Origin of the sequence: Paludisphaera sp. (assembly GCF_037189885.1) — a bacterium.
Taxonomy (GTDB): domain Bacteria; phylum Planctomycetota; class Planctomycetia; order Isosphaerales; family Isosphaeraceae; genus Paludisphaera.
The window spans coordinates 1-56602 of record NZ_JBBCIR010000039.1 but is presented as its reverse complement, the minus strand read 5'-3'; the positions used below and the strand labels follow the sequence as shown (position 1 = coordinate 56602).

At 70.2% G+C, this 56602-nt stretch carries 52 protein-coding genes, 2 tRNA genes and 1 pseudogene (1 of these 55 cut by a window edge); 23 read left to right on the top strand and 32 right to left on the bottom strand.

Translation table 11 applies throughout. The features are described from left to right. A protein-coding gene (locus WG209_RS13185; protein ID WP_337175515.1) for an acetyl-CoA carboxylase carboxyltransferase subunit alpha crosses the window boundary here: on the bottom strand, positions 1 to 888 show its 5' portion. 135 nt of this gene lie to the left of the window's left edge; the window shows 888 of its 1023 coding nt (coding positions 1-888); its start codon is at positions 886 to 888; its stop codon lies off the left edge, out of view. Between the two features lie 64 nt (positions 889 to 952). After that, positions 953 to 1825, bottom strand: coding sequence for a serine/threonine-protein kinase (locus WG209_RS13180; RefSeq protein ID WP_337175514.1), 873 nt, complete (start codon positions 1823 to 1825; stop codon positions 953 to 955). A gap of 669 nt (positions 1826 to 2494) precedes the next feature. Here WG209_RS13180 and WG209_RS13175 point away from each other — a divergent pair. Continuing rightward, positions 2495 to 3814 (top strand): AAA family ATPase, encoded by a 1320-nt coding sequence (locus WG209_RS13175; RefSeq protein WP_337175513.1) that lies wholly within the window; start codon positions 2495 to 2497, stop codon positions 3812 to 3814. A gap of 63 nt (positions 3815 to 3877) precedes the next feature. Here the strand turns inward: WG209_RS13175 and WG209_RS13170 are convergent, their stop codons facing one another. Continuing rightward, entirely contained in the window at positions 3878 to 4435 is a 558-nt protein-coding gene (locus WG209_RS13170; RefSeq protein WP_337175512.1) for a nucleoside deaminase, read from the bottom strand. A 216-nt stretch (positions 4436 to 4651) separates the two neighbouring features. Next, positions 4652 to 5551, bottom strand: coding sequence for a ThuA domain-containing protein (locus WG209_RS13165; RefSeq protein ID WP_337175511.1), 900 nt, complete (start codon positions 5549 to 5551; stop codon positions 4652 to 4654). 401 nt (positions 5552 to 5952) lie between these two features. Between WG209_RS13165 and WG209_RS13160 the strand changes: the two genes are divergently transcribed. The 4 genes from WG209_RS13160 to WG209_RS13145 all read left to right on the top strand — a co-directional run bounded on the left by WG209_RS13160 (position 5953) and on the right by WG209_RS13145 (position 8208). Then, positions 5953 to 6936, top strand: coding sequence for a DUF1559 domain-containing protein (locus tag WG209_RS13160; RefSeq protein ID WP_337175510.1), 984 nt, complete (start codon positions 5953 to 5955; stop codon positions 6934 to 6936). Positions 6937 to 6994: 58 nt separating this feature from the next. Then, a complete protein-coding gene (locus tag WG209_RS13155) occupies positions 6995 to 7375 on the top strand; it encodes a hypothetical protein (RefSeq protein WP_337175509.1) in 381 nt (126 codons plus the stop codon). Positions 7376 to 7549: 174 nt separating this feature from the next. Next, a complete protein-coding gene (locus tag WG209_RS13150; protein ID WP_337175508.1) occupies positions 7550 to 7861 on the top strand; it encodes a hypothetical protein in 312 nt (103 codons plus the stop codon). Further along, on the top strand, positions 7858 to 8208 hold the full coding sequence (locus WG209_RS13145; protein ID WP_337175507.1) for a hypothetical protein: 351 nt from the start codon (positions 7858 to 7860) through the stop codon (positions 8206 to 8208). Before WG209_RS13150 ends, WG209_RS13145 begins: the two co-directional genes overlap by 4 nt. Before the next feature lie 303 nt (positions 8209 to 8511). On the opposite strand, the gene WG209_RS13140 is transcribed toward WG209_RS13145, so the two are convergent. Together WG209_RS13140 and WG209_RS13135 are read right to left on the bottom strand one after the other, a co-directional pair. Further along, a complete protein-coding gene (locus WG209_RS13140; RefSeq protein WP_337175506.1) occupies positions 8512 to 9471 on the bottom strand; it encodes a ribokinase in 960 nt (319 codons plus the stop codon). Further along, positions 9471 to 10532 (bottom strand): sialidase family protein, encoded by a 1062-nt coding sequence (locus WG209_RS13135; protein ID WP_337175505.1) that lies wholly within the window; start codon positions 10530 to 10532, stop codon positions 9471 to 9473. Before WG209_RS13135 ends, WG209_RS13140 begins: the two co-directional genes overlap by 1 nt. Before the next feature lie 197 nt (positions 10533 to 10729). On the opposite strand from WG209_RS13135, the gene WG209_RS13130 reads away from it, so the two are divergent. The 3 genes from WG209_RS13130 (at position 10730) to WG209_RS13120 (ending at position 15217) form a co-directional block, all read left to right on the top strand. Continuing rightward, a complete protein-coding gene (locus WG209_RS13130; RefSeq protein ID WP_337175504.1) occupies positions 10730 to 12847 on the top strand; it encodes a glycosyl hydrolase family 65 protein in 2118 nt (705 codons plus the stop codon). 110 nt (positions 12848 to 12957) lie between these two features. Further along, positions 12958 to 14493: a YifB family Mg chelatase-like AAA ATPase gene (locus WG209_RS13125; protein WP_337175503.1), complete on the top strand. Its 1536-nt coding sequence runs from the start codon at positions 12958 to 12960 to the stop codon at positions 14491 to 14493. A gap of 259 nt (positions 14494 to 14752) precedes the next feature. After that, positions 14753 to 15217, top strand: coding sequence for a response regulator (locus WG209_RS13120; protein WP_337175502.1), 465 nt, complete (start codon positions 14753 to 14755; stop codon positions 15215 to 15217). Between the two features lie 34 nt (positions 15218 to 15251). Here WG209_RS13120 and WG209_RS13115 read toward each other — a convergent pair whose 3' ends face one another. The 4 genes from WG209_RS13115 to WG209_RS13100 form a co-directional block, all read right to left on the bottom strand. After that, complete coding sequence (locus WG209_RS13115) at positions 15252 to 16199, bottom strand: hypothetical protein (RefSeq protein ID WP_337175501.1); 948 nt, start codon at positions 16197 to 16199, stop codon at positions 15252 to 15254. 5 nt (positions 16200 to 16204) lie between these two features. Then, entirely contained in the window at positions 16205 to 19693 is a 3489-nt protein-coding gene (locus WG209_RS13110) for an ATP-binding protein (protein WP_337175500.1), read from the bottom strand. 41 nt (positions 19694 to 19734) lie between these two features. Next, entirely contained in the window at positions 19735 to 21738 is a 2004-nt protein-coding gene (locus WG209_RS13105) for a beta-L-arabinofuranosidase domain-containing protein (RefSeq protein WP_337175499.1), read from the bottom strand. 106 nt (positions 21739 to 21844) lie between these two features. Beyond that, complete coding sequence (locus WG209_RS13100; protein ID WP_337175498.1) at positions 21845 to 22426, bottom strand: nucleoside triphosphate pyrophosphatase; 582 nt, start codon at positions 22424 to 22426, stop codon at positions 21845 to 21847. A gap of 149 nt (positions 22427 to 22575) precedes the next feature. Between WG209_RS13100 and WG209_RS13095 the strand changes: the two genes are divergently transcribed. Together WG209_RS13095 and WG209_RS13090 are read left to right on the top strand one after the other, a co-directional pair. Further along, positions 22576 to 22980 carry a BlaI/MecI/CopY family transcriptional regulator gene (locus WG209_RS13095; protein ID WP_337175497.1) on the top strand — a complete coding sequence of 135 codons (405 nt, stop codon included), beginning with the start codon at positions 22576 to 22578 and terminating at the stop codon, positions 22978 to 22980. Positions 22981 to 23001: 21 nt separating this feature from the next. Beyond that, entirely contained in the window at positions 23002 to 24981 is a 1980-nt protein-coding gene (locus WG209_RS13090) for a M56 family metallopeptidase (RefSeq protein ID WP_337175496.1), read from the top strand. 88 nt (positions 24982 to 25069) lie between these two features. Here the strand turns inward: WG209_RS13090 and WG209_RS13085 are convergent. From WG209_RS13085 to WG209_RS13055, 7 genes are all read right to left on the bottom strand, one after another. Next, a tRNA-Arg gene (locus WG209_RS13085) sits at positions 25070 to 25142 on the bottom strand. A gap of 61 nt (positions 25143 to 25203) precedes the next feature. Then, on the bottom strand, positions 25204 to 25785 hold the full coding sequence (locus tag WG209_RS13080; RefSeq protein WP_337175495.1) for a sigma-70 family RNA polymerase sigma factor: 582 nt from the start codon (positions 25783 to 25785) through the stop codon (positions 25204 to 25206). Between the two features lie 153 nt (positions 25786 to 25938). Continuing rightward, positions 25939 to 26475, bottom strand: coding sequence for a cysteine hydrolase family protein (locus WG209_RS13075; RefSeq protein ID WP_337175494.1), 537 nt, complete (start codon positions 26473 to 26475; stop codon positions 25939 to 25941). 182 nt (positions 26476 to 26657) lie between these two features. Next, entirely contained in the window at positions 26658 to 26891 is a 234-nt protein-coding gene (locus WG209_RS13070) for a hypothetical protein (RefSeq protein WP_337175493.1), read from the bottom strand. Positions 26892 to 27030: 139 nt separating this feature from the next. Beyond that, positions 27031 to 27417 (bottom strand): HU family DNA-binding protein, encoded by a 387-nt coding sequence (locus WG209_RS13065; RefSeq protein WP_337175492.1) that lies wholly within the window; start codon positions 27415 to 27417, stop codon positions 27031 to 27033. Positions 27418 to 27522: 105 nt separating this feature from the next. Next, entirely contained in the window at positions 27523 to 27984 is a 462-nt protein-coding gene (locus tag WG209_RS13060; RefSeq protein ID WP_337175491.1) for a hypothetical protein, read from the bottom strand. Beyond that, on the bottom strand, positions 27981 to 28415 hold the full coding sequence (locus WG209_RS13055; RefSeq protein WP_337175490.1) for a YkgJ family cysteine cluster protein: 435 nt from the start codon (positions 28413 to 28415) through the stop codon (positions 27981 to 27983). The genes WG209_RS13060 and WG209_RS13055 overlap by 4 nt, the downstream gene beginning before the upstream one ends. A gap of 613 nt (positions 28416 to 29028) precedes the next feature. Between WG209_RS13055 and WG209_RS13050 the strand changes: the two genes are divergently transcribed. Continuing rightward, a complete protein-coding gene (locus WG209_RS13050; RefSeq protein ID WP_337175489.1) occupies positions 29029 to 30168 on the top strand; it encodes an enolase C-terminal domain-like protein in 1140 nt (379 codons plus the stop codon). Between the two features lie 21 nt (positions 30169 to 30189). Continuing rightward, a complete protein-coding gene (locus WG209_RS13045) occupies positions 30190 to 31113 on the top strand; it encodes an amidohydrolase family protein (RefSeq protein ID WP_337175488.1) in 924 nt (307 codons plus the stop codon). 3 nt (positions 31114 to 31116) lie between these two features. On the opposite strand, the gene moaA is transcribed toward WG209_RS13045, so the two are convergent. The 5 genes from moaA to WG209_RS13020 are packed head-to-tail and all read right to left on the bottom strand — an operon-like array spanning position 31117 to position 35249. After that, the gene (moaA, locus tag WG209_RS13040) at positions 31117 to 32148 is read right to left on the bottom strand and encodes a GTP 3',8-cyclase MoaA (protein WP_337175487.1); all 1032 of its coding nucleotides are present in this window, start codon (positions 32146 to 32148) and stop codon (positions 31117 to 31119) included. 9 nt (positions 32149 to 32157) lie between these two features. Beyond that, complete coding sequence (locus WG209_RS13035; protein ID WP_337175486.1) at positions 32158 to 32580, bottom strand: molybdenum cofactor biosynthesis protein MoaE; 423 nt, start codon at positions 32578 to 32580, stop codon at positions 32158 to 32160. 17 nt (positions 32581 to 32597) lie between these two features. Next, entirely contained in the window at positions 32598 to 33443 is an 846-nt protein-coding gene (locus WG209_RS13030; protein ID WP_337175485.1) for an NTP transferase domain-containing protein, read from the bottom strand. Beyond that, positions 33440 to 34465 carry an XdhC family protein gene (locus WG209_RS13025; protein ID WP_337175484.1) on the bottom strand — a complete coding sequence of 342 codons (1026 nt, stop codon included), beginning with the start codon at positions 34463 to 34465 and terminating at the stop codon, positions 33440 to 33442. Before WG209_RS13025 ends, WG209_RS13030 begins: the two co-directional genes overlap by 4 nt. 16 nt (positions 34466 to 34481) lie before the next feature. After that, positions 34482 to 35249 carry a hypothetical protein gene (locus WG209_RS13020; RefSeq protein WP_337175483.1) on the bottom strand — a complete coding sequence of 256 codons (768 nt, stop codon included), beginning with the start codon at positions 35247 to 35249 and terminating at the stop codon, positions 34482 to 34484. 221 nt (positions 35250 to 35470) lie between these two features. Here WG209_RS13020 and WG209_RS13015 point away from each other — a divergent pair, with 221 nt between their 5' ends. Together WG209_RS13015 and lpxA are read left to right on the top strand one after the other, a co-directional pair. Beyond that, entirely contained in the window at positions 35471 to 36562 is a 1092-nt protein-coding gene (locus tag WG209_RS13015) for a glycoside hydrolase family 18 protein (protein ID WP_337175482.1), read from the top strand. A gap of 214 nt (positions 36563 to 36776) precedes the next feature. Further along, positions 36777 to 37601 carry an acyl-ACP--UDP-N-acetylglucosamine O-acyltransferase gene (gene lpxA, locus WG209_RS13010; protein WP_337175481.1) on the top strand — a complete coding sequence of 275 codons (825 nt, stop codon included), beginning with the start codon at positions 36777 to 36779 and terminating at the stop codon, positions 37599 to 37601. Positions 37602 to 37614: 13 nt separating this feature from the next. Here lpxA and WG209_RS13005 read toward each other — a convergent pair whose 3' ends face one another. Then, positions 37615 to 37890, bottom strand: a complete 276-nt coding sequence (locus tag WG209_RS13005; RefSeq protein WP_337175480.1) for a hypothetical protein — start codon at positions 37888 to 37890, stop codon at positions 37615 to 37617. 217 nt (positions 37891 to 38107) lie between these two features. Between WG209_RS13005 and WG209_RS13000 the strand changes: the two genes are divergently transcribed. From WG209_RS13000 to WG209_RS12975, 6 genes are all read left to right on the top strand, one after another. Continuing rightward, positions 38108 to 38680 (top strand): hypothetical protein, encoded by a 573-nt coding sequence (locus WG209_RS13000; protein ID WP_337175479.1) that lies wholly within the window; start codon positions 38108 to 38110, stop codon positions 38678 to 38680. Between the two features lie 79 nt (positions 38681 to 38759). Then, a complete protein-coding gene (locus WG209_RS12995) occupies positions 38760 to 39263 on the top strand; it encodes a hypothetical protein (protein WP_337175478.1) in 504 nt (167 codons plus the stop codon). 11 nt (positions 39264 to 39274) lie between these two features. Then, positions 39275 to 40336, top strand: coding sequence for a hypothetical protein (locus WG209_RS12990; protein WP_337175477.1), 1062 nt, complete (start codon positions 39275 to 39277; stop codon positions 40334 to 40336). A 17-nt stretch (positions 40337 to 40353) separates the two neighbouring features. After that, a complete protein-coding gene (gene ribD, locus WG209_RS12985) occupies positions 40354 to 41499 on the top strand; it encodes a bifunctional diaminohydroxyphosphoribosylaminopyrimidine deaminase/5-amino-6-(5-phosphoribosylamino)uracil reductase RibD (protein ID WP_337175476.1) in 1146 nt (381 codons plus the stop codon). Between the two features lie 85 nt (positions 41500 to 41584). Continuing rightward, positions 41585 to 42265: a redox-sensing transcriptional repressor Rex gene (locus WG209_RS12980; protein WP_337175475.1), complete on the top strand. Its 681-nt coding sequence runs from the start codon at positions 41585 to 41587 to the stop codon at positions 42263 to 42265. Positions 42266 to 42311: 46 nt separating this feature from the next. Beyond that, positions 42312 to 42382: transfer RNA gene (locus tag WG209_RS12975), tRNA-Gln, on the top strand. 42 nt (positions 42383 to 42424) lie between these two features. Here WG209_RS12975 and WG209_RS12970 read toward each other — a convergent pair. From WG209_RS12970 to WG209_RS12935, 8 genes and pseudogenes are all read right to left on the bottom strand, one after another. Continuing rightward, positions 42425 to 43942 (bottom strand): annotated as a pseudogene (locus tag WG209_RS12970) (response regulator); the annotation flags it as partial. A 32-nt stretch (positions 43943 to 43974) separates the two neighbouring features. Then, positions 43975 to 44553 carry a chemotaxis protein CheB gene (locus tag WG209_RS12965; RefSeq protein ID WP_337175474.1) on the bottom strand — a complete coding sequence of 193 codons (579 nt, stop codon included), beginning with the start codon at positions 44551 to 44553 and terminating at the stop codon, positions 43975 to 43977. Continuing rightward, a complete protein-coding gene (locus tag WG209_RS12960) occupies positions 44550 to 45377 on the bottom strand; it encodes a CheR family methyltransferase (RefSeq protein ID WP_337175473.1) in 828 nt (275 codons plus the stop codon). Before WG209_RS12960 ends, WG209_RS12965 begins: the two co-directional genes overlap by 4 nt. A 48-nt stretch (positions 45378 to 45425) precedes the next feature. Next, the gene (locus WG209_RS12955; protein ID WP_337175472.1) at positions 45426 to 46610 is read right to left on the bottom strand and encodes a M24 family metallopeptidase; all 1185 of its coding nucleotides are present in this window, start codon (positions 46608 to 46610) and stop codon (positions 45426 to 45428) included. A 120-nt stretch (positions 46611 to 46730) separates the two neighbouring features. Next, positions 46731 to 47591, bottom strand: coding sequence for a hypothetical protein (locus WG209_RS12950; RefSeq protein WP_337175471.1), 861 nt, complete (start codon positions 47589 to 47591; stop codon positions 46731 to 46733). A 369-nt stretch (positions 47592 to 47960) separates the two neighbouring features. Then, positions 47961 to 48548: a PEP-CTERM sorting domain-containing protein gene (locus WG209_RS12945; RefSeq protein ID WP_337175470.1), complete on the bottom strand. Its 588-nt coding sequence runs from the start codon at positions 48546 to 48548 to the stop codon at positions 47961 to 47963. A 608-nt stretch (positions 48549 to 49156) separates the two neighbouring features. Beyond that, positions 49157 to 50587 carry an adenylosuccinate lyase gene (gene purB, locus WG209_RS12940; RefSeq protein WP_337175469.1) on the bottom strand — a complete coding sequence of 477 codons (1431 nt, stop codon included), beginning with the start codon at positions 50585 to 50587 and terminating at the stop codon, positions 49157 to 49159. 45 nt (positions 50588 to 50632) lie between these two features. Then, positions 50633 to 51862 carry a Glu/Leu/Phe/Val dehydrogenase dimerization domain-containing protein gene (locus tag WG209_RS12935; protein WP_337175468.1) on the bottom strand — a complete coding sequence of 410 codons (1230 nt, stop codon included), beginning with the start codon at positions 51860 to 51862 and terminating at the stop codon, positions 50633 to 50635. Between the two features lie 146 nt (positions 51863 to 52008). Here WG209_RS12935 and WG209_RS12930 point away from each other — a divergent pair, with 146 nt between their 5' ends. The 3 genes from WG209_RS12930 to WG209_RS12920 all read left to right on the top strand — a co-directional run bounded on the left by WG209_RS12930 (position 52009) and on the right by WG209_RS12920 (position 54428). Next, positions 52009 to 52788, top strand: a complete 780-nt coding sequence (locus WG209_RS12930) for a creatininase family protein (RefSeq protein ID WP_337175467.1) — start codon at positions 52009 to 52011, stop codon at positions 52786 to 52788. Positions 52789 to 52823: 35 nt separating this feature from the next. Beyond that, positions 52824 to 53789, top strand: coding sequence for an SCO family protein (locus tag WG209_RS12925; protein WP_337175466.1), 966 nt, complete (start codon positions 52824 to 52826; stop codon positions 53787 to 53789). A 234-nt stretch (positions 53790 to 54023) separates the two neighbouring features. Further along, positions 54024 to 54428: a metalloregulator ArsR/SmtB family transcription factor gene (locus WG209_RS12920; protein ID WP_337175465.1), complete on the top strand. Its 405-nt coding sequence runs from the start codon at positions 54024 to 54026 to the stop codon at positions 54426 to 54428. Between the two features lie 76 nt (positions 54429 to 54504). Here the strand turns inward: WG209_RS12920 and WG209_RS12915 are convergent, their stop codons facing one another. Next, the gene (locus WG209_RS12915; RefSeq protein WP_337175464.1) at positions 54505 to 56127 is read right to left on the bottom strand and encodes a TolC family protein; all 1623 of its coding nucleotides are present in this window, start codon (positions 56125 to 56127) and stop codon (positions 54505 to 54507) included. Positions 56128 to 56602 lie beyond the last annotated feature (475 nt).

Genomic DNA, 56602 nt, shown 5'->3' with positions numbered 1-56602 from the left:
CAGCAGGAATTGCTTGAGCGCGGCGGCCATCTCGGCGTGGTCGCGGTGGGCGGCGCCGAGGGGTTCGGGGACCACTTCGTCGATGATGCCGAAGCGGAGCAGGTCGCGGCTCGTGAACTTCAGCGCCGCGGCGGCCTTGGGGGCGTGCTCGGCGCCCTTCCAGAGGATCGTGGCGCACCCCTCGGGGCTGATGACGGAGTAGTACGTGTGCTCCAGCATCCCCAGGTGGTCGCCGATCCCGATCCCGAGCGCCCCGCCGGAGCCCCCCTCGCCGATGACGACGCAGACGATGGGGGTCCTGATGCCGGACATCTCCATCAGGTTCTCGGCGATGATGGCGGCCTGCCCGCGCTCCTCGGCCGTGATCCCGGGATAGGCGCCGGGGGTGTCGATGAACGTGACGATGGGGAGGCCGAACTTCTCGGCGAACCGCATCTTCAGCAGGGCCTTGCGGTAGCCCTCCGGGTGGGCGCAGCCGAAGTGGCAGGCGGTGCGCTCGGCCAGGTTCTTCCCCTTCTGGTGGCCGACGAACATCACCTTCACGTCGTCCAGGTAGCCCAGGCCGGTGACGATCGCCTGGTCGTCGCCGATCGCCCGGTCGCCGTGAAGCTCCAGGAACTGGTCGAAGATCAGGTCGATGTAGTCCCGCGTCTGCGGGCGCTGGGGGTGCCGCGAGACCTGCACCGTCTGCCAGGGGTCGAGCTGCGAGTAGATCTCGCGCTTGAGGTTGGCCAGCTCGCGGCGGAGGCGTCGGATCTGGTCGCCGATCTTGGAGTTGTCGCCCTCGGCGCGGTTCTTGGCGTACTGCGCCTCCATCTCGCCGAGCCGCTGCTCCATCTCGTAGATGGGGGCCTCAAACGGGAGTCGCTGTTCGTGCGGGCTGCGCATGGCGGGCATGGATCCTAATCGAGGGCGGGCGGACGGGTCCCATCGGCGCCCGAAGGCGGGGCCTTCAAGCTTTATCGGCGTTCGGGTCGGGGTCGTCCCGGTAAATCCGGATCGGGCGGAGGGCGGTGAGGAACTCGTGCAGCGAGGCGAAGCGTTCGGCGGGATCCTTGCGGAGCATTCGCGCCACCAGGTCGCTGAACTCGGGCGTGACGCGCTCGTCCCGCGATTTCAGGGGGATCGGCTTCTCGCGGACGTGCTTGCTCAGCAATTCCTGCTGGGAGTCGCCCCGGAACGGCGGGCGTCCGCAGGCCAGCTCATAACAGGTGACGCCCAGGCTGTAGATGTCGGCCGTCGGGGCGGGGGCCTCGCAGCGGATCTGTTCCGGGGCCATGTACGTCCCGGTCCCCTGCCGGGGGACCTTGCCGCCGAACAGCCGGGACAGCCCCGACCGCACGCGCATCGCGATCGTGTAGTCGATCACCCGGACCTCCCCGGATCGGTTGGCCAGGATGTTCTCCGGCTTCACGTCCCGATGCACCCACCCCTTGTCGTGCATGCACGCCAGCCCCGAGGCCGCCTGCCGGATGATCCCGCGCAGGTGAGGGGGCATCGGGTACACGTTGGGGCGGACCAGGGGGAGCTTGAGATTATGGGCGGCGAAGTACTCCATCACGAAGTAGGGCTGGTCTCGATCGGCGACGTATTCGTGCACGCGTATCAGGTTCGGATGTCGCAGTTCCAGGCCCAACTTGGCCTCGGCGGCGAACTTCCGGCGCTCCGAGGAGTCGTCGCAGCGATCCGCGGCCAGCTGCTTGATCGCCAACCGGCGGTGGGTCGTCTCGTCGACGACCTCCATCACGGACGAGGTGACCCCGGCGTGGATCACCCGGACCACGCGGTACGCGCCGATTCGGTCTTCGGTCCCCGTCTTCGACACCCTCGCAGCCCTCCGCGACCCCGGCGTCTCGGCCGTCACGATCCGCACCATCCTACGACAATCCGACTCCACGGACAACGCGCCCACGCCGCCCGTCCTCGGCCACCGGGGGCGGATCCGGAGGAATTTTCGAGAAACCTGAAATCCCCGCCGCGCCGTCGCGGAGCATACCGGCGATTGATGGCCCGCTCCTTGGCATCGCAGAATCGGTTAAAGCGGCCCACGGGAAGGAGAGGCCCCCATAAGGGCCCGTGGCCCTGGGCTTATAGGGTGCCGCGACAGGACGCCGTGCCTGATGATCTCTCTGGCCCTAGCCCGCCCCACGGGCCACCCCTCGGCGGGACGGCGGACGCGCGTTTCATGCTGGCCGGGCATGAAAATCACAATCGAAAACGACGAACGAAGCCACGCCATTTCGGACGGAATCCATTGACGGGTAAGAACTAACGGCAATCTTGGGTAGGAGCGTTCTTGACGAACGAAGCCACGCTCGCGGGATGCGGCGGGGGCGGGTTTCGGGGCCGAGGGCGGATCGTTCCGGGCGGGGCGGGGGCGGGCCGCTCAAGAGGGGAGGGGGCGCGGGACGATCATGGAGCTACGGGAGTTCAGCCTGACGTCCCGCGGCGCTCGGCGGCGCGAGGGGCGGGACCAGGAAGGAGTCGGTCGACCATGCATCGGATTCGGCGCAACGCCCCGCAAGGAAGCCCCGGCGAGGCCGTCGCCAGCCGCCTCGTGGCCCTGAAGGCCCTGGCCGCGATCGTGGAATCGGGGCGCGCGGGCCCGGCGCTGCTGACCGGAGAGGCGGGCGCGGGGAAGACCTGGCTCCGCCGCCGACTGGCCGAGGCGCTCCCGCTCGGCTGGGACGTGGCGGCCGTCGACGCCGCCCCGGCGATCGACGCGGCCGACTTCCTCACCCTACTCGCCGCCAGGCTCGGCGTCGTCCCGCTCTCCGACCGCCCCGCCATGCTGCGGCTGGCGATCGAGAAGGCCCTGGAGGACGACGACATCGACGGCCGGCGTCGCCTGCTGATCGTCGAGGACGCCCACCACGCCGCGCCCGAGGTCTGGGCCGAGGTCGAGGCGCTTTGCGACCGCCTGGGCGAGCCGGGCGGATTCACCGCCGCGCTGATCGTCGGCCGCACCGAGCTGGCGCGCCGGATGGCCTCGCCGTCGCTGAGGTCGCTGGCGACTCGGCTCTCCAAGCACCTCCACCTTCCTCCGCTCGACATGGAGGAGGCCGCCCGGCTGATCCCCGGGGTCCCGGCCGGCGAGCTGGAGATCCTGCACCGCGACGCCGCCGGCAACCCGCGTCGGCTGCTCGCCCTGGCCGTGGATCGGCTGCCGCCGCCGAGGGCCGCCGTCGCCGCGACCGTGACCGTGACCGCGACCGCGCCGGCCATCGTCGCCGAGGCGTCGCCGCCGATCCCCATGTTCCCCTCGCGGGTCGCCGAGCCCGCCCCGTCCGCCCCTCCGATCGTCGTCCCGCATCCCGGCGCGCCGAAGGTCGAGATCCCGGGCGGCCCGCGGCAATCGCCCCCGCCGCTCCTGCCGAGCCGCCCCCCGCTCCGCGTCGAGGACAACCTCATCGAGGTCGGCTGGGACGGCGCCCTGGAGGCCGACGACGCCGACGACCTGGGCGACGACTCGATGGACGAGTTCGACGGCCCCTACTCGGCCGACGGCGAACTCGTCGACGACCATTACGCGGCCCTCCAGGCCTGGGCCGAATGGGCCCGCAACCGCGATCGCCTGAGCCGCCCCATCGAGAGACGCGCGACGGCCGAGATCACGGCCGAGGCGGGCGAGGACGAAGCGGACCACGACGGGCCCGAGGGCGAGGACGAAGTCGAGGTCGAGGTTGAAGCGGACATCGACGCCGGCGGCGACCTCGACGACGAGTCCGCCCTCAACGGCGACCTTCGCGCCGAGCCGCCGCACGAACACGCCCCCTACGGCCCGCTTTTCGGCAAGATGCGGCTCTCTCACTGAGGGAGCCGTCCGGGCCACGACGCGTCCCAAGGGGTCGTGGCCCAGCCTGGGATCGACGCCGGCTCAGTAATCCACCTTGTCGGCCCGTCGCTGGTATTCCTTCCAGACCTCGACAGCCTCCTCGCGCAGCAGGCTCTGCTCGGGGATGGCGCGTTCCGCGGGGGCGGCGGCGAACTGCTCGTAGATGAAGGCGTCGTCGAAGTTGCCGTACTCCTTGGAGTCCTCGACCGTCGCGCCGTAGACGATGCCGTCGAGGCCCGCCCAGTAGGCGGTCGCCAGGCACATGGGGCAGGGCTGGGACGAGCTGTAGAGGATGCAGCCTTCCAGCTTCGGCTTCTTCAGCAGCGCGCAGGCCTGGCGGATCGCGTGCATCTCGCCGTGCCATGTCGGGTCGTTCTGGGCGACGACGTGATTCACTCCGTCGGCGATCACCACGCCGTCCGCGTCGACGATCACGGCGCCGAAGGCCCCGCCGGTCTTGTATTCCACGCCGGCCTTGCGCGAGTTGGCGATCGCCCGCCGCATGAACTCCTCGTGCTTCTCCCTCGGGAAGCGCGCGAGGACTTCCGACGGCGTGATCCGCGGCCGATCGCTGGGGACCCCCAGTGCGTTCAGTGCCATGCCGCCGGTCGCTCCCCGCCCCACCCAAACGAGGCCGACGATCAGGACTGCGCCCGCCGTCAGGCCGAACCAGGACGATCGCGATACTCTCATGGAGCCTCCCCGCGGTTGGGACGCCGGGGGTGGATCGCCGCCGGCCGTCATGGCGCAACCATAGGTCGTCGCGCCGGCCGATGGGGCGCGGCCGGCGCGATTTCCGGGGGAGGCGGACCGGGTTCAGGCCGGGAGCCTTTGGTAGTCCGGCGTGACTTCCTTGATGTTGGGGGTCAAGTCGGCCTCGACCTGGCCGGTCGACCAGGCCAACGCGCCCAGCAGGAGCGCCTGATAGTCGGGATTGGTCCAGACGTCCTCGCGGTGCCCCATGCTGGTGTAGAAGACGCGGCCCTCGCCGTGCTTGCGGGCCCAGGTGGCCGGGTAGTCCGGGCGCTGGTAGTCGCGCCCTTCCATCCCCTCGGTCTTCTGGACCAGGATGACGTGGAGATCGTCCCGGTAGTTCTTCATCGCGTACCACTCGTCGTTGATCCGGAACGACGGCGATTTGCCGAAGCCGCCGGCCACGCCCGGGAATGCCGGGTCGACGACCTTGAGCGTGGCGACCTGCTGCGGGCCGTGCGAGATGAACTCGCCCCCGATCATCTGGATATAAGGATCCTCGGCCCCCTTGTTCCGCGCCCCGAAGTGGCCGAACGTATCGGTGGCGCAGTGCATGCCGACGAAGCCCTTGCCCCCGCGGATGGCGTCGTACAGCGCCTTCTCGCCGTCGGCCGAGAGCGGCGGCTGGCCGTCGGTGCCGGGGGTGGTCAGGTCGCCGGTCGTGTAGAAGACGAAGCCGTCCCACTCGCCGATCCGGTCGGGCTCGAACAGGCGGCCGTCCTTGGATGCGACGACCTCGAAGCCGTGCTCCTTGCCGATCTCCGTCAGGATCTTCTCGGAGTGCGAGATGGCGTCGCCCTGGCGGGCGACCACCGAGTGCTGGAAGCCGGCGCTCTTGGTGAAGTACAGGATCTTCCGGGGAGCCCTCGCCGTCGCGCCGAGCGACGACAGGACGCCCGAGCCCAGCCAGGCGGCGCCCGCCCCGGCCAGGAGCAGCTCACGACGGTTGAAATGGCGCGACATCGGCATCGTCTCCTTCGCGAATTGGGGCGGGGGAGGGGGGACGGCCCGCCTCGTCGATGATCCCGTTTTACGGCGCGCCGACCGCCGGGGGAACCGCCCACCGACGCCACGCCCGCGAGATTTCGCGGCTTGCTGAAATTTTCATCGAAACTGTCAAAAAGAGCGGACGCCCCTTGACGATGCCGGATGGGCGGGGCTAACTTCCTGGTACATGGCGCGAGAAGCCCCAGGCGTCGACGCCGGGAGGCTCGCTCGTCGGGGAGTCGCCCACCTTTGCCCCTCGCCCGTTTCCGAGGCGAGACCAAGACGTGCTTGAAGGTGGTTGGCGCTGATCGCCGGCCGACGCCCCCCTCTCCTCTCCCATCAAAATTTCGTCCGACCCAAGGTCGAGGATTCTTGCCGTGAGATCCTTGAAGCAACGCCGCGCCTTCACGCTCATCGAGCTTTTGGTCGTCATCGCCATCATCGCGGTCCTGATCGCCCTGTTGCTGCCGGCGGTCCAGGCGGCCCGCGAGGCGGCCCGTCGCAGCCAGTGCGTCAACAACCTGAAGCAACTGGGCCTGGCCGTCCACAACTACCACGACGTGGTGGGGGCGTTCCCGCCGACGAGTCGCGACTGGTGGGGCCCGTTCCCCATGCTCCTCCCCTACTTCGAACAGGGGGCGCTTTACAACGCGATGAACTTCAGCTTCGCGGAGCAATACGTCACGCGGAGCATCGCCGGCGGCAACGTCAACGGCACGGCCCATCAGGCCCAGATCGCCGTGCTGCTCTGCCCGTCGGACACCAATCGGCTGACGAACATCCAGGGCAAGCACAACTACGCCGGGAACGTCGGCGCGGCGGCCAACTCGTTCTACGAGATCACCCCGTTCAACGGCCCGCTGGCCCGCGACCCGGGCGCCAAGGGGTTCAACGACGTCTCCGACGGCCTCAGCAACACCGTCATCTGGAGCGAGCGCGTCAAGGGGATCGGCGGCAACAACCAGGGCCTCCGCGACAGCATCAAGCCCTCCGGGACGTTCGTGCAGGCGTCGCTCGAATCCGGCCAGCCGAGCGTGGACAGCCAGACCTGCCGGAACACGCCCCTCAACGCCTCGGCGACGCTCGCCAATGGCGACGCCAGCGGCATGTTCTGGACCAACGGCGCCACCTGCACCACGCTGTACAACCACCTGATGACGCCCAACACCTGGAGCTGCGCCAGGTACAACACCTGGGACGGCTGGGCCGCCTCCACCGCGACCAGCCGCCACGCCGGCGTCGTCAACGTCGCCATGACGGACGGCTCGGTCAAGGCCGTCAAGGACAGCGTCAGCCCGACCATCTGGTGGGCCATCGGCACCATGGCCGGCGGCGAGGTCGTCTCGTCGAGCGACTATTGACCATGGCCGTCGACTCGACGAATTCGAGGATTCGCCTCGCATGTGGAGCCATCGAACCATGAGACGGGAAACGACCTGGTTGATGCTGGCCGCCTCGGCCTTCGCGATCGGCGCCTGGGGTTGCGGCGACGCGCCCCCCTCGGTCTCCTCGTCCGCCGAGGAGGTCCAGGTGAAGGGGAAGGTGACCTACAAGGGGAAGGAGCTGCTGAAGGCCAAGGTGCAGTTCGAGACCGCCAACATCGCCCGCCCGGACGCCCCGACGTTCACCTTCGACGTCCAGGACGACGGGTCCTTCGCCGGCACGACGCTGATCGGCGAGAACAATGTCTCCGTCGTCCCGCCGCCGAATACGAAGGGTGCGTTCCCGCCCTACCGCGAGACGGTGACGCTCACCGCCGGCGAGAACACGGTGAACGTGGACATCCCCGCCGCGCACTGATCCATCCCCGCCGCCCGCCCCCGGACCTTTCGGCTTGCAACGGGGGGCGGGCCGGATTAACCTCCTGGAGAACTCGGGTTCCCATCATCGGGGAATGCCGGGGACTCACGACACCCCGCACGGACGCTGACGCCTCGCTCCGGCGTCCCTCCACCGCCCGGAGACGCACCACGGATGACCCAACTCACCGCGCCGCCGGCAGCCTCAAGAGGGGCGACCCTCCCGGGGCTCTCGACCTCGATCCGCGGCAAGCTCCAGTTCCTGGACTACCTCGTCCGGGCCGCCGTCGCCGACGTCGAGCGGTTCCAGGACGAGACCGACCCCGGCACCCGGATCTTCATCAAGCAGCTCGTCGAGATGCACACCGCCAACCTCCGCCAGGAGAGCGGGCGGATGGATTCGATCTCCGAGCTTTGCGACATGCTGGACGCCATGGTCCAGTCGCCCGACGCCGCCCCCGAGTTCCCGGCCGGAGACCCCTCATGAGCGCCTCGACCGACAACGGCGCCCCCGGCCTTCGCGCCTACGACGACCGCGACGAGGGGGCCGAACACGCCGCCGTCCCGACGCGCCTCGTCGTCTCGACCGACCTCAGGCGCTACCTCGCCGAGATCAAGGGGCAGGCGCAGTTCCTCCTGTACCTGGCCGACCAGATCGAGGAATCGCTGGACCAGCTCGCGCAGGAAGGGGACGCCTGCCAGGGCTCGTTCCTCTGCCGGATGCTGGGGATGTACTCGGCCCAGCTGGAGACGAAGCACCAGGGGCTGGGCGAGAAGATCGCGGAGACCTGCCAGGAGGTCTACGTCACCGTCCGCGAGCACGAGCACGCCTGATCGGGGCGGCGCGGCGTGGACGGGGATGACGGGGAAGGGCAGGCGCCGCCTCCGCCGGCGCCGAGTCCGCGACGCTCTCGCGCCTCGCCTCGGGTCGCCGTGCGTCTCGCCTCCCCCGGGAAGAGGGGCGAGTGGGAGCACCTGCTAGGGGACGTCGACGACGCCTGCCCTTCCGTCATGCCAGCCACGACGCGACGCATCGGCTCGCGCCGCGCCCGTGTCGTTACCAATGCGATCGGCCCGCGCGGCCCCGCGACATGAATGGTTTCTTAGGGAAATCGGGGTCCTGACGGAGCGCCCGATTCACGCCCCATCCCGGACGAGCCGGTCGATCGCCTCGCGCGTCGGCAGCGCCGCCTGCGCGCCGGGCCGCGTGACCGCCAGCCCGGCGGCGGCGACGGCCCAGGTCAGGATCTCGTCCCAGGGCCGCCCCTCCGCCAGCGCCGCGGCCAGCGCCCCGTTGAAGGCGTCGCCGGCGCCGACGGCGTCCACGGCCCGGACGCGGCGCGCGGGGATCTCGTGGACCTGATCCCCGACCATCGCCAGGCATCCCCGGGCGCCCAGGGTCACGACCACCACCTTGGGCCCCTTCGCCCGGATCCGAGCGGCGACGGCCCGCGGGTCGTCCGTTCCCTCCCCTCCGGCCATGGCAAGTGCCTCGCCGAGGTTCGGCGTGACGACGTCGGCCGCCGCCAGCAGCTCCGCGACGATCGGGTCGCCGGCCCTCGGGGCGGGGGCCGGGTTCAGGATCACGGTCATGCCGGCCGATCGGCCCCGCCTCATCGCCGCCAGCGCGGAGGCCGCCGGGATCTCCAGGCCGGTCAGCAGCACGTCCCCGGCGCGGAACAGGTCGTCGGGGAGCGCGGCCACGTCGGCCGGGGAAAGCTCCAGATTCGCGCCCGAGGCGACGGCGATCATGTTCTCGCCGTCCTCCGCGACGAAGATCAGGGCCACGCCCGACGCCACGCCCGCCACGACCTTCGCGTGGGAGACGTCGATACCCTCTTCGCGGTATAGCTCAAGGGCCCGCCGTCCCAGGTCGTCGTCGCCCACCGCCGTGACGAACACCACCTCCGCGCCGGCCCGGCGCGCCGCGACCGCCTGGTTGGCCCCCTTGCCGCCGGGGAGGGACGCGAACGGCCCTCCCAGCACCGTCTCCCCCGGGGCGGGGAGCCTGGGCGCGTGGACGATCATGTCGGTGTTGGACGAGCCGAGCAGGACGACGCGGGGCATGGGGCGGACCTCGGACCTTTCGCGAGCCATCAGCGTCCCTCGATCCACGCCTCGTCGAAGACGGCGCGGTTGACGACGGAGCGACTTTCGGACGTGTAGACCAGGTGGATGCGGCCGTCCTTCGCCTGGATGGCCATCGGGTAGCCGTAGTCGCCGTCGCCGCCCACGACGTCGCGCTTGATCGGCCAAGAACGGTCGAGGTCGGGCGAAAGGGCGACGGTCAGCGGCGTGCGCCGGTTCATGCTGTCGTTGTAGAACAGCAGCAGGTTCCCCGCGTGGGTCTTCAGCAGGTCGACGGCCGCGTTGGGGTTCGGGAAGGCGGAATCCGTCCCCTCGGACCACGTCCGCCCGCCGTCGGTCGACTCCGACCGGACGACGTGGCCCATCGTCTCCGGCCGGTAGTCCCCGGCGCGACGGCAGTAGGCGACGAGCTTGCCGGGCGACAGCTCAGCCGGCGCCGGTTGCAGGTTCCCCTTCGGCGAGACGATCCGACCGGTCGGCGTCCAGGCCTTCGTCTTGGGGTCGTGCCGGAGGAAGAACGAGTAGGCGTCGGCCCCGACGGCCTCGGTGTCGTGGCCCGTCTCATGGTAGAGGGGGAGCAGGTACGAGCCGTCGGCCAGGACGATCGGCCGGTTGCGGACGAGCGTCCCCTCCTCCAGGACCAGCAGCGAGGAGTCCGACCACGTCTCGGCACCGTCGTCCGACACCTTGGCCGCCACGCGCGAGGTCGACCACGTCTCGCCGTAGCGCACGACGTAGAACAGCCAGACCCGACCGTCGGGCGCCTCCCAGACCACCGCGTTGCCGACCGAGTGGAACGGATCATGCGCGATGCGGACCGGGGCCGACCACTTCTCCGTCCCCGCCTTCAGTCGCGAGCCGAAGACGCCGGTGTCGGACGCGTATTCCCCCTCGCCGCCGTAATAGACGAGGTAGAAGTCGCCGTTGGACAGCTCGGTGATCCCGGCCGGGTGCTTGTACGGCCCGGTCTTCACCTCCGGCCCGAAGATCCGCTCGACTCGGAATTCCCCGGCGAAGGCCGCGCCCGATAGCGTCGCGGCGGCCAGGACCAGGGCGATCGATCGTCGCATGGATACGTCCTTCGGGTTGGATGGACCGGCCCGGCCGCCGCCCCGTCGCCGCGGCCGGGCTTCATCGTGGCAGCGCCGCCGCCGCGACGCAAGCGCGAGCCCGCCTCCCCCTGGAAGGGCCCCCCTCGGCGCGGTAGAACGGCCGTGCGGGCCTCTCCCGCCATTCCAGCCGACCCGCCCCCGACAGGACCCTCCCCATGAGTCGCCATCTCGGCGTCATCGCCGTGCTCCTGATACTCGTCTCGCCCGCCATGGCCCGAGCCGAGGCCCCGCCCGAGGCCTTCCCGCGCTTCGAGGCGCCGGGAGAGGAGGAGGCGATGGGGAGGCTGCGCGAGCTGTTCTGGCTGCATCGCAACGGCTTCACCGACTGCACCCTCTGGGACCCCTGGCTGCCCCACGGCACGCTCTGGGCTTCCAGGACGCCCGAAGGCGCCGAGCGCGCCCGCCGGTTCTACCGCGACGTTTTCCTGAAGCGGCGGATCGACCACGAGGGGTACGTCGCCGTGCAGCAGCATCGCGGCCTGGCCCACAGCGACGGCTGGCCCTTCCCGACGTTCCAGCAGGCCGGCGGGCTCGGATGGTACTTCTCGACGGCCGGCGAGAACTACCTAATGGACAACTTCCCGACCAGGGCCCTGACGAGCCTCGACGGCTGGGAACTCCACGGGGCGACCGTCGAGGGGTTCGACCCCGAGGTCGGGCTGAAACTGCGGATCGACGCCGACGAGGCTTCGCTCTCTCCGCCCGGCTTCGAGCGCAAGACGTTCATCGCCCCGTACATCCGCCTGGAGTGGGGCGCGAGCGGCCTCAAGCCCGAGGCGCGGCCCGCGCTCGACTGGCGTCTCAAGGGCGAGGCCGACTGGAAGCCCGGCCGGGCCGTCGCGATGGCCCATCCACCGGCGACCGGCGAGCTGGCGTTCGCCGACGTCCCCGTCCATCGGGACGCCGAGTACGACGGGATGCTCGCGCGGCTCCGATTCAAGATCGACGGCGCGAAGGGCGCCTCGGTCACGCTGAAGTCGATCATCACGGCGACCGACACCCGCCACCCGATCACCAACATCAACTTCGTCCGGGGCTCGGCCGAGTACTTCAACTGGACCGGCGACGTCCCCTTCCTCCGCGAGAACGTCGCCCGCGTGCGCGGGGCGATGCGCTACGCGCTAAAGGAGTTCGACGTCCGCGGGCAGCACCTCGTCCGCGTCCCCTGGGTGGGCCACAGCGGCAGGACCGGCCTGAGCTTCGGCCCGAACGGCGAGAAGACGCTGATCCACGGCGAGGGGGTCGGCAACAACTACTGGGACCTCCTGCCGTTCGGCGGGGACGACGGCCTCGCCACCATCTACCTCTACGACGCCCTCCGGATCCTGGCCGACCTGGAAGCCGTCATCGCCGCGCATCCCGAATGGGAGATCTCGGCCGACGGGGCGTCCGACGCCGAAGAACTCCGAGGACTGGCCGCGTCCATCAAGACGAAGTTCGGCGAGACGTTTTGGCTCCCCAAGGTCGGGCGGTTCGCCGGCTGGCGCGACCGCGACGGCAAGCTGTACGACTATGGCTTCGTCTTCGTGAACACGGAGGCGATCGCCTACGGGATCGCGACCGACGAGCAGGCCCGGACGGTCTACGACTGGCTCGACGGCCGCCGCATCGTGGAAGGGGACACCTCCCAGGGCGCCGACATCTATCACTGGCGCTTCGGCCCGCGTTCGACCACCCGGCGCAACGTCGAGGTCTACTGCTGGGTCTGGTCGGGCCCCGAGAACATCCCCTGGGGCGGTCAGGTCCAGGATGGCGGCGCGGTGCTGGGGTTCTCGTACTTCGACGTCCTGTCCCGCCTGAAGGTGTATGGACCGGACGACGCCTGGGCCCGCCTCAAAACCATCACCGAGTGGTTCGGCGAGGTCCAGGCCGAGGGAGGCTATCGGGCGTACTACGCCAAGCCCGGGCGCGGCACGCTCCAGGGGGGCGGCCCGGCTGGCGGCCTGGGGCTGGACCACGAGTTCATGGAGAGCATCCTCGTCCCGCAGTCGATGCTCTACGGCTTCCTCGGCGTGAAGCCCCGCGGCGACGGCCTGAAGCTCGACCCCCGGCTCCCCTCGGGCTGGCCCTCGCTGGCCGTCACGGGGGTCCACGCGCAAGGGCACGTCCTTGACCTGAAGGCGACGCCCGAGGCGATCGAGGTCCACGTCCGCGCGACCGACGGATCGCCGCTCCTCCTGGAACTGCCCGCCGTGTTCGCCCCCGAAGGCTCCCCCGCGAAGGTGACGCCCGAGGCCGGCAAGACGTACCGGTTTCCGCGAGGGAAATCGTGAACGTCGCCATGGATGGTCGTTCGAAACGCCGAGTCACGGGCGTATAGTGGGATCGGAGCCCGCGCGCCGAGGCGCGGGCGCTCGACGCCCTCCGGACGACCGTCGCACTCATGCTCGCGAAGCTCTTCTCCTATACGCTGGTCGGGATCGACGCCGCCTCCGTCGAGGTGGAGGTCGACGCCGCGTTCACGTCCATGCCCAAGACGATCCTCGTCGGGCTGGCCGAGGCGGCCGTCAAGGAGAGCACCCACCGCGTCGAACGGGCGCTGGTGAATTCGGGCTACAGGCGGCCCGGCGACCGCGTCATCATCAACCTGGCGCCGGCGGACCTCAAGAAGGACGCCGGCGGCTTCGACCTGCCGATCGCCCTGGGGATCCTGGCCGCGAGCGCGCAGGTGGCGCTCGACCGGCCGGGGAACTTCGCGGTCGTCGGCGAGCTGGCCCTGACGGGGGAGACCCGGCCGATCAAGGGGGCCCTCTCCATGGCCCTCAAGGCCGCCGCCGAGGGCCGCGAGGGCATCCTCGTCCCCCGGGCCAACGCGGCCGAGGCGGCGGTGGTCGAGGGGATTGACGTCTACCCCGTCGGCAGCCTCGCCGAGGCCGTCGGCTTCCTCTCCGGCCAGCTCGACATGGATCCGGAGGCCGTCGACCTACACGAGATCTTCGCCAGGTCTTCTCACATGGAGGAGGATTTCACGGACGTCAAGGGGCAGGACTACGCCAAGCGCGCCCTGCTCATCGCGGCCTCGGGAAATCATAACTGCCTGATGATCGGCCCCCCGGGCACCGGCAAGACGCTGCTCGCTCGCCGGCTGCCGACCATCCTGCCGTCGCTGACCCCGTCGGAGAGCCTGGAGACGACCCGCATTTATAGCGCCATGGGGAAGCTCCAGCCGGGGCAGGCGCTGATGGCGGTGCGGCCGTTCTGCACGCCCCACCACTCGGTCAGCGACGCCGGCCTGGTCGGCGGCGGCAACCCGCCGCAGCCGGGGCAAATATCGATGTCCCACAAGGGGGTTTTGTTCCTGGACGAACTCCCCGAGTTCAACCGCAAGACGCTGGAGGTCCTGCGCCAGCCGCTGGAGGAGGGCCGCGTCACCATCAGCCGGGCGATGAACTCGGCCACCTTCCCGGCCGACTTCATCCTGGTCGCGGCCATGAATCCATGCCCGTGCGGCTATCGCTCGGACCCCCGGCGGTCGTGCAACTGCTCGCCGCCGCAGGTGGAGAAGTACCTCGGGAAGATCTCCGGCCCGCTGCTCGACCGGATCGACCTGCACGTCGAGGTGCCGGCGGTCCCGTTCACGCAGCTCGCCGAGATGCCCCCGGGGGAGACGTCCGAGGCGATCCGCGGGCGCGTCCTGGAGGCCCGCGAGCGCCAGGCGCATCGGTTCCGCGACGAGGGGACGCTGGTCAACGGCCGGATGACCCCGCGGCAGCTCCGCAAGCACTGCAAGCTCAAGCCCGAGGCGATGGGCATCCTCAAGGCGGCGATGGAGGAACTCGGCCTCTCCGCCCGCGCCCACGACAAGGTCCTGCGCGTCTCGCGCACGATCGCCGACCTGGAGGCCTCGGCCGACATCCAGCCCCAGCACATCGCCGAGGCCGTCGGCTACCGCTCGCTCGACCGCAGCGTCTGGATGTGAGCCGCACGTCGCGCGGTCCTCGGGACGGTCGGTCGGGATCCGCCTTCAGCATTCCGACGGATCTGGTAAAATCCGACGATGGACGGGGTTCGACGGCGCGGCGGTCGGGCGGCGCGGCCGGGGGGGTCGCCTTCGGGGCGGTTGCCGGCCGATAGAGGGTTCCGAGGCGTCCGGCCATCTCCCGTCTCGTCCATCCCGTCTCGTCCCGTTCGTTCGATCCCATCCGTCGGTCTGGGGATTGATTCTCCGCGAGGTCGCCTTGGAAGATCAGAAAAGCCGCCCCAAAATCTTGATCGCCGACGACAACCCCCAGAACGTCGAGCTGATGGAAGCGTACCTCGCCGACGTCGACTGCGACCTCCGCACGGCCCGCGACGGCGAGGAGACCCTGAAGGTCGTCGAGGAGTTCCGCCCCGACCTCATCCTCCTCGACGTCATGATGCCGCGTCTCTCCGGCTTCGAGGTCTCCCGCAAGCTCCGGTCCAACCCGGAGACCAAGGACATCCTCATCCTCATGGTCACGGCGCTGAACGAGGCGTCCGACTTCGAACGCGGCGTCCAGGCCGGCACCGACGACTTCCTCACGAAGCCCGTCAACAAGGTCGAGCTGCTCTGCCGGATCCGCAGCCTCCTGCGCGTGCGGCACCTGGAAGACCAGCTCGAACGGACGCTCGCCTACCTCGCCGAGTTCGAGTCGGCCAGCCGGTCGCCCCAGGGCCAGTAACGCGGGCCAGGGGCACCGGGCGGCATAACAGCGATCACCGGCGCGCGTTCGCGCGGACGACGGGGAGATCGGGCGGGAAGCAGCCCTCGAAGAACGCCCTCATCGGGCCGTCGAACATGGCCATGCGCGCGGCGCTCCATGTTGACTGGTTGCCGGTGGCGTAGACCAGGTACGTCCGCCCCTCCCACTCGAACAGGTCGACGTCCGAGTTGTTGATCCCCTCGCCGTCCGACGCCTCCAGGATCGGGTTGAGCGGGCTCAGCTCCCAATCGGCCAGATCCCTCGACCGCGCCAGGTACGACACCCAGCCCTTGTGGCCGGGGACCGCCGCGTGCAGGTAGATGACGTAGTAGTACGGGGCGACGTACCGGATCACCGGGCAGGCGCTGTATTCGCCCCCCTCGGCGACCCCCGCGAAGGTCAGTCCCGGAAGCTTCGTCCACGTCCGGAGGTCGGGCGAGCGGGCGAACTTGAAGCAGAAGCTCACCGGCTTGTTCGACTCGTAGGCCATCAGCCAGCCCTCGTCGTCGCGGCAGACGGAGACGTTCAGCAGAGCCTCGCCCGGGTCGGGCTCCAGCGCGATTTCCGACGTCCAGTCCTTGAGATCCGTCGAGGTGAAGCGGCGTATCTCGTGGAACCAATCCTGGTCGCCCCGGCTCCCGAAGACGTGCAGCGCCTTCCCGTCGACGACGGCGCTGGCGAACGAGTGGCCCTCGCCGAAACGCGCGATCTCCTGGCCCGTGACCAGGTCCTGGATGAAGAAATACATCGACCCCGCGTAGTCGGGCGTGTGGACCTTCGCGTCGTCGCGACGGTTGAGCACGAGCAAGGGGCGGCCGTCGAGCACGACCGGCGTGTTCTCCATGCCCCCGGCGATCGCGAACGGAAGCTTCACGAGGCGAGGGGACGCGGGGGCCTCGTCGGACGGGGGCGAGGCGGCGAGGAGGGCGGACAGCAGCATCGCCAGGGGGGCGGGCATCATTCGGTTCACTCCGTGGCGTCGCGGGCGACGGGGAGGACGACGCGGAAGCACGAGCCCTCGCCGGGGGTGCTCTCCACCTCGATGCGTCCCCCCTGGTCCAGCACGATCCCGTGGCTGATCGAGAGGCCCAGGCCCGTGCCGTCGCCGGCGGACTTGGTGGTGAAGAAGGGGTCGAAGATCTGGGCCAGGACGTCCGGCTCCATCCCGCAGCCGTCGTCGCGGATCTCCACGACGACCGCGTCGTCGCGGCGCGAGGTCTCCACGACGACCCGGCCGTCGCCTCGGCCGGCGGCGTCGATCGCCTGCATGGCGTTGACCAGCAGGTTCAGGATCACCTGGTTGAGCTGCGTCGGCGAGGCGGCCACGGGCGGGACGTCCTCCCCCTGGCGCTCGACGACGATGCCCCGGCGTTCGAGCCGGCCGCGGATCATCTCCAGCGCGGCGGCGATCGAATCCTGGACGTCGACCGCGACGGGCCCGCTCGGCCCCCGGTCGCCGCGGGCGAACCCCCTTAGATTGTGGACGATGTCCGCGACCCGGCGCACGCCCTGGCGGGTGCTGTCCAGGAGCTTGCCCAGGTTCTCCTTGACGTAGGCGAGGTCGCACTCCTCGTCGATCCGACGAATCTCCTCAACAAGTTCGGGGGGGAGGGAGGCCAGGCCGGGCTCGTGGCAGGCGAGGACTTCCAGCAGGGCGCGGACGTCGCGGTCCAGGACGGCGAGATTGTTGGAGACGTAGGCCAGCGGGTTGTTGATCTCGTGCGCGACGCTGGCCGACAGCATGCCGAGCGAGGCCAACTTCTCCGACTGCACGACCCGCGCGTGCATCTGGCAGCGGTCCTGGAACTGGCCGATCTGGGCGCCGAGGATCGCCGTCATGCCGAGCAGGTCGGCGTCCTCGGCGCGCTCATCTCGGCTGAAGAAGCCCAGCACGCCGACGCAGTCGCCGCGGAGCGTCACCGGCACGCCGAAGGCCGACCGCAGGCCCTCGGCGACCAGCACGCGACACGGGTCGCGGCCGTCGTCGGGGTGGTCCGCGGCCAGGTCGGCCACCCAGAGCCCGTCGCGCGCCTCCCACACCCTGCCGGCGAGCGACTCGCCCGGCGCGAGCGCGTGGCCGCGCAGCGCCTCGTCGATCGTCGCGCCGTCGGAGCCGACGCCGGGGGCGCGCCAGAGGGTCAGGAAGCGGGCGCGGCCGGCGGAGGCGTCGATCCGCCACAGGACGGCCAGGTCCCATTCCAGCCGCTCGGCCATGGCCTGGAGGATGCGGGGCGCCGCCTCCACCAGCGTCTCGGACTCGGCCAGGATGCGGGCCGTGGCGTACTCGACCGACAGCCTTAGCTCGGCGCGCTTGCGGGCCGTGATCTCCTGGAACACGGCCACGCCCCCACGGACGGCCCCCGCGTCGTCGAGCAACGGCCGCGCGTCGACCACCAGGCATCGCCCGCGCTGGAGGCTCGGGCTCCCTAGAAGCATCTCCATCGCCTCGATCGTCTCCCCGCGGCGGGCGCGGCTGAGGGGGAGCTCATCCGCGGGGAACGGCTCGCGGCCCCCGACCGGGTACATCGGCGTGCGCGGCTCCCAGAATTCCTCCCGCGCCGCGTCCCCCGGCGGCAGGCCGAGGATCCGGCGCGCGGCCGGGTTCACCACCGGCAGGCCCCCCTCGACATCGGTGACGACGACCCCCTCGCTCATGGACGCCAGGACCGATCGCAGGACCTCCGTCTGCACGCGGAGAGCGGCCTCGGATCGCGCCAGCTCGCCCGCGCGGCGGTCGAGATCCTCGTTGAGCCGCCGGACCTCCAGGATCTGGTGGAACCGCGCCAGCGCCCGGCCGGCGTGCCCGGCGAGGGTCTCCAGCGGCCGGAGATCCACGCGCGTCGGGTCGAGCGCGTCCAGGACGGCCACCTGGAGCGTCCCGAGCACCTCGCCCTCGTCGGCCATCGGCAGGACGATCAGCCCGCGGACCCCGGCGCGGGCGCTGGCCTCGTGGTCGCACGCCGGGTCGACGGTCGAGTCGGGCACGATCGCGACCTTCCCCTCGCGGACGACCCGCGCCAGGACGTCTCCGCCGTCGAGCGGGCGGACGGTCTCGGCGACGATCGCGGCCATCGCCCCGCCGCCCCGAGCGCCCCGGATCACGCCGGCCTCGCGGTCGACTAGCGAGATCATCGCCAGGTCGTAGCCCAGCCGCGAGCAGAAGGCCAGCACCGAGTCGAACGTCCGGTCGAGGGTCCGCTCGCCGGCCGGGGCGGTGGAGATGCGGAAGAAGGCGTCGAGCAGGTCGCGGACGGCCTCCAGGTCGGCGGTGCGCTCGCGGATCCTCGACTCCATGTCGGCGCGCGAGCGAGCCAGCTCCTCGGTCATCCGCGCGAAACTGGACTCCAGGACGCCGACCTCGTCGGCCGAGGCCACGGCGATCGGCGTGTCGAGCCGGCCCTCGGCCACGGCCTCGGCCGCCCCGGCCAGCCGGAGTATCGGCCGCGTCAGCCTGCGAGCCAGCACGTAGGAGGCGCCCAGGCCGATCACCAGGATCGTCGCGCCGATGGTCGTCATCAGCCGACGCAGCCGACGCACCGGCGCGTACGCCTCATCCTCGTCGATCTTGACCATCACGCCCCAGCCGGCGTATCCCAGCGGCCGATAGGCCGCCAGCACCTCCCTCCCGAACCGGTCCCTCGTCCGCGTCAGGCCCGACCGACCGGCGAAAGCCTCCCGCATCGGGAGCGAGCGGGACAGCGGGAACCGGATCAGCTCGGGGTGCTCGCGCGGGGGGAACAGGAACCGGACCGAGCCCCCCTCGGGGACGCCGATGAGGACCTCGCCGGTCTCGCCGAGCCCGCGCGGGTCGGCCAGCTCGGCGCTCACGCGGGCGAGGTCGATCAGCGCCCGGAGCCGGGCGAGTAGGGGGCCGGACCGCGAGGGGACCTCGGCCTCGAAGACCGCGGCCGGGCCCGCCGCCGCCGGCACGGGCGTGGCGAGATGTCCCCGGTCGCCACGCCCCGCTACTTCGGCGATCATCGCGAGGTCCGCCGGCTCGCCGCTCGTCGCCACGACCGCCCCGTCGGTCGTCTCCAGCCTCATCGCCCGGACGTCGCGCGCCGACTCGCGGACCTCCTCCAGGGCCGCCCGGAGGTCGGCGGCCTTCTCCTCCCGCTTCTCCGGCTCCGACCGCGAGAGCCGATCCATCAGCGCCCTCAGCCGGGACCGTCCGGCCATCAGCGTCACCCGCTCCCCCTCGCGATGGAGCGCCGTGAGCAGGAAGAACTGGCGATCGTCGGCGATCGCGGAGAGTCGAGAGTCGATCTGCTCCCTCACCAGGCCGCCGACGTAGAGGTGGCCGGCCGTCGTGAGCGACGCGGCCGTCAGCGCCACCAGGAAGCCGACGAACAGGGTCTGTCGCGCCACCAGCGACCGCCTGGGCCCCGCGCCGAGGGCCGGCGAGGACGCGGGATCGCCGGGGCTTGATGCCGGCTCGGTCGCCTTGGTGGTCATCCGCGTGCCTCCAGCGCCGTCGACGGGCCGGCCAGGTCGGGTCAGTCGCGCAGGGTCGGGAATTCGGTCACGCGCAGGTCGGTGCAGCCGTAAGGCGCGAGTCTTAGCGTCTCCGCAGGGAACTCGCTGTCGACGGGGCTCCGAGGCGGCGGCGCGGCGGCCGAGCCCTCCAGCCCCCAGCCCTCCAGCCGACGGCCCCGGACCTCGGCGACGACCCGCGTCCCCTCGGCCGAGAACGCCGGCGATCCCGCGGCCGGCTGGACGCGGCGGAAGGTCACGAAATCCCCGATGCTTCCCGGCGAGAGGTCGAGAGCGTAGTTCCAGGGAGCCTTCGGGAAGACCTCCCAGTCCGCGAATCGGGGACCGTCCTTCAGCTTGCGCCACTCGGCCTCGATCGGCATGGAGAAGACCAGCGGGCCGCGGAGGATCGCCGTGGAGCCGTTGAAGCCGCGATACGCCTCGGCCTCGGCGGGAAGCTCCAGGCGAATCGACTTCGTCCCGCTCCACTCGGCGTCCAGCGCGCGATAGCAGGCCTGGCGGTCGTCGCGCGCCACCCCTTCCGCGTCGCCGGTCCTCAACCTGGGGGGGCCGAGCGTGAACGGCGCGTCCGAGGCCGCCACCAGCGGCGTCCGCGTCCAGGACGGCACCCGCAGCTCCAGAGGGAATCGCGTCGGCTCCTGGACCGTCACCTGGATCTCGATGGCGTCGTCGAACGGATAGTCGGTCTTCACCTCCAGGCGGACCGGCTTCCCCTGGATCTCGGTGGTCACGACGCAGGGGGCGTAGGCCGCGACGGCCAGGCCGCCGGATGGCGTCTTCATCCACAGGTGGGTCGCCAGCTTGGGCCAGCCTTGGTGGAAGTTGGCCGCGCAGCAGCCGAAATTCGGCTCCAGGCCGAACAGGTTCGATTCCGGCCCGTTGGTCGCGAAGGGGTGCTCCCCCTCGCGCGCGCAGATCACCTGGTTCGCCTGCTGGTCGTATTGATGCGCCGTCATGTCCTTCTTGAAGGTCGCCGGGAGCGCGTTGTAGGCGATTCGCTCCAGGCGGTCGCCCAGCCGGGCGTCACCCAGGATCGCGATCGCCGCCTCCAGCGAATACATCGCCTCCACGACGGTACACAGTTCGGTCCCCTGCGACGGGCTCCGGCCGGCGACGTGCTCGTCGCAGGTGAAGATCCCGGTCGCCTGGCCGTGGAAGCGGTCCAGCACGTCGAGCATGTTGAAGATGGCGTCGCGATCCCCGGCATCCCCCGAGAGTCGCGACCGGACCGGGCCGAACTTCCATCCCATCGCCGTGTTGACGCCGTGGCTGAGCATGCCGAACCCGCTCGTCTGGCGGTCGGTCAGCCGGTAGTCCTCGAACTGCGCCCGCCAGTCATGGGCCTGCCCCATCGCCTTCCTCGCGGAGGCGACGAGCGTGGGCTCCTTGGTCCGGTCGTGGAGCGTCAAGAGGGCGAGGGCGTAATCGGCGGCGCGGACCTTGGCCCACTCGTACAGCGGCTTCTCGTCGAGCACGCGGTCGATCCGACCGGCGCACTTGACGAGCGCCGGGATCACGCGGGGGTCGCCGGTCGCCTGCTCGTACTGGATCAGCGCCTTGTAAAGCGGAAACAGTGGCCAGACGTCATACGGGGCGTGGCCCTGGCCGTCGCCGACGGGCCCGAGCCAGCCGTCGGGCTGCTGGTGGTCCAGGATGTAGTCGACATATCGCTTCGCCTTGGCCTTCAGCGAGTCGTCGTCCAGGAGGTAGGCCAGGGGCACGATCCCGTCGAGCCAGTACGGAACCCGCTCCCAGCCCTCGGCCTGGCCGCCGATCCAGGCGCTATCCTTGATGTCCGGCCAGTATTCGTCCAGGCTCCCCCCCAGGCCCTTCGCCTGCGTCTCGAGCTGGACCTTCAGCCATCCCGTCGGCCGGATCGCCCCGACGGGCAGCGGCTCAAGGGCGAGCGGGCGCGTGGCCGGGTCGCCCGCCGAGGCGACCGCACCCGACGACAGCCCGAGCGCCAGAACGGCCAGCCAGGCGAGACGGCGTGGGGTGCGTTTCATGGCGCTGGGGTCCCTTGGGGAGGGGAGGGCGGGGGAGGGGGCTCGCGGCCCGGCTTAATTGTAGCCCGACCCCGGCGGCCCCCGCCAGGATGGCGCGACCCGCCGCTCAGTCGAGCAGCGAAGGGTGCGCCGACAGCAGGGCGGCCAGGCGCTCCATCGGCAGGCCGACGACGTTCGAAAAGCTCCCCCGCGCCACCGAGACGAACGGGTCTCCGTCCTGCACCCCATAGGCCCCCGACTTGCCCTCCCATCGCCCGGAGTCCAGGTACGCGACGCGTTCCGCGTCCGACAGCGCCCGGAACCGCACGACGCTGACCTCCACCGCGCCCGCCCATTCGTCGCGGTCGCCGCGACGCAGGCAGAGCCCGGTGATCACGTCGGCGTCGCCCCCTTCCTGGAGCCGGATCATCCGCTCCGCGTCGGCCCGGTCGACCGGCTTGTTGAGGATCTCGCCCCCCACGACGCAGACCGTGTCGGCCGCCAGGATCAGCCCCGACCCGCGCCGACGGGCCACCGCGCGAGCCTTCCGCCACGCCAGCCCCGCCGCGTACTCCCCCGGCTCGACCCCCGCGTCCGGCCCCGGCTCGTCCACGTCCGAAGGGTCGACCTCGAACGCATAGCCCGCCTCCTCCAGCAGTTGCCGCCGCCTCGGCGACGCGCTCGCCAGGATCAACCTTCGTGCGATCATCGGACCCCCTCTATCCGCCCGACCGAGCAACCGCCTCGCCGCCTCCCCAGGATATTCCGCGACGCCCGCCGAACAACACCTTGACGCCCAAGACGCGCCGTCTTAGGATGCGGTCAAGACAACTCGTCTGAGGCAGGAGGGCCGGTGAGATGGGCCGTGACGACGTGGACGTGACCGACGCCGAGCTGGCGTTGTTGACGGCGCTCTGGGACGACGGGCCGGTGCCGATCCGGCGGCTCGCGGAGGGGGTGTACGGCGACGGCGGGCCCTCGGCCTACGCGACCGTGCAAAAGTTGCTGGAGCGGTTGGAGCGGAAAGGCTGCGTGGCGCGCGACCGCACCGGGAGCGTCCACGTCTTCGCGGCGGCCGTCGACCGCGGCGAGCTGATCGGCCGTCGGCTGCGCGCCGTGGCCGATTCGCTCTGCGGCGGCTCGTTCACGCCGCTGTTGACGCATCTCGTCGAGGGCCGGGGGCTCTCGGCGAAGGACCGCGACGAGCTGCGGTCGCTCATCGACCGCCTCGACCGCGGCAAGCAACGACGACCGGGGGCCTGACGCATCAAGGGGAGTCCCGCCATGGAAGACTTGATGCGCGTCGCCCTGTCCAACGCCGTCACCGCCGCGGCGATGGGGGCCGTCGTCGCGACGCTGGCCCCGCTGCTGTCGCGACGCCCCGCCGTCATGCACGCCCTCTGGGCGCTTGTCCTACTGAAACTGGTGACTCCGCCGCTATTCGAGATCCCGGTCGGCCGGTTCGAGGCCGAGAAAGCGACGGCCGAAGTCTCCCCGCTCGTGCCGCTGGAGGCCTTGGATCTGGACGTCATGACGTGGGCATGGGTCGATCCGCCCGAGTTGGTGGCGTTCGACCCCGCGGTCGAGACGCCGGCGATGGCCGAGCCTCCGTCATGGTCGTTCGACGCCGCGACGGCCTGGCGGGTCGGCGGCGGTGTGTGGCTGGCGGGGGCGCTGGCGACGGCCGTGCTAGCCGGCTGCCGGATCGTCCGGTTCCAGCGAGGGCTGAGAGACGCCACGCCGGCGGGATGGGCGGTCGAGGACGAGGTCGCCGAGCTGTCGGCCCGGATGGGGCTGCGACGATCCCCCCTCGTCGCCGTGGTCGACGCCCGAGTCGCGCCGATGCTCTGGGGCCTGGGGGGGCGACCTCGGCTGATCCTCCCCCGGTCGCTGTGGAAGGGGCTGGACGCGCGCCGCCGGACCCTCCTTCTCGCCCACGAGCTGGCCCACCTGAGGCGCGGGGACCACCTCTGGCGGTTCCTCGAACTGGCGGCGACGGTCCTGTACTGGTGGCACCCGGCCGTCTGGTGGGTCCGCAAGGCCTTCCGCGACGCCGAGGAGCGATGCTGCGACGCCTGGGTCGTCTGGATGTTCCCCGACGACGCCCGCGCCTATGCCGAGACCCTGCTCGACACGGTCGATTTCCTGAACCCGGGCGCCGAGCCGGCCCCGCTCCTGGCGAGCGGATTCGGCGAGGTCCGACACTTGCGAAGGAGGCTGACGATGGTCATGAGAGGCACGACCCCCCGGACGCTGGGATGGAAGGGATCGCTCGCCGCGCTTGGGCTGGCCGGCGTCCTGCTGCCGATGGGCCCCACCTGGGCCCAGAAGGCGAACGAGGCCGAATCGCTCGTCTCGGTCACGGTCACCGACGACCCTTTCGACGGAACGGTCATCGTCGCCGATCGGGTCGAACGGGAAGGCGACGTCCTGACATTCTACGCCGAGGCCGTCGACGGCGAGACGAAGACCATCCACGCGCTCGCCGACGGTAAGCTGAAGACGATCCACGTCGACGGCCCCGTCGCGATCAATCGCGGGGCCGACACCATAGCCGTCGCCACGGTCGTCGATGACGAGAAGGACGACCCCAGGGAAGAAGACGACAGGAAGGACAAGGCCGAAGGCCGCAAGATGCGCTTCGAGTTCCGCGGCGCGCCCGATCAGGCCAGGGAGGGGATCAAGAAGGCCGTCGATGAGCTGAAGGGCAGGATCCGGGAGTTGGAGTCGAAGGAGCCCAGGGGCGAAGACGCCGACGGCCAGATCAAGGCCCTGAAGTCGGCCCTGGAGGCCCTCGAGAAGCTTCAGGCCGGAGGCCCGGGGACCATCAACTTCACGGGCCCGATGCCCGGCGACGTCATCATCGCCCGGCCCGATCCGTTCGCCGCCGGCCGCGGCGATCGCGACGAGAAGAAGCTCGCCGCGGCGGCCCGGCGTGTCCATGAACTTCAACAAGAACTCGCCCGCAAGCAGCGGGAGACGGCCGAGACCATGAGGAGGCTGGGCGAGGCCCAGAGGGAGATGGCCGAGGCCGGCGGTGGTTGGGCCGGCTTCCGGCCCCCCGCCGGGTTCCCGTTCCAGGCCGCCCCCCGCGTCGCCGAGGGCCGCGCCATCCTCCGCGCCCCCGACCGCGCCGAGGACAAGGAGCGTATCGACGCCCTGGAACAAAAGCTCGACCGGGTGCTCAAGCAGCTTGAGGGCCTGAACAAGCCCGAGCCGGAGGGCAAGGACAGGGAGCAGGCCGAGGACAAGGCTAAGGGCTGAGACGACCAGGAGGCCGTTTCATCCATCGCGACGCGGCCGGGGAGTTCCCGCCGCGTCGCGTCGATTTCGAAGTAACCGGAGAAGGGAGTGCCCTCGGCAGGATTCGAACCTGCAACCTTCTGATTCGAAGTCAGTGACTCTATCCGTTGAGCTACGAGGGCCTGGGGAGAAAGTATAGCGATCGGGCGGGGAGAGGCAACAGGCGAGGGAAGGATTCCGGGGTCAGCCGGTCTTCTGGGACGACTGGGCGGCGCGTCGCATGCGCTTGCGGGCCCTGGCGAGGATCGGGCCGACGGAGTTCTCGGAGATGCCGAGCTGCTTGGCGATGTCGCGGTAGTTCATGTACTTGAGGTGGTAGAGCCGGACGACCTGGGCCTCCTTCTCCGGGAGCTCGTCCAGGATGCGTTCGACCTCCTCGGCCGAGGCGATGGCCTCGGCCTCGCCGGAGAGGTCGCTGACGACCTCGCGGTGGGCGCTGGCGTGGCCAAGCTCGGCGGCGCGCTGGCGTCGGATCATCTCGCGGACGCAGACGCGGCGGGCGATGACCGTGAGGTAGGTCGGCAGCGAGCTGAGTCCCTTGTATCGTCGCAAGACCTCGTAGTCGTCGTCCACGATCGCCAGGAGGATCTCCGCGGCGATGTCCTCGGTGTCGGCCTCGCTGAGCAGCCGGCTCCGCGAGTGCGCGACGTGGTGGATCACGTGGTGGATCAGGCCGGCGTAGCGATCGACGAAGTCATTCCACGCGCCCGGTTCCTTCCCCAGGCACCGGTCGATCAGTCCGCGATCAAGGTCGCTCAGGGGCACGGGACGCCTCCTCGGGGAGAAGCAGGCCCTCGACAGGGACGGACGCGCAAACTCATGGGCGCACTGGCTATCGGAGTTAATTGTAGCACGCGCCCCCGCATCGGCAACCGGCGGCGCCCCGGGTTTATCCGGCGATCGTGACGGTCGAGACGGTTACAGGCGGCGGAGCCAGGCCGACGAGGGGACGACCTCGCTGAGGAACTGTTGCTGCGCGCAGAGGATGGAGCGCTGCAACTCCTCGGCCGTGACCCGCCCCGCCGCGTTCTCCAGGTCGAGCGTGCCGGTGGCGTCGCTGAGGAATTCGGATTTGAGGCCCAGGTGGGCGGCCTGCCGGGCGGTGGTGTCGCAGCACATGTGGGTCATGTAGCCGGCGATCGTCACCGTGTCGATTCCCCGCTCGCGGAGCCAGGCCTCCAGGTCGGTCCCGGTGAAGCTCCCCGGCATCTCCTTCTGGACGAGGAGGTCGCGCGGGCGCGCGGCGATCTCGGGGTGCAGCTCCCAGGCGGGCGTCCCCTTGCGGAAGATCGGCCCCTGATCGGCGCCGTGCTGGATCACGACGACGGGGATCTTCCCCTCGGCCGCGTCCATCACCTCCAGGATCCGTCCCAGGTGCCCGACCGGGTGGGTGATCGGCAGGGCACCGGTGAAATATTCGTTCTGCACGTCGATCACGAGGAGGGCGCGTGACATCGGGGCGGCTCCGGGGGACTGGATCGTCCCGGGTCGTACCGGGGTAATCAAGGTTGGCTCGCCGGGGCGGGCGGGTTTCGTGATTGTCGGATGGGAGCGGCCGCTGGCCAAGTAAAAAAGGCCGGCCCCCGGGGTGCGGGGGTCGGCCTGGGGTGTCGACGAGCGATTCGCGACGGGCTGGATCAGGGCCCGAGGCCGCCGTGGGTCCGGAACGGCGTCATGTGCGACGGTTGATCGAGGAGCCAGAAGCGCTCCCAATCATCGCCGGCCTGACGGAGGTTCTCGGACTCGTTCAGGAGTTGTTCCACGCGCCTGGGTTTGTATGCCGCGTATCTCGGCAGCGGCACCGGCGCACAGCCCTCGAACAGGGCGAGGGAGGCGACCATGATGGCCAGGGCCGCCAGAAATTTTCGCATGTCGGGCTCCTCCCGCCTACGTCATCGCTCGGGCCGGTCGCGCCACGCAGTCCTTGCGTGGATCCGTCCCGGGCTCCGTTGGGGCGTCCGCCGAGTCGCGGCCGAAGTCGACGCGTCGGGAGGAGTTAGGGCCCCTCGATCAACGCGCCGGTGGTTCGGTCGCCGGCTCGACGCTTCCGTTGCCCTCTAGATCGGCATCGGGGGCTTCTTCCAATAGAGGAAGATTGTCGGGATCCATCTTTCGCACCAGTTCTTCCATTTCCTTGCCCGGCTTGAAGGTCACCACGTTCTTGGACGGGACGTAGACCTTGTCGCCGGTGCGGGGGTTCCGAGCCTTGCGCGGCGCCCGCTGCTTGACCTCGAAGACGCCGAAGTTGCGCAGCTCGATCCGGCCTTCGGTGACGAGAGTATGGATGATCGCGTCCAGGGTGCGCTGGACGATATCCTTGGTCTTGAGCTGGGTGAGCCCGATGTCATCGGAGATTTTCTTCACGATCTCTTTTTTGGTCACGATGGCGATCTCCACGAAGGCGCGGGCGGCTCGCTGGGAGGCCGAGATGCCTCAAATGTATTGGCCACATGGATTAGTGTCAAGCAAAAACCCCGCCGCGGGGGCCTACGCGGGGCCGGTTTACGACTCGGCGGCGGGCGACGGGGGGGGGCGGAATCCGCCGTTTTCGGCGGCTTCGCGGAGGTGATCGCGCAGGGGGCCGTAGCCCCACGGCCAGCCTCGGTCGGCGACCAGGGCCTTCATCCGGGAGATGAACCGCTCGGTGATCTCGGGGGCCCGTCCCTCATAGGCCGGGTCGCAGAAATAGACGCGACATCCCAGCGGCCGGGCTTCCCGCGCCGTGCAGCGGCCGGCGTGGTCCTGCCAGGGGCAAGTCTGGCCGTCGTCGAGCGGCCGCGACGGGGGCGGCGCGTCGGCCAGCAGCAGGGCGGCCTCGGGGGCCGAAAGGAACAGCGTGTGGCCGTACTCCTCGAATCGGCAGCAACGCCCGCTCAGCGCGCAGACGGGCGCCGCCTCGGCCACGGCCGCGTCCAGTTCCCTATAGAGGATGCGCAGCGGGTCGCGGACGTCGTCGGCCGTCATGAGCGCGTCTTCCCGATCGACGCGACGATCTCCTCGGCCGAGTAGAGACGACCCTGGCCCGACCCGGGGCAGATCTGGGTGACGTTCTCCCAGTCCTCGGGGGTGTCAACGTTCTCGGGCCAGAACGGCCATGTCCGGCACTGGACCGGGCGGGCCTCGTACACCGTGCAGCCGACGCCCCGCTCCCAGAAGACGCAATCGCCGCCGGGACGCTCGATCAAGCTGTAGCGGCGGCCGACCTTGCGCACGAACTTCATCGAGAACTCGTCCGGCGTGTCGCCGCGATGCGCGGCCAGCGCCGCGATCTCGTCCGCGTCGACCCAGACGTATCCCGGCGCGCCGGTGCAACAATCGCCGCACCGAGTGCAGGTGAACGACAGTCCTTCCTTGTACCAGGGCTCGCGCGCGGGGCCGCCGCTCATGATGTCCATCAGCGTCTCGGGGGCTTCGTCGTGGGTGGGGTGCGTACGATCACTCTAGCAACTCGGGCCCGCCGCGACAATTGCGACGGCGCGACGCCCGTCGGGCCGGCTCGTCCGCGTGGCCTCGCTGGCCGACGGATCCGAAAAGAATCCCGGAAACATGAAATTGCCGGAACCCGATCGCGGATCATTCGGGGGATGGCTGATCGTGCTCCTTGGCAATTTGGATTCGGACGGAGGGAAGCGGGAGCGATTCCCGAGCCCCCGGCTTCGCCGTGACTGACGGGCACATGCGTGGCCTTGCTCGGCCCGCCGAGCCGACTGGCGGCTGCCGCGGGAAACCACTTCGAAATGACGAACGAAGCCAACTCCAATTCGATGCAAGTCACCGACAATCGAGGGTTAAAGTGATGAGCAACGGTGACTCGGTCGGACGAACGAAGCCAACTTTCCTGGCCTCCGAGTCGGGCCGCCGACGAGGGTGGTCGGGGGGAGTTCGGCGCTGACCCGCCTTCGAAAGTGGAAAGGCATGGAACGCGCTGGAGTTGTGATAAGCTGGACGGCGACGTTCGGGGGCCCCGGGGGCCGTCGACGCCATCCGGCAGGTGAGGAGGGAAGCGGCGTGTTCACAGCCACCAGCCCCGTCGAGCGGGTCGTCGCCACGCGGATCCAGTTGCCGATGAAAGCCCCTCGGCCCGACGTTGAGGGGGAAGCGTCGGTGAAGGACGCCGTCCTCCTGACGCTGGAGACTTCCTCGAGCCTCGCCCACGGCGAGGCTTCGCCGCCGCCGGGCTCAACCGCCCTGGTCGACGAATGCTGGGCCGAGCTGACCGACCTGATCGCCCCCCGGCTCCTTGGCCTGTCGGTCGAGCGCACCGAGCGCATCGCGGAGGCCGCCGCGAGCTGGGGCGCGGGCCCGATCGCGACCGCCGGCGCCGAGACCGCCCTCTGGGATCTCCTGGGCCAGGAACATCACGCCACGGTCGCCCAACTCCTGGGCGCCGACGACGCCCAGATCGGGCTCGGCGCCGAGGCGGGCCTGGTGATCGGCTCGTATCCGTCGGTCGTGGAGCTGCTCCAGGCCGTCGAGGCCCACCTCGTCGAGGGCTATCGGCGGGTCAAGCTGCGCATCGCGCCGGGGTACGACCTGGAACTCGCCCGCGCCCTGCGATCGCACTTCCCGGACGTCGAGCTGATGGTCGACGGAGGTGGCGCCTTCACCGCGGTCGACGCCGACCTGTTCCGCGCGATGGACGAGCTCGACCTCGTGATGATCGAGCAGCCCTACGCCGCGGGCGACCTGGACGCCATGGCGGAGTTGCAAGCGTCCCTGATCACGCCGATCGGCCTTTGCGAGTCGGTCCACGCGCCGGGAGCGACGGCCGAGGCGATCCGTCGCGGCGCCTGCAAGATCGTCTGCCTGAAGCTCCAGCGCTGCGGGGGGTTGGCCGCCGCCCGGACCCTGCACGACCTCTGCTTCCAGCACGGCGTCGGCTGCTGGGTGGGGGGTACGGCGGAGCTGGGGCTGGGCCAGGCGTTCAACGTCCATCTCGCGACCCTCCCCAATTGCAAGTACGCCTCCGACCTGGAGCCCAGCGCCCGGTGGTTCGTCGACGACGTGGTCGCGCCACCGTTCGAGATGTCCACCCCCGGCTGGTTTTCCGTCCCGTCGCGACCGGGCGTCGGCGTCCAGCTCGACCTTTCCAGGCTGCACCGCTACCAGGTCGACCGCCGGGAATTCACCCGGACCACGACCGCCTGAGCCGATCACAAGGAGCCCCGCATGCCGCCGACCCGACGCGAATTCCTGGGCTGGACCGCCGCCGCCGCGACCGTCGCGACGGCCTCGGGAGGCGCCGCGCCGACCGAGCCGATCGTGGATTCCCACGTCCACATCTGGGACCTCGCGAGGATTCGCGCCCCCTGGATGAAGGGGTCCGGCCTGGAGCAAGACGCCCGGTGGGCCGAGTATCGCGAGGCCGCCGCCGGGCTAGACGTGGCGAAGATCGTGTACGTGGAGATCGACGTTGCGCCGGCCGACCACCCGCTGGAGGCCCGGCTCGCAATCGAGCTTTGCCGCGACCCGTCCAACCCGATCGCGGGGGCGGTGATCGGGGGGCGTCCCGCCGACGACGATTTCGCCGCCTACATCGAGCCGCTGGCGAAGGACCCGGCGGTCAAGGGCCTGCGCCAGGTGCTCCACGGCGGCACGCCCCCCGGCACGTGCGTCGAGCCCTCGTTCGTGCGGGGCGTCCGGAAGCTCGGCGAGGTGGGCCTCTGCTTCGACCTCTGCATGCGACACGCGGAGCTGGCCGACGGGGCGAAGCTGGTCGAGTCCGCGCCCGAGACGTCGTTCGTCCTGGACCACTGCGGCAACCCGCCGATCTTCGGCGACCTGACCGCGTGGAAGAAGGACATCGACCGGATGGCGAAGTCGCCCAACGTGGTCGGCAAGGTGTCCGGGCTGGTGTCGCAGGCCCAGGGGCGGGAGTGGTCGGACGAGGACCTGGCGCCGGTGGTGCTGCACATGCTGGAGGCGTTCGGCCCCGACCGCGTGCTGTACGGGAGCGACTGGCCGGTCTGCACGCTGGGGGCCCCGATGACCGCCTGGGCCGAGTCGCTCCGCCGGATCACGGCCGATCGCCCCGAGGCCGAGCGTCGTAAGCTCTGGCACGACAACGCCGCGAGGGTCTACCGGCTGGGCTGATCGTCAGCCGCCGATCGAGTGCATCGGCCGGTCGGGCTGCACGAACCGCGCGGTGTTGATCTCGTGCCCCTCCCACTTGTCCGCGATCGAGGCCCGGACGGCGTCGGCCAGGGCCTCGGCCGGCGCCCCCGACCGCAGTAGCGCCCGGATGTCGGTCTCTCCCAGCGCGAACAGGCAGTTGCGGATCTTGCCGTCGGAGGTCAGCCTCAGCCGGTTGCAGCTCATGCAGAACGGCCGGCTGACCGACGCGATCATCCCGACCCGGCCGTCGCCGTCGAGGTACTCGTACTCCATCGCCGGGGCGCGGGGGTCCTGGTCGGGCGCCGGGGCCAAAGGGCCGACCTCGCGGGCGAGCACGTCGAGGATCTCCGCGGCGGGGACGACCTTCTCGCGCTCCCAGGAATGCCCGGCGTCGAGCGGCATGTACTCGATGAACCGCATCCCCAGCCCATGCTCGCGGGCGAACCGGGCCAGCGGGGCCACGTCGTCCTCGTTGAAGCCACGGATGATGACCGCGTTGATCTTGATCGGGTCGAAGCCGGCCCGCTTCGCGGCCATGATCCCCTCGATCGTCGCGTCGAGCCCCGGCCGCCGCGCCAGACGCTGGAACCGATCGGCGTCGAGCGTGTCCAGGCTGATGTTGACGCGTCGCAGGCCGGCGTCGCGCAGCCGCTCGGCCATCGGCGCCAGGAGCATGCCGTTGGTCGTCATCCCGACGTCGGCGATGCCCGGGATTCCGACGAGCATCCCGACCAGGACATCCAGGTTTTTGCGCAGCAGCGGCTCGCCGCCGGTGAGCCGAAGCTTGTCGATCCCCAGGGGCGCGACGATCGCCACGAACCGGGCGATCTCCTCGAAGCTGAGAAGACGCTCGCGGGGCATGAACTCGACCTGCTCCGGCATGCAGTAGACGCACCGGAGGTTGCAGCGGTCGGTGACGCTAATCCGCAGGTTGTTGTGGACGCGCCCGAACGAGTCCATCAGCCTCGGGGCCGCGGTCCGCGTCATCGTGTCGTGCGTCTGAGGTAGGCTCATAATGCCATTCTACCGGCCTTCGAGCCCGGGATGGATCCATTCCTCGCGGCCGTCGGCCCATCGCTCACGTTTCCAGATGGGGACGACTTCCTTGAGCGTGTCGATCAGCCATCGGCAGGCTTCGAAGGCGTCGGCGCGATGGGGGCAGCTCACCGCGACGACGACGCTGACGTCGCCGAGGCCCAGCGTCCCCACGCGATGGGCGAGGGCCAGCTCGATGATCGGCCAGCGGCGGCGGGCCTCGGCCTCCAACTCGGCGAGCTTCTTGGCGGCCATCTCCGGGTAGGCCTCGTACTCCAGGTGGACGGTGCGGCGGTCGCCGGTCATCTCGCGGACAGTCCCCAGGAAAGTGCAGACGGCGCCGGCGTTGTCGTGGCGCACCCGCTCCGTGAGCGCCGCGTGGTCCAGGGGGGTATCGGTGATCTCGACCATGGGGGCCTTTCAGGGGCTCAGCGTTGGCCGCCGCTGACGGGTGGGATCAGGGCGAGTCGGGCGTCGGGTGGGAGCGGGGCGGCGTCGTCGGCGTACTCGTCGTCCACGGCCACGCGGACGCTCGTCGCGAGGGTCGCCAGCGCGGGGTGCTGTTCCGCCAGGGCGCGGCGGAGGTCGCCGACGGTCGCGGGGCAGGGGAGGGCGACCGTCACCTCGACCCTCCCGGCGCGCTGGCGGGCGACGGCGAAGAGGCGCACCGGCCACGTTCGAAGCCGCCGCGCGTCGTCGGGGGTGTCCATGTCGCCCAGGACCGAATCGGTCTCCATCGGGACGGGGTCGATCATGTCGGCATGGGTTACGAGTAATTGATTGACGCCGACGCCCGGGGGCAGGTCGCGGACGGCGCGTAGCATTGGCCAGGGGAAGACCGGGGGATGGCCGCGACGCCCACCGAACGTCGGCGCCATGATACGATCCGGCCGCGCCCGCCAGGCGTCGACCAGCCGGGCGACGGTCCCCGCGCCGAGCCTGGGGCTGTCGGCCGGGACGATGAGGACGGCTCGCGGGGGGGGATCAAGGCGGTCGATTTCGGCGACGCCCAGCTCGATCGAGTCGCGCATAGACTCGGGACGGGTCGACGGGCTGAGCACGACGGCCCCCGCGGCCTCCGCGGCGTCGGCCACGGCGGGGCCTTCCGGGGCGTCGGCCGGCGGCGCGACGACCACCACCCGGTCCACGCCCGCCTCGATCAGCGTCGCGACGACCCTGGCGATCAGCGGGCGGCCGTCGAACTCGATCAGGAGCTTGGGACGTCTCATGCGCAGGCTCGCGCCGGCGGCCGGGACGATCGCGGCGATGGTCATGGCTGCTTCGTCCTCGCGCCGAGGTTGCGGCGGGCGATCAGCTCGGCCACGATGCTGACGGCGATCTCCGGGACGGTCCGCGAGCCGATGTCCAGCCCCACCGGCGCGCTGACGCGGGCGAGGGCCTCGTCCGAAACCCCCCGCCCGCGGAGGGCCTCGAAGATGAGCCGGATCTTGCGGCGGCTGCCGATCATCCCGACATATCCCGCGGGCTTCGGCGCGGCGACCCCCAGCGCCTCCTGGTCGTGGCCGTGGCCCCGCGTGACGATCAGGATGAAGGTATGAAGGTCGGCCTCGATCGACGCCAGGGTCTCGCCGATCGGGCCGACGAGGAGCCGGCCGGCGGCGGGGAACCGGTCGGCGGCGGCGAAGCGGTCGCGATCGTCGAGCACCCAGACGTCGAAGTCGACCTCGGTCGCCAGCGCCGCGACGGCCTGCCCGACGTGCCCCGCGCCGACGATAACCAGCCGGACCCTCGGCAGCGACGGGAGCCAGGCGACACCCCGCTCGACGCGGGCGCGGGGGCGTTGCGTCAGCGGCGCGGGACTAGCTTGCAGCGTCGCGTCCCCGGCCAGCACGCTGCCTTCGGCGTCGAACAGCGTCCGACGCCCCAGCGACGGCGACTCGGGCGTCGTCACCACGGCCTCGGTGAAGCCGTGGCCGCCGTCGATCGCCTCGGCCAGCGCGCGGAAATAGGAGAGCGGGGCGTCGCCGCGGAAGGCTTCCACCACCACGGTCATCCGGCCGCCGCAGACGAGCCCGTCGGCCCAGGCGTCGTCGTGGTCAAGGACGAAGGAATGGACGCTGGCCCCGGGCTCGCGCAGCCTTCGCAGGGCTTTCAGCTTGACCTCGTTCTCGACGCAACCGCCGCCGAGCGTCCCGACCTGGCCGCCGTCGGGCAAGACCAGCATCGCGGCGCCGGCCTTCTGGGGCGTCGACCCCCGGGTCTCGACGACCTGGCAGAAGGCGGACTCTCGGCACCCCTCCAGCGCGGCGACCAGTCGTCGTATCACGTCCCGCATCGGTCCACGTCCCTCGTCAACGCGGGCTCGCCGCGGCACCGGCGTCCGCGGGCTTGGCGTCGGACTTCCGCGGCCCGGTCGTCGGCCGCTTGGGCCGGATCTTCAGGATCCCCTTGGCCCACTTGCCGATCTTATCCGACTCCTCCGACGGGCCGAGCTGGTAGGAGAATTTCCTGGGCCACCCGGCGTCCTCGAGCGCCTTAAGGGTGCCCGGCTTCTCGCGGACCTCCTGGTAGCGATCGACGAGGGCGTCGTAGGCGTCGTTGACCTTGCGCACGGCCTCCTGCGCCTGGTCCATGGCCATCCGCGCGCCAACTTGCGCCGCCTGTCGTTGCTTCTCCGTGGGGAGTTGCTTCTTCGCCTGGGCGATCTGCTTGCGGACTTGATCCGCCTGCCGCTGGCTTTCGCGGATGTTGGCGTTCGCCTGGTTGCGATAGTAACGCGAGTAGCGGTTGCGACCGCCCCCCATCCCCGCCGCCGTCGAACGCGCGGCGGCGATCTCGGCCTGGAGCTGCTGCTCGCCCGCCTGGAGGTCCATGACGCCCTGTTCCATCATCGCGGCGCCCTCGATCTCGGCGAGGGCCTGGCGGGCCTCGTCGCGGGCGGCGACGGCCTCGCGGTACAGTTCGCGAAGTTCCCGCTCGGCGTCGGCGAAGACGTAGCGGGTCTTCTCGGCTTCCAGCCCCATCTCCGTCAACAACGCGTCCGGCGCGGGGGCCTCCTGGGCCGTCGCGGCGGCGGTCGTGACCATGGCCAGGCCGAGGATCATTGCGCGCGTGAGCATGGATTCGCCTCCCGATCGCCGCGGACGACCGCGGCGCGTCGGCCCCATTATAGCGCCGATGGAGGCCACCGGGCCAACCCGCCGGGCATCGCCGCCCGGATTCCCCGGATCGCGAGGCCGACCCTTGCATCCTCGCGCGGCGAGCCCGATCATCGGACGCCGGCGAACGTCGCCGCGTCTCCTCGCGCTCCCACGTCCGCGATGATCGGAGGCCGTCCTCGATGCCCCGAACGACCCGCGCGTCCTCGATAGCCCTGGCCCTCGTACTGGGCTCGACCGCCTCGACCCTCGCCGAGGAAGTCCCGAAGCCCCGGGAGTTCGTCGGCTACCTGTTCGGCTCGCCGAAGGCCGTGAACTACGGGCTCTACACTCACGTCTGCCACGCCTTCGTCACCGCGGGGCCCGACGGCCGGCTCAACCGCGATCGGGGCGTCCCCAGTCGCGAAGTGACCGCCGACGCCCATAAGGCGGGCGCGAAGGTGCTCCTCTCCCTCGGCGGCTGGGGGTGGGACGCTCAGTTCCGCGCCATGGTCGCCGACCCGGAGGCCGTGGCACGCTACGTCGCGGCCGTCCTCAAGATGGTCGATGAATATGACTACGACGGCGTCGACCTGGACTGGGAATACCCCGATTCCGACGCCGAGATCCCCGGCTTTGAACGCCTGACGCGGACGTTCCGCGCTCGGCTGGACGAGATGGGGAAGGCGAAGGGGCGGCCGATGCTCGTGACGATGGCCGCGTCGTCGAACCATGAGACCCTGGATCACCTAAACACGGCGTTCCTGCTGGAGACCATGGACTGGATCAACGTCATGACCTATGACTACGCCGGGCCCTGGTCGGCGCGAGCGGGGCACAACTCGCCGCTGTTCGACTCGTCCAAGGACGGCCCGAACGCGCGGTCCAGCGAGCGGACCATCCGCTACCTGCTGGATGAGCGGAAGATCCCGGCCGACCGCCTGGCGCTCGGGCTGGCGCTTTACGGCCGCGGGTTCCCGGTCTCCGAGCCCTACGCGTCGGTCCCGGAGGGATCGGAGCCGATCAGCCTGGGCTTCAAGGGGGTCGGCGGGCTGCTCGACGAGGGCTGGACCCGCGTCTGGGACGACGAGACCAAGGTCCCCTGGCTGTTCTCGCCGGATCGGACGAAGGTCGTCGGCTACGACGACGCCGAGTCGATCCGGATCAAGACCGAGTGGGCGATGTCCAGGGGCCTACGCGGGGTCTTCTTCTGGCAAGTCGACGGCGATCGCCTCCCCGACGGCTCCAACCCGCTCCAGCGGGCCGCGCGCGAGGCCTGGTCCGCCGGTCGTTGATCGGCGGGTGCCGGTGCCGGCCAGCGTCCTCTTCGCCCTCGATAATTCCGAGTTCCCGACCCCCGCCTCATCGGGTAGGTTCGCCGGCCGCGCGGGAAAGGAGTTGGCCGGGCCGTCCCCTTTGTCTCAAGCCGTAAATCCGGATCGTCCGATCTAAGCGGTCGGACGGGCCGCGCGGCTTGATGCTGGGACGCCGAGGGTGAGGAGGGTAAGCATGGCGCTGATCTTTTCGGAAACCGTGCATGCGACTGCCATCATCGACCCCGAAGCCGTCCTCGCCCCGGACGTCCAGGTAGGCCCATACGCGATCATCGAGGGCCCCGTCCGGGTCGGCCCCGGTTGCGTCATCGAGGCCCATGCCTGCCTCTGCGGGCCGCTGACCATGGGCCGCGACAACCTCGTGAGCCACGGTGCCGTCCTGGGCAAGAGCCCCCAGCACCGCGGCTATCGCGACGAGCCCACCGGGGTGCGCATCGGGGACGACAACGTCTTCCGCGAGTTCGTCACCGTCCACCGCGGGACCGTGCAGGGGGCCGGCGAAACCGTCATCGGCCACCGCAACCTGTTCATGTGCAACACCCACCTGGGCCACGACGCCCGCGTCGGCGACAACTGCACGATCGTCAACAACGCGCTCATCGCCGGCCACGTCGAGCTGGGAGACGGCTGCATCCTCTCGGGGAACACGGCCATCCAGCAGCGGGTGCGGGTGGGACGGCTGGCGATGCTGGGAGGGATGGGGGCCTCATCCAAGGACATCCCGCCGTTCATCCTCCAGCAAGGCTACAACTGCGTGACGGGGCTCAACCTGGTCGGCATGCGTCGCGCCGGGTTCTCGAACCACGCCGTCAACGGCCTCCGGCAAGCGTTCCGCATCCTCTACCGCGAGGGGCGGCCGATCTCCGCGGCGCTCGACCGGATCGCGGGGGACTTCGGCGGCATCCCCGAGGTCGACGAGTTCGTCGAGTTCATCCGCGCGTCGCGCATCGGGATCAACCCGGCGCGGTCGAGCGATCGCGAGAACTATGAGGTCGCCTGAGTCGGCCGGCCGTTCAGTCGCCGCCCTCTTCGATGCGGCGACGGACGCGGTCGTATTCCTGATCGTCCAGTTCCCCGTCTAGCCTGGCCTGTCGGAACGCCTCCAGCAGGTCATCCTTGGTCGCGGGGTCGAGGTCCTCGGTGGCCTCCTCCCACGACCGATAGGCCAGGATCGCGCCCCAGATCATCGCGGCGACCAGCGCGGCCAGCCCGACGTAGTAATACTGGGGCATCTCGAACCGCTCCGCGAGCGGCCCGAGTCCTCCGGTGATCGTCACCCCTCCCCACATGGCCCGCCCCCTCCCGCCGCTCGGCCCCGACCATAGCCCGCCCCTTCGCCGCTTGCCCGGCGGGGCGCGACGATTATACTAGAAGGAGGGCCGAGCGGGGACGTCCCCGCCCCTCGCGATCGATTCGAGTGCGGTCGAGCCCCGCCCGGGGCCGATGAGGGTCCTCCAGGGAGAGGATTTTCCACCGGTCGCCAGGTCTAGGAACAGGGGGAGTCTCATGATCCGCCGCGCGTTCGCGCTTCTGTTGCTGGCATTCGGCGCGATCCCCGCCTCGGCGTCCGCCCAGGGGACGGGGCTCGCCGACATCGCGGCCGACCCGTTCTCCTTCTACTACGCCTTCTATCTGCCCAACCAGCAGATCCAGGCCATGCGGCCCCGTCCACAGGACGCGATCAACATGGCCGCCCAGGAGCGGCAGTACTACGCGAACATGAACAAGCCGCGTCTGTACGACCCGATCTCGCCGTACACCGCCGAGCCGTTCGATCCCCTGAAGCCCTACAACCGCCAGCAGGGCCGAGAACGCGCCGCGAATCCGTACCGCTTCACGCTCGATCCCTCGAACTCCACGGGGACCGGACCCGCCGCCTACTACGGCCGCGCGTCCCAGTATTTCCCTGACCTGCGACCGGGACGCGGCCCGAACGCGAACGTCTTCACCGGGGCTCGCCGCATGGGCGGCCGCCGTGGGGGCGGCATGGGCATGGGCGGCATGGGCGGCGGCATGGGCATGGGCGGAATGGGTGGCATGGGTGGAATGGGCGGCATGGGGATGGGCATGCCGGGCTGACCGGGCCCGGTTCCAGGGGCGGTTCCCGTAGCGCCCGCGCTCGCCTGTACCCCTCGCCAAGGCAACCAGGGAAAACCGAATGTCCGCGGGCCCCGACCACCAACGACTCCGACCCGAGGACCGGGCCAACCTCGTCGCCTATGTCGACGGCGAACTCGCCGAGGAAGAGGCCCGCGCGCTCACCACCAAAATCACGCACAGCGCCACCGCCCGCCGCGAGGTCGACCTGCTGAAGAAGACGTGGGACGCGCTCGACAAGCTCCCCCGGCCCCACGTCTCCGATCAGTTCCACGATCGGACGCTCAGCTACATCCGATCGATCGAGTCGCGCAAGCAGGCTCGCCTGGCACCGTTGGCCGCCGCGTTCGGCGGGGCGGGGAGGCTTGCCGCCTGTCTCGTCGTCGCGGGGGCCGCCGGCGCGGGGGGCTACCTCGCCGCCTGGGGACTCTGGCCCGACGCCGACCGGAGGCTCGCCCGGGAACTGTCCCTCGCCGAGCATTTGGACGAGTACCAGGAGGTCGGGAATTTCGACCTGCTGGAGGCCCTGAAGCGATCCCCGGAGTTCGGCGAGAGCCGTCGTTGAGGTCCACCGTCATGAGCCGCCCCCCCGGGGACACGGACACCTCGACGTGGGCGCGGGCCATCGCCCTGGCGATCGGCCTCGCCGCCGTGGCGATCGCCGGCGCGGCGACGCTTGAAGGCCAGCGGGCGCGGCTCGCCATGAAGACCGCCGCCGAGCGCGAGCAGCTCCACGACGCCCTCCGGCGGTTTGACCTCCGATTGACGGTCGCCGAGCAAGAGGCGGCACGAGATCTCGACGCCCGCCTCAACGCCATGCCGGACGACGAGCGCGACGGATACCTGGCGGTCCTCCGCCGTTACCACAACTGGCTCCATCAGTTGCCGGAACGCCTGCGCGACGGCGTGCTCGCCGAGCCGCCGGACCGTCGCCTGAAACGCATCCAGGAATTGGCCATCAAGTACCCCCCGCCGGACTGGCGGCCGACCTCGTCGATGGACTTCATCCAGATTGGCGGCACGGGAACCTTCGAACTGGCCGCGCTCTGCAAGACGTGGCTCGCGCTCTCGCCCGCCGACCGCCGGGCCGTCGACGCCCTGGAAGCGGGCAAGCGCAAGGAAGATTTGGCCCGTCGGGGTCGCGACCTGAAGATCCCTCGCGCCCTCCGCCCCGCCGACTACGACGAAGCCCGGTGGATGGAGGAAGCCGAGGCCCGCGTCCGGGATCTCCGGGCGACCGCGGCGGGGCCGCGCGACTGGCTCTCCCGGATCGAGGCGAAGTTCGAGCAGGCAGGGGAAGACGCGCCCGAGGCCCCCCCTCGCGTTCGGCCGTTCCTCCGCCGCCTCGCCGAGAACCTGTACGTCGAGGAGCACGAGCTCGACCATCCCGTCGCCCCGACGAGGCTGGAACAGTTCTTCGCCGCGATGCCCCCATGGATCCGATCGACGTTCGCGGCGTTCCCGGCCGACGAGGCCCGTCGCCGCCTGGGCGTCGTGTATCGCCTCGTCCACCCGCATCCCGAGGAGTTCCGGCCGTCGGCGGCCGAGAAAGCCCCCCCCGCCGCGGCCCCCAAGGCGACCAGGCCGGCCGTCGCCCCGCCGACGCCTCCCGGTCCCGGGCCCGCGACCCCCTTCTGACGCGCGGAGCCGCTAACGTGGACGATCTCGACTCGCGCTGGATGAGGATGGCCCTCGACGAGGCCGAGAAGGGCCGAGGGTCCGTCGAGCCGAACCCGATGGTCGGCGCGGCGGTCGCGCGGGACGGCCGGCTCGTCGCCCTGGGCCATCACGAGCGGTTCGGCGGCCCGCACGCCGAGGTCGTCGCGCTGGCGGCGGCGGGCGACGAGGCTCGCGGGGCGACGCTCTACGTCACGCTCGAACCGTGCAGCCACCACGGCAAGACTCCGCCCTGCGTCGACGCCGTACTCCGCGCCGGCGTCGCGCGAGTCGTCGCCGCGCATCGCGACCCGTTCCCCAAGGTCGCCGGGGGGGGCTTCGCCCGGCTCCGCGACGCCGGGGTCGCGGTGACGGTCGGCGTGCTGGGAGCCGAGGCCGTCGCCCTCAACGCGCCCTACCTCAAGCGGGTCTCCACCGGAAGGCCCTACGTGCTGGCGAAATGGGCGATGACGCTCGACGGCAAGACAGCGGTCGCCGGCGGTGACAGCCGTTGGATCTCATCCTCGGAGTCGCGGGCCCTGGTCCACGAGGTCCGCGGCCGGATGGACGCGATCGTGGTGGGCGTCGGCACCGCGATGGCCGACGACCCCCTCCTGACTGCCCGCCCGCCGGGGCCCAGGTCGCCCACGCGGGTTGTCCTGGACGCCGGAGCCCGGCTCCCGCTGGTCTCGCAGCTGGTCCGCACCGCCGGCGAACACCCGACGATCGTGGTCGTGGGCGCCGCCGCTCCGGCCGATGCGGTGGGGCGGTTGGAGAGGGCCGGCTGCGAGGTCTGGTCATTCCCCGGCGAACCTCGATCGCGCATCGTCGCCATGCTGGAAGAATTGGGGCGACGCGGCACCACGAACGTCCTGGTCGAGGGGGGCGGGGTCGTCCTCGGCTCTTTTTTCGACGCCGGCGAGGTCGACGAGGTCGACGTGTACATCGCGCCGATCATCGAGGGGGGCGACCACCCTCGGACACCCGTGCGCGGCGAGGGGTCGGTCCTGATGGAGCGGGCCGCCAGGCTCCAGGGAGTCCGTCGGACGCTTGTCGGCGAGCGCGACGTCCGATTGCAAGGGGAAGTCCCGTCGGCCTGGCGGGGCGGGCTTCGTTCGTTGATCGAAGGGGCCGACCCGACTTGACCTGGGGCGTCGACCGGCTCTAGAATCCCGGGTGAAGGCGGCATGGATTTTGCCGCGCCGGCTCTCTCTCCTGGAGGCGGACCTCGTGGACTCCTCAAGACGCGGGCGTCCCAACGCCAAGCCGGCACCGAAGGCCGTGGTGGGGCGGGTCAGCCTGTATCTCCGCCAGCTCGAATCGCTGCAACGTCGCGGGGTGTCCAGGACGTCCAGCGACCAGCTCGGCGAGCCGTTCGGCATCAAGAACGCCCAGGTCCGGAAGGACCTGGCGTGCTTCGGCCAATTTGGCCGGCCGGGGATCGGCTACGACGTCGACGACTTGATCGAGGTGCTGCGGCGGATCCTCGGGGTCGATCGCGATTGGCCGCTGATCCTGGTCGGCCTGGGCAACCTGGGCCAGGCGCTGCTGAGATACCGAGGGTTCCAGTCCCGACGGTTCCACGTCGTGGCGATCTTCGACAACGACCCGCGGAAGGTCGGCCACACGTATCATGGCGTCGTCGTGGAGCCGCTGGAGTCGCTGAGGAAGAGCGTGGCGGCGCACAAGACGAACCTGGCGCTGCTCTGTGTCCCGGCGGAGGCGGCGCAGAAGGTGGCGGACCAGATGGTCGCGGCGGGGATTCGCGGGATCCTGAACTTCGCCCCCGTCCCCATCTCCACCCCGCCGCACGTCAGCGTGACGGCCGTCGACCTGAGCATCCAGCTCGAGAACCTCGCCTACAAGGTGCAAGGGTCGATCGATGTCGACGGCGTCTCGTGCGCGGGCTGACTCGCCTTCCCGGCGGGCCCGGGCTCGGTTAGAATGCCGAGACGATTACCCGGTGGTGAAACGGTATCACAACAGGTTTTGGTCCTGTTTTTCCTGGTTCGAATCCAGGCCGGGTAGCTCTCCCCATCCTTTGGTCCGGGCCTCCGCCAACTTCGCGAGGAGTTGGTCGAGGTCGACGGGCTTGGTCATGTGGTCATCGAAGCCCGCCTCGCGGGCGCGGGCCCGATCTTTCTCCAGGCCGTAGCCGGTGACGGCGATCAGTCGCAAGTCGCGGCGAGGGCGACCCTCGCGTAGCGCGCGCGCGACCTCGAAACCGCTCATCCCCGGGAGTCCGATGTCGAGCAGCACGACGTCGGGCCGGGTCTTTCGCGCCGCGGCGACGGCGGCGTGGCCGTCGGCGGCGATCTCCACCTCGTAGCCGTTGAGCTGGAGCAGGCGAGAGAGGCCCCATGCGCTGTCGGGATCATCCTCGACCAGGAGGATCCGGAGCCGGTCGCGTTCGCGGCGGGCGTCCGAAGCCTCTGTCTCCCCGGCTTCCGTCGGAGGCACGCCGCCCGCCAGCGGCAAGTAGACCGTGAACGTGCTGCCATGGCCGAGCCCCTCGCTCTGGGCTTCGATCTGGCCGCCGTGGAGCTCGACGAGCGAGCGGACCAGCGTCAGGCCGATCCCCAGCCCTCCCTCCGATCGCGCGAGCGAGTGGTCCCCCTGGTTGAAGAGGTCGAACATTTTCGGGAGCTGATCGGGCGCGATGCCGATCCCCTGGTCTCTCACGGAGATGGCCAGGCGATCCCCCTCCACCCGGCAGACGAGCCGGATTTTCGAGGCGTCCCCGGAGTACTTCGCCGCGTTGTTCAGCAGGTTGACCACGACCTGCTCCAACCGCGTGGGGTCGACGTCGACGCGGGCCGAGCCGTGGCGCTGGTCCACGGTCAGCTCGTGGCGGCGTCCCTCGATGAGCGACGACACCGACGCGACGGCGCGTTCCAGGATCGGGCCGGGGTCGACCACCTGCTTCTGGATCCGGATCTTGCCGTGGGTGACCCGCGAGACGTCCAGGAGGTCGTCGACCAGCCGCGAGAACGTCTTCATCTGGTTCTCGACGACCTGCTTCGCCCAGTCCTGGAGCTCCGGGCGATCGCTCCGTTTCCAGACCTGGACGGCGTTCGAGGCGGCGGACAGCGGGTTCCGCAGCTCGTGGGCGAGCATCGCCAGGAACTCGTCCTTCAGGCGGTCGGTTTCCTTGAGCGCGGCGGCGTGCCGACGGGTCTCCTCCAGGAGCCGGGCGTTCTCGGCGATGGCGGCCTTCAGCTCGTCGCGCTGGCGCGCCAGCTCGAAGAAGACGTCGACCTTGCCCCGGAGGACGTCCGGCTCCAGGGGCTTGTTCAGGAAGTCGACCGCGCCGGCCTCGTAGCCGCGGAACCGTCGCTTCTGGTCGGCCCCGCCGGCGGTGAGGAAGATGATCGGCACGCGACGCGTGCGCTCCACACCCCGCATGAGCTGCGCCAGCTCGAAGCCGTCCATGCCGGGCATCTGGACGTCCACCAGCGCCAGGGAGACATCGTGCTCCAGCAGGAGTTCCAGGGCCTCGGGGCCGGAGCCGGCTCGCAGCAGGACCAGGCCGTCGCGGCGCAGGAGGGCCTCCAGGGCCACGAGGTTCTCCTCGCGGTCGTCGACCATCAGGAAGTAGACGGGGGCGTGAGTCACGTCGGTCATCGGGAGGCCACCAAGCCACGAAGATATTGTGCGATCTCCTCCAGGGTCAGCGACGCGGCGTCCGGGCAGGACGCCAGCGCGGCCCGGGGCATCGCCGAGGCCAGGGCGGTGTCCGGCCTCTGCACCAGGCCGATCCCCCCGGCGTCGCGGATCGCCCGCAGTCCGCGGGCGCCGTCGCTGTTGGCGCCGGTCAGGACGACCCCCACCAGCCCGGGACCGTACGCCTCGGCCGCCGTCTCGAACATCACGTCGATCGAGGGGCGAGAGAAGAGGACGGGCTCCTCCCCGGAGAGTGACAGGCGGAGGTCGGGCTCGATCAGCAAGTGATAATCCGGCGGCGCCAGGTAGATCGTCCCGGGCTCGATCGGCTCCTTGTCCTCGGCCTCGCGGACCGGAAGGCGGCAGGCGTCGCGGAGCAGTTGCGCCATGAGGCTTTCGTGATGCGCCGGGAGGTGGACCACCACGAAGATGGGCGTCGGGAAGTCGCCGGGGAGGCCGGGGAGCACGGCCGACAGCGCCTCCAGCGCCCCGGCGGACGCCCCCATGGCGATCGCCCTGGCCCTGGGAGACGTCATGCGTCGCCTCGCTTCCGATAGAGCCGCTCGGCGCGATCGAACTCCTCGAACGCCCCGGCGTGCCGCGAGAAGCGGAGGCTCTCCCGCGACCCCAGCCCGAGGAAACCCTTGAGCGACAGCGAATCCTTGAAAAGCCCGATCGCGCGGTCCTGCAGCGGCTGGTCGAAGTAGATCAGCACGTTGCGGCAGGAGACGAGCTGGACCTCCGCGAAGACCTGATCCGCCGCCAGGCTGTGATCCGAGAACACCGCCCGACGCCGCAGGCTCTTGTCGAACACCGCCCCGCCGTAAGCCGCGGTGTAGTAATCCGACAGCGACGACTTACCCCCGGACCGACGATGGTTCTCGGTGAACAGCGGGATCCGGTCCAACTCGTACACCCCCGCCTCGGCGCGGCCGAGCGCCTCCGGGTTGATGTCGGTCCCGTAAATCATCGTCCGATCCTCCAGCCCCTCCTCCCGGAAGAGGATCGCCAACGAGTAGACCTCCTCGCCGGCGCTGCAACCCGCGACCCACACCTTCAGCGAAGGATACGTCCGCAGGTACGGCACGACCTTCTCGCGGATCGCCAGGAAGTAGGCGGGATCGCGGAACAGCTCGCTCACCTGCACCGTCAGGAACGAAAACAACTCCGGGAACGCGGTCCGGTCGTGGAGGATGCGGTCCTGGAGTTGGGAGAACGTGGCGCATCCCATCCGCTCGCGCGCCTGCCTCAGCCGCCGCTTGAGCGAGGCCATGGAATAGCCGCGGAAGTCGTAATGATACCTCCGAAAGACCGCTTCCAACAGCAACCGAAATTCGACGTCCTCGACGGCGTCGGCCACTTCCACCCCTCCTGCCTCGGCTAGGCTCGACTCGCGGACGGGCGGGGATCACGCCAGGATTATTCGGACCACGGATTCCTGCAAGCCGCCGGTGACGTGGACCGTCCCGGCCGCGTCGACGAACACGTCGACCTCCGAGCGTACCCCATATTCCTCGAAGTAGACGCCCGGCTCGATCGAGAAGCAGGTCCGAGGGAGCACCAGGCGCTCGTCGTGGGTCTCCAGATTGTCCATGTTCGCGCCGTTGCCATGGACCTCCTGGCCGATGTTGTGGCCCGTCCGGTGGGTGAACCGCGATTCGAGCCCCGCGCGACGGATGACGTCTCGGGCCGCGTCGTCCACCTCGTAGCCCCGCAACGCGACGCCGGCCGCGAAACGCTCCCGGACCAAGGCGATCGCCGCGTCCCGGGCCCCGGCGACGAGACGGAAGGTCGTTTCGTACTGCTCGGGCACGGCGTGGCCGACGAAGCCCACCCGAGTCAGGTCGCTGTAGACCGAACGCGGACGCTTCAGCTTCCCCCAGAGGTCGATCAGCACGAAGTCACCCTCGCGGATCTCGCCGTCGCCCCCCGCGCCTGGCTCGTAGTGCGGGTCGCCGCTGTGCGGGCCGACCGAGACGTTGGGGGGGCTGTAAGTCGTCAGATCCCCCTTCTCGAAATGATCCAGGATGACGGACTGGACTTCCGTCTCGCGGACCGAGCCGCCGTCGCGCGCGCGATCGGCGATGAACCGCCACGCGACGTCGAAGGCCGACGTCGTGACTCGATCGGCGGCGCGGTGCATGGCCCACTGCTCGTCGTCCCAGGCCGACTCGTAGAGCTGGATCAGATCCCCCGAGGAGGCCACCTCGACCCCCAGGCCGCGAACGAACTCGACGGTGCCGGCGTCGACGCGCGAGATGTAGGGATTGGAGAGCCCTGGCGCGTATTCCATGGCCACCCGCTTCGACCCGCCCACGAGCGCGGCGACACCTTCTTGCAACTCGGGCCAGGAACGGTAGATGGTCCGCCCGCCGGGCAGATGCTCCAACGCCTGGGGTTCGATCGCGTGGACGAGCTTCCGCGGCTCGCCTTCGGCGGGGATCATGTAGAAGTAGCGCCGGGAACCGGGGGGCTTCTCGTCGAGCCCGAGTAGCCGGCGGGCGGGGACGTTCAGGCCGCGGAAATCGTAGAGGAGCCAGCCGTCGAACCCGAACTCGCGCAGGCTACGCTGGATGGAGGACGGGTCGAACATCGGGGGCTCCTGCATCGGTCGGACGCGACAAACGGAGAGCGGGCCCGACCGGCCGACCCCCCACCGCGATCGTAACCGACCCACGGACCGATCGCCAGACGAGCCGGCGGGCCCGCGCGCTCACGGAACGGGACGTTGACGCCCGCGGAGGACCGGGACGGCCGCGAGGGCCGCCAACGCGAGCAAGTACGACGATGGCTCGGGGATGACCCCCGGGGACGCGGCTGGCAGGCCGGTCCTGATGTCCCAGGCGCCGCCGCCGAAGGTCGCCACGTCCGGGTCGTTCGCGAAGATGGAGGCCAGCGCGATCGCGTCGGGGGGGACTTGCTCGATCGCGCGGAGGTCGATCGCCATCGACCCGTCGTCGCGTCTCGTGGCGTCGAAGCCCCATGCGAAAGTGGCGAGTTGGTAAATGGCGCGGGTCACGCCATCCTCGGGCTGATTGAAGATCTGGCCGGGATCGCGCGGGGCCTCGACGGCCACCAGGGACAGGACCCAGGTGCCTCGGAACTCATCCGGTCCCAGCTCTCGCGAGGGATTGTCGGCGAACTGAAGCACGGGAGGGGTCCCGGTCATGCCCTCGCCGTCGGCGTAGAACGGGGTGTGTGACCGGGCAAGGATCTCGTTGTCCGGGTCGCGAGAACGGTCCACGAAGACACCCGGCTCCTGGCCCTCGGGCCTCGCCTGCCAGGAGTACGCGGGGAGGGTCGTGCTTACCGTCTGGAGCCAGCGATATTGATAGCCGTCAGGGAGGGCGTAATCCGGCGAGGGGGTGAACCGCCCCCCGATCGCGATCCCGAATGTCGTGTTGCCGAGGACCGCGTCATACAGGTCGATATCGAAGACGCCAAGCGTCGTCTGCTCGACGGTGACGGGGCTGGAGAAGACCAGGTCACCGTATGCCGAAGCCGACGCCGCTCCCGTCGCGAGCAGGGCGGACGCGGCCAGAATCTTCCCGAGGCCGGTAGGTATGAACCGCATTGTGAAGACCCTGGGGGATCGGGCTGAGGCCAATGACGAAGCCGGCTTCATGGGCACGAGGCCGAGGTCGCAAGCTTCCGGCCGTGATTCGAAGGGAGCATCGGGACGCGCTGTGGTCGCGGAAGCTTCACGTGGCCCTTCCATGGTTCAGCTTTGAATGGCAATAGACAAGGCGTGGCCAGTTCAAATTAACTCAATGGCCGATCGTAGCGATTCGTGGCCTGGATGACAAGCAGGGAGGGCGGGTCCGGCCTGGTGCCCGGGCGGTCGTGGTCGGAGGAGACGCCGCGCCCTAAAAAAACAGAAGCGTCCGGCGCAACGAGTGCCGGACGCTCTCGGATTAACAGGTCAGGCGGACGTTCGGGCGATTCACTTGACGAGGCGCCTCCGCAGGCCGAAGAGGCCGGCGGCGGCCAGGCCGATGCCGGCGAGGGCGACCGAGGTCGGCTCGGGCACGAGGGCCGGGGTGACCAGCGAGATGTTGGCCGTGATCGGCCCGGCGATCGAGCCGTTCATGGCCTGGACGAAGCCGATGATCAGCGTCGCGGTGTTGGAATCGCCGCCCAGCGTCACGATGCCGTTCAGCGTGAAGTTGCGGTAGCGCGTCCCTTCGGCCGCCGTGCTCGAGTTCTCCTCGACCAGCGTGCCGCCGGTGAAGGTGAAGGCGTCGGTCCCGTTGCTGCCGTTCAGCGTGAAGCCGGGGAAGTTGGACGTGTCGAAGGACGTGGCGTTGATGCCCTCGACGCCGGCCAGCGAGCCGCTGCTCGAGCCGAAGAGGCCCAGGGCGAAATTGCCGGTGAGCACGTTGGCCGTCAGCAGGTTGTTCCCGGCTTCGGGATTCGTGACGACGCTGCCGAAGCCGCCCAGGCCGCCCGGGGGCAGGTCGGCGGCCTTGGTGGCGGACGTGGCGAGGGCCATCACGGCGGCCGCCAGAACGATGCGATTCAGCTTGAGCATGGGGTTTCTCCTGAGTGGTCGAGCCCCGGTGATTGGCCGGAACCTGAACGAAGCGACCTGTCCTTCCGAACGAGGTCCGTAACCTAACGAATCGCGACGCTGGTAGTCAAGAGAGAACTCGGCGGGGCTCTCGGTTTTCCGTTCGCCTCCCATGTCCTTTTCGCGAAACACGCCGGCGATCAGCCGATCGATCTCGTTCGCCAACGCTCCCCCGGCGCGGTGAATGGCCGCAACATAAAGCCGTGCAACGGCCGTGGAGACGGCCGACTACATCGGGCCTCGCCGTGCCCGGGGCAGCCAGCGCCCGGGTCCATGCCGTCCAGCGTCGCGGCCACGCGACAGCGACGTTCGTTAGGTGAAACGCCGGGCGAATCGTTCGCCTGCGTTAACTTGGCGGCGCGTGACGGGCGCGTGAGCCCTCATCCGCCGCGGCTTGAATGCTGGCAAGGGCATGGCCCGCTCGATATGGCGGGCAACTCGGACCGAGAATGGTTAGATCAGGCCGATTTGCCAGGCGTACCCGAGATCAGGGGTGCATGGGCACGTGCCCCGGGAGGCCGCCACGATCGGCGGCCTCCCGGCGGGATGGACGGAGGGGGGAAGGGGAGTCAGACGCGCACCTCGGCGTCCTCGGCGGCGAGGCCGGCGTATCGGCGGCGGATGGGATCGACCTCTTCGGCGAGGAATTCCTCCACCTGGGCGGCCGAGCGACCGGTGAACCTGGATGGATCCATCACGGCGTCGAAGTCGAGCTTCGGGAACGTCGGGTCCGATTTGAGGCGGTCGATGAGGTCGTTGGCGTCGCCCCCGGCCTTCAGCCCGTCGGCGGCGGCCATCGAGTGGACGCGGATTCGCTCGTGCAGCTCCTGGCGATCACCGCCGGCCTGCACCGCGGCCATCAGCAGGTTCTCGGTCGCCATGAACGGCAACTGCTCGGCGACGCGCCGGGCGATGACGGGGGGGTGGACGACCATCCCTGGGACCACGTTGTTGTAGAGCGTCAGGACCGCGTCGATCCCTAGGAACGCCTGCGGGAGGATCAACCGGCGGATCGCGCTGTCGTCCAGGGTCCGCTCCAGCCATTGGGTCGCGGCGGTGTCGGCGATCCCGGGGACCTGGCTCATGACGTACCGGGCGAGCGAGCACATCCGCTCGGCGCGCATCGGGTTGCGCTTGTACGCCATCGCCGAGGAGCCGATCTGCTCGGTCTCGAACGGCTCCTCGACCTCGCGTTCGTGGGCCAGGAGGCGGAGGTCCATGCCGAAGCGGTGGGCCGACTCGGCGATCGACGCCAGGCTCGCGACGGTCAGCGAGTCGACCTTGCGCGAGTAGGTCTGGCCGGCGACGGCGTAGGTCTTCTCGAAGCCGAACGCCGCGGCGACGCGCGCGTCCAGCTCGCGGACCCGCGCGTGGTCCCCGTTGAACAGGGCGAGGAAGCTGGCCTGGGTGCCGGTGGTCCCCTTCACGCCCAGGAAGCGGAGGTCGGCCAGCCGCCGCTCCACCTCGCCGAGGTCGAGGATCAGCTCGTAGCACCAGAGTGTCGCCCGCTTGCCGACCGTCACGAGCTGCGCCGGCTGGAAGTGGGTGTAACCCAGGCAGGGCAGATCCTTGTACCGCGCCGCGAAGTCCGACAGGGCCAGGATCGCCCCGACGAGCTTGTCGCGGACCAGGCCGAGCGCCTCGCGGGTCAGGATGAGGTCGGTGTTATCCGTGACGTAGCAGCTCGTGGCGCCCAGGTGGATGATGGCGCGGGCGGCCGGCGCGGCGTCGCCGAAGGCGTGGACGTGGGCCATCACGTCGTGGCGGAATCGGCGTTCGTAGGCCCCGGCCGCGGGGAAGTCGATCGAGTCGACGGCCCCCTTCATCGCCGCGATCTGATCGTCGGAGATGTTGAGCCCCAGGGCCTGTTCGGCCTCGGCCAGCGCCACCCAGAGCTTGCGCCAGGTCGAGAATTTGACCTGGGGGGACCACAGGCGGGCCATCTTGCGGCCGGCGTAGCGTTCGATGAGGGGGTTGTCGTAGGTCTGATAGTCTTTCATGCGTCGGTCGGGTCCGCGAGGCGTGTCGGGATGGGGGGAGGGGGGTCAGATGCCGGCCAGGGCGTGGGCGCGGCCGACGCGGGCGATGGCCCTATAGAAGGCCGCCGTCCGCATGGGGAGCTTCATCCGCTCGGAGATGTCGAAGATGTCGTGGAACGCGTCGACCATCTTCTGCTCCTGTTCGCGGCGGACCTGCTCCAGGGGCCATCGGAAGTTCTGGAGGTTCTGCACCCACTCGAAGTAGCTGACGATCACGCCGCCGGCGTTGGCGAGGATGTCCGGAACGACGGGGATGCCGCGGGCGTTGAAGACATCGTCGGCCTCGGGCCAGGTCGGGCCGTTGGCGCCCTCGACGATCATCCGGGCGCGGACGGCCTCGGCGGTCGCCTTGTCGAAGACCCCCCCGAGCGCCGCGGGGATCAGGACGTCCACGTCCGACAGGAGCACGTCCTCGTTGGAGCAGGGGCGGGCCCCCTCGAAGCCGCCGACCTTGCGGGTGGAGGCGACGTGGGAGGCGAGGGCCTCGACGTCGATGCCGTCGGGATTCTGGATGCCCCCGTGGGCGTCGGCGACGGCGACGATCCTCGCCCCGTCCTTGGCCAGGAACCGGGCCGCGTGGCTCCCGACGTTGCCGAAGCCCTGGACGGCGACGGTCGAGCCGCCGACGGTCCGCTTCGTGCGGCCGAGCATCTCGCGGACGGCGAGGGCCACGCCGAAGCCGGTGGCCGACTCGCGCCCGATCGAGCCATGCAGCTCGACCGGCTTGCCCGTCACGACCGCGGGGTTGAAGCCGGAATACTTGCTATACTCGTTCATGATCCAGGCCATGACCTGGGCGTCGGTCCCCATGTCGGGGGCGGGGATGTCCTTCACCGGGCCGATGACGTCGTGGATCTTCTGGGTGAATCGCCGGGTGAGGCGCTCCAGTTCCCCCTTGGAGAGGATGGTGGGGTCGCAGTTGACGCCCCCCTTGGCGCCGCCGAAGGGGACGTCGACGACGGCCGTCTTCCACGTCATCAGGCTCGCCAGGCCCCGGGCCTCGTCGTCGTCGACGGCGGGGTGGTAGCGGAGGCCCCCCTTGAACGGCCCGCGGGAGTTGTCGTGCTGGACGCGGTACCCCAGGAAGTTGCCCAGCCGGCCCGAGTCCATCTCGATGACCACCTCCACCCGGACCTCGCGATCGGGGGTGATGAGGAGGGTCCGGATGTTGTCGGAGAGGTCGAGCAGCCTGGCGGCCTGGTCGAAATAGTGGTTCGCGGCCTCGAACGCTTGCATCGCGACGCCGATCCCGGGATAACGGAACGGATTGGTCAAGCATGGGGTCGGCCCCGCCGCCCGTCTGATCGTACCGGACCACCCCCCGCGATCGCAAGCCGGCCCCCGCCTCCCGCCGGCGCCGCAACTCGAAAGGTCGTCGCGAGATGAGCCCCTGGAAGCTCGCCGAGGTCACGTATGGACGCGTCAAGGCCGGCCCCCCCTTCGAGGTGGCCGTCCTGCCGCTGGGGGCCACCGAGCCCCACAACCTGCACCTCCCCTACGGCACCGACACGTTCCAGGTCGAGGTCGTCGCCGCGCGGGCCTGCGAGAAGGCCGTCGCCCGGGGGGCCCGGGTGGTCCAGCTCCCGGCGATCCCGTACGGGACCGAGACGAACATGATGGAATTCCCGCTGGCGATGAACCTAAACCCGTCGACGCTCGCCCGGGTGATCGGCGACCTCGTCGCCTCGCTGGACAAGCACGGCGTCCACAAGCTGCTGATCCTCAACGGCCACGGCGGCAATGACCTGAAGTGGATCCTCCGGGAGTTGCACGGCACGACCCCGGTCCACCTGTTCGCCTGCCACTGGTTCCGGGTCGGCCTCGACCGGGGGGCGGAGATCTTCGAGAAGAAGGAGGACCACGCCGGCGAGATGGAGACCAGCATGGGGCTGGCCTTCTTCCCCAACCTGGTCGACCTCCCGGCCGCCGACGAGGGGGCCGTGCGCCCCTCGCGCTTCGAGGCCGTCTCCAAGGGGTGGGTGGAGATCACCCGGCCCTGGCACCTGCTGACGACCAACAGCGGCTCCGGCGACCCCCGCGCCGCCACCGCGGGCAAGGGAGAGGCGTACGCGGAGCTGGTCGCCGGACGCATCGGCGACTTCCTGGTCGAACTGGCCGCCTCCCCGCTCGACGACCATTTCCCCTTCCGCCCCCCCGCCTGATCCGGCGGGCGGGGCCAGCAATCGGAGTCCGTCCCATGACCCGGCGACTCGTTCCCGTCGGCCTCCGGGCCGTCGCGCTCATATTTCCCGCCCTGGCGCTCGCCTGCTCCGGCCGCGAGGAGGAGCCCGCCCCCCCCGCGCCGGCGGCCAGGGCCGAAGCCCCGGTCGAGACCAAAGAGTACCCGCTGGCCGGGGAGGTCCGGGGGGTCGACGCCGAGGAGGCGGAGCTGCGGATCCGCCACGAGGAGATCCCCGGCTTCATGCCCGCCATGACGATGCCCTTCCAGATGCCCGAGGGGACCGACTTCTCCGAGTTCCACCTGGGCGACTACGTCGAGGGGACGCTCCGGGTGCGGTCGAGGGGGGGCGTGACCGAGGGGTATGACCTGGTGGGCCTGGAAGTTGTCAAGCCGGCCATCAAGCCCCTCGTCCTGGAGATGACGCCGGAGGGCCCGAAGCTGGTCGAGCCGTCAAATCGGCTGCGGCCCGGCGACCAGGTGCCCGATTTCACGATGATCCAGCAGGACGTGACGTCGCGGAAGCTGTCCGAGTTGCGGGGGAACGTCGTCGTGCTGACGTTCATCTACACGCGCTGCCCGCTGCCGGAGTTCTGCCCGATGATGGACCGCAAGTTCAACGAGCTTTCGCAGTCGGTCGCGGCGAACCCGGCGCGGGCGGGGAAGGTCCGGCTGGTCTCGCTCTCGTTCGACCCCGACCACGACACGCCGGAGGTCCTGAGCAAGCACGCGGCGATCCGGGGGGCGAAGCCGCCGCTCTGGACCTACGCCACGGCCTCGCACGACGACCTGGCGGCCATCGCCCCGGCGCTCGGGCTGACGTTCGGGCCGAGGAAAAACGAAATCGTTCATAATCTCTGCACGGCCGTGATCGGCCCGGACGGCCGCCTCGCCCGGCTGGACGTGGGGACGAAGGCCAACGCCTGGACGGCCTCGGACATGCTGCGGACGATCTCCGAGGCGCTCGCGTCCGGGGGCGATTGACCCCTCTCGCGCCGCTCTCGCCAACAAATCGACCGAATTGCGCGAGAAACGCGGCGCGAGCCCCATTGACAAGGGATCAACAATCTATAAGATGTCGACAAACCCCCATTTCGAGATACGTTCGCGCAAGAGCGCGGGCTTGCCTCGATCCGCGTCGCCGGCGACGCCCGCCGCCCGGTCGCGCCGCCCGGCCGCCGCGACGCCCGTGTACGTCCAGCCCCGGAGAGATCAGCCATGGCAGTCGCCAAAGCCGGCCCGAAATCGCCCGTTTCGAAGCCGGTCGCGTCCAAGTCGGCCGCGCCCAAGTCGGCCGCGCCCAAGTCCGTCGCCAGCCGGGCCAAGTCGGCCAAGGTCGTCGACCAGCGGCTCCAGCAGGCCAAGCGGGCCTCGATCCTCCTGAAGCACGTCAGCGACCCGACGCGTCTCCAGGTGATCCTGATCCTGTCGGAGGGGGAGCGCCACGTCGGCGCCCTCTGCGAGCAGCTCAGCCAGAGCCAGCCGGCCGTCAGCCATCACCTGGCGCTGCTGCGCCACGGCAACATCATCGCCCCGCGCCGCCAGGGCAAGAACAACTTCTACAGCCTCACCGAGACCGGCTCCGAGCTGGCCCGGGTGGTCAAGAGCCTGATCGCCTCCTGAATCGGCGGCGACCGGGCCATTCCCACCTTCGCGACGCGGGCCGGGCGGCTATCCGCCCGGCCCGTCCGCGTTCACGTCACGGCAGGATCCGCGAGCCCACCACCGTGTTGAGGTTCAGCATGCTCCGCCGGTGCCGGACCGCCGTGTCCAGGTACGCCCTGACGTTCTCGTTGTGGGCGCGCTGGGCCTCCAGGTAGGTCACGACGTTCGCCTCGCTGTTCTGGAACAGGGTGAAGCGGTCGTTCTTCGACTGCTCCGACGCGGGGATGATCTCCGTGCGGATCCGCCGCACGATGTCGCGGGTGACGGCGTATTCGCGCGCCGCCTGCACGACCTCGGTCTGCACCCGACGCTCGATGTTCGCCAGGTCGATCCGCGACTGCTGGATGTTGATCCGGGCCCGCTCGATGTTGCCCTGGTTCCGGTTGTACAGCGGCATCGGGACCGTCAGGCCGAGCGCGAAGGAGTGGGCGCTCTTGGCGTTGAAAGGCGTGTTGTCCTGGAACGTGTACGGCTGGTAGAGGACGTAGGCGTCCTGGTATCGGTTCGCCATCGCCAGCCGCAGGCCGGACTCGGCGGCCTTCACCCCCAGCCGGTACGCGACGACGTCCGGGCGGCACTCCAGCGCCATGCGGACCAGCTCCTGCTCGGGAGGCGGCTCCGGGCCGCGGTCCTCGATCGTGCCGTTGAATTCGATCGCCTCGGCCTGCTCCGGCGGGATGTTCAAGAGCACCCCGAGGGTCCGCTTGGCGCGCCGGAGGTTCTCCTCGGCGTCGGACTGGCCCACCATGGCGATCTCCTGCTGCGACCTGACCTGGCTGACGTCGGCCCGCGAGGTGATGTCGCGCTCGTACAGGAGCTGGGTCGCCCGCGTCAGCCGGTCGAAGCCCTCGACGCTCGCGTTGGCGTAGCGGGCGATCTGCCGTGCCGCCAGGACGTCCACGTACGCCGTGTAGACGTTCTGCATCTCCAGCCGCACCGCGTCCTGGTACTGAGCTTCCACCACCCGGAGCGCCTGCGAGGCGTAGGCCGTCCTCGCCTGCCGCTTGCGCGAGAAGTCGACGGGGTGGGAGATGTTCACGTCATACTGGACCGGACCGCCGGGACGCCGCTCGGAGTAGTTCCCATAGGGGATGAGCTGCGCGTCGGCGAAGAAGATCGGGTTCGCCCGAAGGCTCGCCGTGAGGACGTCGGCGCGGGCCTGGGGGATTTCCAGCGACTTCGACCTCAGCTCGAGGTTCTCCTGGATCATCCGGTCGAGCGCGTCGTCGAGGGTCATGCCGCCCGGCGTGGGCTCGGCCTCGTCGGTCTCCGGCAAGGAGAGCGATCCGTAGAGCCTCGCGGGGGGGACAGGGAGTGGTTCGGGGGCGCCCAGGGCCCGCGTCCGGAGGGTCGGGGCCTCGTCGGGGGTGCTGATCGAGGCGGGGACGCGGGGGACGCCCGTGCCGCCGCCGGCCCCCATCAATGGCTGGTCCTGTCCCGGCTGGATGCCGAACGGCCCCGCGTCCGTCCCCGGAGCCGGGCCCAGATTCGACTCCAACGAACCGGGCGCCGAGCCGCCGAGCGACCTCGGCAACGCCGGCTCCGGCGCGTCCGACATGGTCTGCCCGGACGCCGGTCGCCCCGTCGCCGCGGCCGCTAGCAACGCCGCCGCGACGACGAACCGCCAACCCCTCCTCACGCCGCTTTCGATCTTCACCGGTCCCTCCTTGAACTCTAGCGGTACGCGAGTCGTCCCGGGATGCCCGCGCACCCAGGAGCCTTCGAGCATCCTGCTCCGCCACGATTATCGACCGGCCGGCGAATACCCATTGAACCGATATCCCCCAAATCGCCAAGATTACCGGAATCTTAGGTTGATCCGTCGCCCCGCCATGGGACGCGAGGGAAGGCTTTCCGCGGCGCTCGCGGGGCGGACACTATCACCCGGCGATCCCGGCGGTTACGTTAGGCGGGAACCGGCCTCGGCCGGCGTTCGCGAAGGGGAAGGGGCGGGGGAGGGCCGACGATGAGCCGAGCCGGGCGAGGGTCGTGGACGGGGCGCGACGGGATCGGTCGTCGCGCGTTCTTGCGGGCCGGGGGGATCGGGCTCGGGGCCCTGGGGCTCGGGGGCTCGGGGGCGCTGGCGTCGGCCCCTTCGGCGGCGGGCGCGCGCGCCCCCCCCCACCTCCCCC

Coding starts and splice junctions, on each gene's coding strand:
- WG209_RS13175 (WP_337175513.1), top strand. CDS start 2,495: ATGCATCGGATTCGGCGCAACGCCCCGCAAGGAAGCCCCGGCGAGGCC.
- WG209_RS13170 (WP_337175512.1), bottom strand. CDS start 4,435: ATGGCACTGAACGCACTGGGGGTCCCCAGCGATCGGCCGCGGATCACG.
- WG209_RS13165 (WP_337175511.1), bottom strand. CDS start 5,551: ATGTCGCGCCATTTCAACCGTCGTGAGCTGCTCCTGGCCGGGGCGGGC.
- WG209_RS13155 (WP_337175509.1), top strand. CDS start 6,995: ATGAGACGGGAAACGACCTGGTTGATGCTGGCCGCCTCGGCCTTCGCG.
- WG209_RS13150 (WP_337175508.1), top strand. CDS start 7,550: ATGACCCAACTCACCGCGCCGCCGGCAGCCTCAAGAGGGGCGACCCTC.
- WG209_RS13145 (WP_337175507.1), top strand. CDS start 7,858: ATGAGCGCCTCGACCGACAACGGCGCCCCCGGCCTTCGCGCCTACGAC.
- WG209_RS13140 (WP_337175506.1), bottom strand. CDS start 9,471: ATGGCTCGCGAAAGGTCCGAGGTCCGCCCCATGCCCCGCGTCGTCCTG.
- WG209_RS13135 (WP_337175505.1), bottom strand. CDS start 10,532: ATGCGACGATCGATCGCCCTGGTCCTGGCCGCCGCGACGCTATCGGGC.
- WG209_RS13130 (WP_337175504.1), top strand. CDS start 10,730: ATGAGTCGCCATCTCGGCGTCATCGCCGTGCTCCTGATACTCGTCTCG.
- WG209_RS13125 (WP_337175503.1), top strand. CDS start 12,958: ATGCTCGCGAAGCTCTTCTCCTATACGCTGGTCGGGATCGACGCCGCC.
- WG209_RS13115 (WP_337175501.1), bottom strand. CDS start 16,199: ATGATGCCCGCCCCCCTGGCGATGCTGCTGTCCGCCCTCCTCGCCGCC.
- WG209_RS13110 (WP_337175500.1), bottom strand. CDS start 19,693: ATGACCACCAAGGCGACCGAGCCGGCATCAAGCCCCGGCGATCCCGCG.
- WG209_RS13105 (WP_337175499.1), bottom strand. CDS start 21,738: ATGAAACGCACCCCACGCCGTCTCGCCTGGCTGGCCGTTCTGGCGCTC.
- WG209_RS13100 (WP_337175498.1), bottom strand. CDS start 22,426: ATGATCGCACGAAGGTTGATCCTGGCGAGCGCGTCGCCGAGGCGGCGG.
- WG209_RS13095 (WP_337175497.1), top strand. CDS start 22,576: ATGGGCCGTGACGACGTGGACGTGACCGACGCCGAGCTGGCGTTGTTG.
- WG209_RS13090 (WP_337175496.1), top strand. CDS start 23,002: ATGGAAGACTTGATGCGCGTCGCCCTGTCCAACGCCGTCACCGCCGCG.
- WG209_RS13075 (WP_337175494.1), bottom strand. CDS start 26,475: ATGTCACGCGCCCTCCTCGTGATCGACGTGCAGAACGAATATTTCACC.
- WG209_RS13070 (WP_337175493.1), bottom strand. CDS start 26,891: ATGCGAAAATTTCTGGCGGCCCTGGCCATCATGGTCGCCTCCCTCGCC.
- WG209_RS13060 (WP_337175491.1), bottom strand. CDS start 27,984: ATGACGGCCGACGACGTCCGCGACCCGCTGCGCATCCTCTATAGGGAA.
- WG209_RS13055 (WP_337175490.1), bottom strand. CDS start 28,415: ATGGACATCATGAGCGGCGGCCCCGCGCGCGAGCCCTGGTACAAGGAA.
- WG209_RS13045 (WP_337175488.1), top strand. CDS start 30,190: ATGCCGCCGACCCGACGCGAATTCCTGGGCTGGACCGCCGCCGCCGCG.
- moaA (WP_337175487.1), bottom strand. CDS start 32,148: ATGAGCCTACCTCAGACGCACGACACGATGACGCGGACCGCGGCCCCG.
- WG209_RS13035 (WP_337175486.1), bottom strand. CDS start 32,580: ATGGTCGAGATCACCGATACCCCCCTGGACCACGCGGCGCTCACGGAG.
- WG209_RS13030 (WP_337175485.1), bottom strand. CDS start 33,443: ATGACCATCGCCGCGATCGTCCCGGCCGCCGGCGCGAGCCTGCGCATG.
- WG209_RS13025 (WP_337175484.1), bottom strand. CDS start 34,465: ATGCGGGACGTGATACGACGACTGGTCGCCGCGCTGGAGGGGTGCCGA.
- WG209_RS13020 (WP_337175483.1), bottom strand. CDS start 35,249: ATGCTCACGCGCGCAATGATCCTCGGCCTGGCCATGGTCACGACCGCC.
- WG209_RS13015 (WP_337175482.1), top strand. CDS start 35,471: ATGCCCCGAACGACCCGCGCGTCCTCGATAGCCCTGGCCCTCGTACTG.
- lpxA (WP_337175481.1), top strand. CDS start 36,777: ATGGCGCTGATCTTTTCGGAAACCGTGCATGCGACTGCCATCATCGAC.
- WG209_RS13005 (WP_337175480.1), bottom strand. CDS start 37,890: ATGTGGGGAGGGGTGACGATCACCGGAGGACTCGGGCCGCTCGCGGAG.
- WG209_RS13000 (WP_337175479.1), top strand. CDS start 38,108: ATGATCCGCCGCGCGTTCGCGCTTCTGTTGCTGGCATTCGGCGCGATC.
- WG209_RS12995 (WP_337175478.1), top strand. CDS start 38,760: ATGTCCGCGGGCCCCGACCACCAACGACTCCGACCCGAGGACCGGGCC.
- WG209_RS12990 (WP_337175477.1), top strand. CDS start 39,275: ATGAGCCGCCCCCCCGGGGACACGGACACCTCGACGTGGGCGCGGGCC.
- WG209_RS12965 (WP_337175474.1), bottom strand. CDS start 44,553: ATGACGTCTCCCAGGGCCAGGGCGATCGCCATGGGGGCGTCCGCCGGG.
- WG209_RS12955 (WP_337175472.1), bottom strand. CDS start 46,610: ATGTTCGACCCGTCCTCCATCCAGCGTAGCCTGCGCGAGTTCGGGTTC.
- WG209_RS12950 (WP_337175471.1), bottom strand. CDS start 47,591: ATGCGGTTCATACCTACCGGCCTCGGGAAGATTCTGGCCGCGTCCGCC.
- WG209_RS12945 (WP_337175470.1), bottom strand. CDS start 48,548: ATGCTCAAGCTGAATCGCATCGTTCTGGCGGCCGCCGTGATGGCCCTC.
- purB (WP_337175469.1), bottom strand. CDS start 50,587: ATGAAAGACTATCAGACCTACGACAACCCCCTCATCGAACGCTACGCC.
- WG209_RS12935 (WP_337175468.1), bottom strand. CDS start 51,862: ATGCAAGCGTTCGAGGCCGCGAACCACTATTTCGACCAGGCCGCCAGG.
- WG209_RS12930 (WP_337175467.1), top strand. CDS start 52,009: ATGAGCCCCTGGAAGCTCGCCGAGGTCACGTATGGACGCGTCAAGGCC.
- WG209_RS12925 (WP_337175466.1), top strand. CDS start 52,824: ATGACCCGGCGACTCGTTCCCGTCGGCCTCCGGGCCGTCGCGCTCATA.
- WG209_RS12920 (WP_337175465.1), top strand. CDS start 54,024: ATGGCAGTCGCCAAAGCCGGCCCGAAATCGCCCGTTTCGAAGCCGGTC.